The sequence below is a fragment of the Acinetobacter sp. ANC 3929 genome, assembly GCF_000369405.1.
Taxonomy (GTDB): Bacteria; Pseudomonadota; Gammaproteobacteria; order Pseudomonadales; family Moraxellaceae; genus Acinetobacter.
Map to the genome: position 1 here is coordinate 173,014 of NZ_KB850002.1, position 57,671 is coordinate 230,684.

49 protein-coding genes, 2 tRNA genes and 1 riboswitch (1 of these 52 running past the window's edge) are annotated in these 57,671 nt (G+C 41.6%); of the genes, 27 read left to right on the plus strand and 24 right to left on the minus strand.

The window, feature by feature from the left end:
• Positions 1–581 carry the 5' portion of a DUF8198 family protein gene (locus F909_RS00705; protein ID WP_005154925.1) on the minus strand. 127 nt of this gene lie to the left of the window's left edge, so 581 of the gene's 708 nt are visible here — the first part of the coding sequence; the start codon lies at positions 579–581; its stop codon lies off the left edge, out of view.
• A gap of 212 nt (positions 582–793) precedes the next feature.
• Here F909_RS00705 and F909_RS00700 point away from each other — a divergent pair, with 212 nt between their 5' ends.
• The gene (locus F909_RS00700; protein WP_005154926.1) at positions 794–2,212 is read left to right on the plus strand and encodes a polyphosphate:AMP phosphotransferase; all 1,419 of its coding nucleotides are present in this window, start codon (positions 794–796) and stop codon (positions 2,210–2,212) included.
• A 27-nt stretch (positions 2,213–2,239) separates the two neighbouring features.
• On the opposite strand, the gene F909_RS00695 is transcribed toward F909_RS00700, so the two are convergent.
• Together F909_RS00695 and F909_RS00690 are read right to left on the minus strand one after the other, a co-directional pair.
• Positions 2,240–3,532 (minus strand): MFS transporter, encoded by a 1,293-nt coding sequence (locus F909_RS00695; protein WP_005154927.1) that lies wholly within the window; start codon positions 3,530–3,532, stop codon positions 2,240–2,242.
• 193 nt (positions 3,533–3,725) lie between these two features.
• The gene (locus F909_RS00690) at positions 3,726–4,226 is read right to left on the minus strand and encodes a hypothetical protein (RefSeq protein WP_005154928.1); all 501 of its coding nucleotides are present in this window, start codon (positions 4,224–4,226) and stop codon (positions 3,726–3,728) included.
• Positions 4,227–4,409: 183 nt separating this feature from the next.
• On the opposite strand from F909_RS00690, the gene F909_RS00685 reads away from it, so the two are divergent.
• From F909_RS00685 to recD, 3 genes are all read left to right on the plus strand, one after another.
• Complete coding sequence (locus F909_RS00685; RefSeq protein ID WP_005154929.1) at positions 4,410–8,054, plus strand: exodeoxyribonuclease V subunit gamma; 3,645 nt, start codon at positions 4,410–4,412, stop codon at positions 8,052–8,054.
• A 3-nt stretch (positions 8,055–8,057) separates the two neighbouring features.
• Positions 8,058–11,771, plus strand: coding sequence for a UvrD-helicase domain-containing protein (locus F909_RS00680; RefSeq protein ID WP_005154931.1), 3,714 nt, complete (start codon positions 8,058–8,060; stop codon positions 11,769–11,771).
• 132 nt (positions 11,772–11,903) lie between these two features.
• Positions 11,904–13,622, plus strand: coding sequence for an exodeoxyribonuclease V subunit alpha (gene recD / locus F909_RS00675; RefSeq protein WP_277604076.1), 1,719 nt, complete (start codon positions 11,904–11,906; stop codon positions 13,620–13,622).
• A gap of 702 nt (positions 13,623–14,324) precedes the next feature.
• Here recD and F909_RS00670 read toward each other — a convergent pair.
• On the minus strand, positions 14,325–15,623 hold the full coding sequence (locus F909_RS00670) for a serine hydrolase domain-containing protein (protein WP_005154933.1): 1,299 nt from the start codon (positions 15,621–15,623) through the stop codon (positions 14,325–14,327).
• Between the two features lie 240 nt (positions 15,624–15,863).
• On the opposite strand from F909_RS00670, the gene rpsO reads away from it, so the two are divergent.
• From rpsO to F909_RS00650, 4 genes are all read left to right on the plus strand, one after another.
• Complete coding sequence (rpsO, locus tag F909_RS00665; protein WP_005154935.1) at positions 15,864–16,133, plus strand: 30S ribosomal protein S15; 270 nt, start codon at positions 15,864–15,866, stop codon at positions 16,131–16,133.
• 254 nt (positions 16,134–16,387) lie between these two features.
• Positions 16,388–18,475 (plus strand): polyribonucleotide nucleotidyltransferase, encoded by a 2,088-nt coding sequence (pnp, locus tag F909_RS00660; RefSeq protein ID WP_171067193.1) that lies wholly within the window; start codon positions 16,388–16,390, stop codon positions 18,473–18,475.
• A gap of 258 nt (positions 18,476–18,733) precedes the next feature.
• Positions 18,734–20,053 carry a dicarboxylate/amino acid:cation symporter gene (locus F909_RS00655; protein ID WP_005154938.1) on the plus strand — a complete coding sequence of 440 codons (1,320 nt, stop codon included), beginning with the start codon at positions 18,734–18,736 and terminating at the stop codon, positions 20,051–20,053.
• A 134-nt stretch (positions 20,054–20,187) separates the two neighbouring features.
• A complete protein-coding gene (locus tag F909_RS00650) occupies positions 20,188–21,411 on the plus strand; it encodes a magnesium transporter CorA family protein (RefSeq protein WP_005154939.1) in 1,224 nt (407 codons plus the stop codon).
• A 21-nt stretch (positions 21,412–21,432) separates the two neighbouring features.
• Here the strand turns inward: F909_RS00650 and F909_RS00645 are convergent, their stop codons facing one another.
• The 6 genes from F909_RS00645 to F909_RS00620 all read right to left on the minus strand — a co-directional run bounded on the left by F909_RS00645 (position 21,433) and on the right by F909_RS00620 (position 28,748).
• The gene (locus F909_RS00645; RefSeq protein ID WP_005154940.1) at positions 21,433–21,759 is read right to left on the minus strand and encodes a chaperone modulator CbpM; all 327 of its coding nucleotides are present in this window, start codon (positions 21,757–21,759) and stop codon (positions 21,433–21,435) included.
• 11 nt (positions 21,760–21,770) lie between these two features.
• Positions 21,771–22,715, minus strand: a complete 945-nt coding sequence (locus tag F909_RS00640) for a DnaJ C-terminal domain-containing protein (protein WP_005154941.1) — start codon at positions 22,713–22,715, stop codon at positions 21,771–21,773.
• 141 nt (positions 22,716–22,856) lie between these two features.
• On the minus strand, positions 22,857–23,468 hold the full coding sequence (locus tag F909_RS00635) for a LysE family translocator (protein ID WP_005154942.1): 612 nt from the start codon (positions 23,466–23,468) through the stop codon (positions 22,857–22,859).
• Between the two features lie 120 nt (positions 23,469–23,588).
• Positions 23,589–24,464 (minus strand): Hsp33 family molecular chaperone HslO, encoded by an 876-nt coding sequence (hslO, locus tag F909_RS00630; RefSeq protein ID WP_005154948.1) that lies wholly within the window; start codon positions 24,462–24,464, stop codon positions 23,589–23,591.
• Positions 24,465–24,583: 119 nt separating this feature from the next.
• Positions 24,584–26,401 carry a cation:proton antiporter domain-containing protein gene (locus tag F909_RS00625; RefSeq protein WP_005154950.1) on the minus strand — a complete coding sequence of 606 codons (1,818 nt, stop codon included), beginning with the start codon at positions 26,399–26,401 and terminating at the stop codon, positions 24,584–24,586.
• 121 nt (positions 26,402–26,522) lie between these two features.
• Positions 26,523–28,748, minus strand: a complete 2,226-nt coding sequence (locus F909_RS00620; protein WP_416202072.1) for a primosomal protein N' — start codon at positions 28,746–28,748, stop codon at positions 26,523–26,525.
• 212 nt (positions 28,749–28,960) lie between these two features.
• On the opposite strand from F909_RS00620, the gene gspF reads away from it, so the two are divergent.
• The 3 genes from gspF (at position 28,961) to F909_RS00605 (ending at position 31,236) form a co-directional block, all read left to right on the plus strand.
• Positions 28,961–30,166 carry a type II secretion system inner membrane protein GspF gene (gene gspF, locus F909_RS00615; protein WP_005154955.1) on the plus strand — a complete coding sequence of 402 codons (1,206 nt, stop codon included), beginning with the start codon at positions 28,961–28,963 and terminating at the stop codon, positions 30,164–30,166.
• Between the two features lie 23 nt (positions 30,167–30,189).
• Positions 30,190–30,627: a type II secretion system major pseudopilin GspG gene (gspG, locus tag F909_RS00610; protein WP_005154957.1), complete on the plus strand. Its 438-nt coding sequence runs from the start codon at positions 30,190–30,192 to the stop codon at positions 30,625–30,627.
• A 264-nt stretch (positions 30,628–30,891) separates the two neighbouring features.
• The gene (locus F909_RS00605; protein ID WP_005154958.1) at positions 30,892–31,236 is read left to right on the plus strand and encodes a hypothetical protein; all 345 of its coding nucleotides are present in this window, start codon (positions 30,892–30,894) and stop codon (positions 31,234–31,236) included.
• A 63-nt stretch (positions 31,237–31,299) separates the two neighbouring features.
• On the opposite strand, the gene F909_RS00600 is transcribed toward F909_RS00605, so the two are convergent.
• The 3 genes from F909_RS00600 to F909_RS00590 all read right to left on the minus strand — a co-directional run bounded on the left by F909_RS00600 (position 31,300) and on the right by F909_RS00590 (position 34,305).
• On the minus strand, positions 31,300–31,563 hold the full coding sequence (locus F909_RS00600) for a DUF2798 domain-containing protein (RefSeq protein ID WP_005154959.1): 264 nt from the start codon (positions 31,561–31,563) through the stop codon (positions 31,300–31,302).
• 346 nt (positions 31,564–31,909) lie between these two features.
• Positions 31,910–33,469: an apolipoprotein N-acyltransferase gene (gene lnt, locus F909_RS00595; protein ID WP_005154961.1), complete on the minus strand. Its 1,560-nt coding sequence runs from the start codon at positions 33,467–33,469 to the stop codon at positions 31,910–31,912.
• A complete protein-coding gene (locus F909_RS00590) occupies positions 33,466–34,305 on the minus strand; it encodes an HlyC/CorC family transporter (protein ID WP_005154962.1) in 840 nt (279 codons plus the stop codon). The genes lnt and F909_RS00590 overlap by 4 nt, the downstream gene beginning before the upstream one ends.
• A 175-nt stretch (positions 34,306–34,480) precedes the next feature.
• Between F909_RS00590 and tusA the strand changes: the two genes are divergently transcribed.
• Complete coding sequence (tusA, locus tag F909_RS00585; RefSeq protein WP_004802398.1) at positions 34,481–34,738, plus strand: sulfurtransferase TusA; 258 nt, start codon at positions 34,481–34,483, stop codon at positions 34,736–34,738.
• 114 nt (positions 34,739–34,852) lie between these two features.
• On the opposite strand, the gene F909_RS00580 is transcribed toward tusA, so the two are convergent.
• Positions 34,853–36,565 (minus strand): electron transfer flavoprotein-ubiquinone oxidoreductase, encoded by a 1,713-nt coding sequence (locus F909_RS00580; RefSeq protein WP_005154964.1) that lies wholly within the window; start codon positions 36,563–36,565, stop codon positions 34,853–34,855.
• Between the two features lie 186 nt (positions 36,566–36,751).
• Here F909_RS00580 and F909_RS00575 point away from each other — a divergent pair, with 186 nt between their 5' ends.
• The 5 genes from F909_RS00575 (at position 36,752) to F909_RS00555 (ending at position 41,193) form a co-directional block, all read left to right on the plus strand.
• The gene (locus F909_RS00575) at positions 36,752–37,375 is read left to right on the plus strand and encodes a DUF1285 domain-containing protein (RefSeq protein WP_005154966.1); all 624 of its coding nucleotides are present in this window, start codon (positions 36,752–36,754) and stop codon (positions 37,373–37,375) included.
• Between the two features lie 43 nt (positions 37,376–37,418).
• Complete coding sequence (gene murI, locus F909_RS00570; RefSeq protein ID WP_005154968.1) at positions 37,419–38,306, plus strand: glutamate racemase; 888 nt, start codon at positions 37,419–37,421, stop codon at positions 38,304–38,306.
• A gap of 97 nt (positions 38,307–38,403) precedes the next feature.
• Positions 38,404–39,432: a DUF4062 domain-containing protein gene (locus F909_RS00565; RefSeq protein WP_005154970.1), complete on the plus strand. Its 1,029-nt coding sequence runs from the start codon at positions 38,404–38,406 to the stop codon at positions 39,430–39,432.
• 70 nt (positions 39,433–39,502) lie between these two features.
• Positions 39,503–40,519, plus strand: coding sequence for a ferrochelatase (gene hemH, locus F909_RS00560; RefSeq protein ID WP_005154980.1), 1,017 nt, complete (start codon positions 39,503–39,505; stop codon positions 40,517–40,519).
• 29 nt (positions 40,520–40,548) lie between these two features.
• Positions 40,549–41,193, plus strand: a complete 645-nt coding sequence (locus F909_RS00555) for an MBL fold metallo-hydrolase (protein WP_005154982.1) — start codon at positions 40,549–40,551, stop codon at positions 41,191–41,193.
• 53 nt (positions 41,194–41,246) lie between these two features.
• On the opposite strand, the gene F909_RS00550 is transcribed toward F909_RS00555, so the two are convergent.
• Together F909_RS00550 and F909_RS00545 are read right to left on the minus strand one after the other, a co-directional pair.
• Entirely contained in the window at positions 41,247–42,983 is a 1,737-nt protein-coding gene (locus tag F909_RS00550) for a hypothetical protein (protein ID WP_005154992.1), read from the minus strand.
• Between the two features lie 259 nt (positions 42,984–43,242).
• Positions 43,243–43,434: a DNA gyrase inhibitor YacG gene (locus tag F909_RS00545; protein WP_005154994.1), complete on the minus strand. Its 192-nt coding sequence runs from the start codon at positions 43,432–43,434 to the stop codon at positions 43,243–43,245.
• Positions 43,435–43,525: 91 nt separating this feature from the next.
• Between F909_RS00545 and F909_RS00540 the strand changes: the two genes are divergently transcribed.
• The 5 genes from F909_RS00540 (at position 43,526) to F909_RS00520 (ending at position 47,940) form a co-directional block, all read left to right on the plus strand.
• On the plus strand, positions 43,526–44,170 hold the full coding sequence (locus F909_RS00540) for a class I SAM-dependent methyltransferase (protein ID WP_005154995.1): 645 nt from the start codon (positions 43,526–43,528) through the stop codon (positions 44,168–44,170).
• Positions 44,163–45,365, plus strand: a complete 1,203-nt coding sequence (locus tag F909_RS00535) for a TIGR03862 family flavoprotein (RefSeq protein ID WP_005154996.1) — start codon at positions 44,163–44,165, stop codon at positions 45,363–45,365. Before F909_RS00540 ends, F909_RS00535 begins: the two co-directional genes overlap by 8 nt.
• A 118-nt stretch (positions 45,366–45,483) precedes the next feature.
• Complete coding sequence (gene dctA, locus F909_RS00530; RefSeq protein ID WP_005154997.1) at positions 45,484–46,746, plus strand: C4-dicarboxylate transporter DctA; 1,263 nt, start codon at positions 45,484–45,486, stop codon at positions 46,744–46,746.
• Positions 46,747–46,872: 126 nt separating this feature from the next.
• Positions 46,873–47,283: a GFA family protein gene (locus F909_RS00525; RefSeq protein WP_005154998.1), complete on the plus strand. Its 411-nt coding sequence runs from the start codon at positions 46,873–46,875 to the stop codon at positions 47,281–47,283.
• Between the two features lie 18 nt (positions 47,284–47,301).
• On the plus strand, positions 47,302–47,940 hold the full coding sequence (locus F909_RS00520) for a flavin reductase family protein (RefSeq protein WP_005155001.1): 639 nt from the start codon (positions 47,302–47,304) through the stop codon (positions 47,938–47,940).
• A gap of 48 nt (positions 47,941–47,988) precedes the next feature.
• On the opposite strand, the gene F909_RS00515 is transcribed toward F909_RS00520, so the two are convergent.
• A complete protein-coding gene (locus tag F909_RS00515) occupies positions 47,989–48,606 on the minus strand; it encodes a TetR/AcrR family transcriptional regulator (RefSeq protein WP_005155007.1) in 618 nt (205 codons plus the stop codon).
• Positions 48,607–48,818: 212 nt separating this feature from the next.
• Here F909_RS00515 and F909_RS00510 point away from each other — a divergent pair, with 212 nt between their 5' ends.
• Entirely contained in the window at positions 48,819–49,562 is a 744-nt protein-coding gene (locus tag F909_RS00510) for an SDR family NAD(P)-dependent oxidoreductase (RefSeq protein WP_005155008.1), read from the plus strand.
• Positions 49,563–49,633: 71 nt separating this feature from the next.
• Here the strand turns inward: F909_RS00510 and F909_RS00505 are convergent, their stop codons facing one another.
• The gene (locus F909_RS00505; protein WP_005155009.1) at positions 49,634–49,966 is read right to left on the minus strand and encodes a HopJ type III effector protein; all 333 of its coding nucleotides are present in this window, start codon (positions 49,964–49,966) and stop codon (positions 49,634–49,636) included.
• 139 nt (positions 49,967–50,105) lie between these two features.
• Here F909_RS00505 and F909_RS00500 point away from each other — a divergent pair, with 139 nt between their 5' ends.
• From F909_RS00500 to F909_RS00490, 3 genes are all read left to right on the plus strand, one after another.
• Entirely contained in the window at positions 50,106–50,963 is an 858-nt protein-coding gene (locus F909_RS00500) for a DUF2071 domain-containing protein (RefSeq protein ID WP_032878351.1), read from the plus strand.
• Between the two features lie 80 nt (positions 50,964–51,043).
• A riboswitch (Fluoride riboswitch) is annotated at positions 51,044–51,110 on the plus strand.
• A 133-nt stretch (positions 51,111–51,243) separates the two neighbouring features.
• On the plus strand, positions 51,244–51,624 hold the full coding sequence (gene crcB / locus F909_RS00495) for a fluoride efflux transporter CrcB (protein ID WP_005155019.1): 381 nt from the start codon (positions 51,244–51,246) through the stop codon (positions 51,622–51,624).
• A 16-nt stretch (positions 51,625–51,640) separates the two neighbouring features.
• On the plus strand, positions 51,641–51,970 hold the full coding sequence (locus F909_RS00490) for a DUF190 domain-containing protein (RefSeq protein ID WP_005155029.1): 330 nt from the start codon (positions 51,641–51,643) through the stop codon (positions 51,968–51,970).
• A gap of 98 nt (positions 51,971–52,068) precedes the next feature.
• Here the strand turns inward: F909_RS00490 and F909_RS00485 are convergent, their stop codons facing one another.
• The 4 genes from F909_RS00485 to F909_RS00470 form a co-directional block, all read right to left on the minus strand.
• Positions 52,069–52,323 carry a type B 50S ribosomal protein L31 gene (locus tag F909_RS00485; protein ID WP_005155032.1) on the minus strand — a complete coding sequence of 85 codons (255 nt, stop codon included), beginning with the start codon at positions 52,321–52,323 and terminating at the stop codon, positions 52,069–52,071.
• 207 nt (positions 52,324–52,530) lie between these two features.
• Positions 52,531–53,823 carry an ABC1 kinase family protein gene (locus F909_RS00480; RefSeq protein WP_005155035.1) on the minus strand — a complete coding sequence of 431 codons (1,293 nt, stop codon included), beginning with the start codon at positions 53,821–53,823 and terminating at the stop codon, positions 52,531–52,533.
• Between the two features lie 250 nt (positions 53,824–54,073).
• On the minus strand, positions 54,074–55,435 hold the full coding sequence (locus F909_RS00475; RefSeq protein ID WP_005155038.1) for an MATE family efflux transporter: 1,362 nt from the start codon (positions 55,433–55,435) through the stop codon (positions 54,074–54,076).
• A gap of 30 nt (positions 55,436–55,465) precedes the next feature.
• Positions 55,466–55,927 (minus strand): DMT family transporter, encoded by a 462-nt coding sequence (locus F909_RS00470; protein ID WP_005155041.1) that lies wholly within the window; start codon positions 55,925–55,927, stop codon positions 55,466–55,468.
• Between the two features lie 139 nt (positions 55,928–56,066).
• Between F909_RS00470 and hemW the strand changes: the two genes are divergently transcribed.
• Positions 56,067–57,221, plus strand: coding sequence for a radical SAM family heme chaperone HemW (gene hemW / locus F909_RS00465; RefSeq protein ID WP_005155044.1), 1,155 nt, complete (start codon positions 56,067–56,069; stop codon positions 57,219–57,221).
• Between the two features lie 124 nt (positions 57,222–57,345).
• On the opposite strand, the gene F909_RS00460 is transcribed toward hemW, so the two are convergent.
• Together F909_RS00460 and F909_RS00455 are read right to left on the minus strand one after the other, a co-directional pair.
• Positions 57,346–57,421 (minus strand) — tRNA-Lys (locus F909_RS00460).
• 116 nt (positions 57,422–57,537) lie between these two features.
• Positions 57,538–57,613 (minus strand) — tRNA-Lys (locus F909_RS00455).
• Positions 57,614–57,671 lie beyond the last annotated feature (58 nt).

Below are 57,671 nucleotides of genomic sequence, written 5' to 3' on the forward strand. Positions count from 1 at the left end.
ATAAATTCGTACATACGGTCAAATTGATATTTATGTGCAATACCTTTACACATTTTAAAAGCGGCATACATCATGGTTGAACGCATATATTTATCAAGAGTAAGGCCTAACTCATCAAGCAACTGTAATTGTTCATAACGTGCATCGCCTTGATCAAGTTTAACCAAGGTTTGACGCATGATTTCATCAGTTAACGGGGTGTTAGGAGGGTAATCTTGCAAGAGCTGTACCGCGACTTGTTCATCCAGTTGTGTCGCCAGAACAGCTAAACTGACTGACTTTGTGCCTGTTTTGATGGCGTTTTCTGGCAAAATACTTTCTGCTTTATGCGCATATTTCAGCAGGCGTTCGATTTGCTGTGCCATTGCATCAAAGTCTGGTCCACCATACAAACGATTTAAAAAATACTGGGCCATGAGTTGATTTTGAGGTTGAGCAAAAAACTCAGCATGCGTTTGTGCAATACGCTCTTTCATCCATGCCTGCACGTCATGCAATCTCTGTGCAAGCACAGGATCTTGGTGGTAATTCAAAGTTTGATATTGTAATAAAAGATTATCAAATGCAGCGAGTTTTGACATGTTCGAACTCAAAGAAAATAAAACCATAAAATCATAGGCTGCATCATAACCAAGAACTATGACAGCATAAACTCTAAATGTTTAATAATCGGTCACTGGGTTGATGCCCGAAAAGCAATCTACAGAAATTGTACACGGGTTTTTCCGAGATAGGCCTTGGTTTTGACTATACTCTTTTTAAATTTGAATAATGAGCCGTTTAGAGCAAACACATGAGTAAACAACAACCGACATTTGAATTACGAGATGAAGATGAACTTTCGCTAGAGCTGATTGAAGCACAATATGCTTTAAAAAATAGCCGAGATAAAAAAAATGCGAAAAGTGTTTTGGTTTTGGTGAGCGGGATCGAGTTGGCTGGTAAGGGCGAAGCCGTCAAACAATTACGAGAATGGCTGGATCCACGTTATTTACGGGTTAAAGCTGATGCGCCGCAATTGTTATCCAACAACCACACGTTTTGGCAGTCGTACACCCGATTTATTCCAGCCGAAGGGCAAATCGTGGTGATGTTCGGTAATTGGTATAGCGATCTTTTAACCACTGCCATGCATGTGTCTAAGCCTTTAGATGAGAATCTGTTTGACAGTTATGTGGAACAAATGAGAGCTTTTGAACATGATCTGCAAAATAATCATGTGCATATTGTCAAAGTCTGGTTTGATTTATCATGGAAATCACTGCAAAAGCGTTTAGATCAAATCGATGCTTCTGAGCAGCGTTGGCATAAATTGCATGGTTTGGATTGGCGTAATAAAAAACAGTACGACACCTTACAGGGTCTGAGCCAGCGATTTACCGATGATTGGTTTATTGTTGATGGTGAAGATGAAAAACTGCGTGATCAATGTTTCGCACAATATCTACTCCAAACCCTGCAAGAGTTGCCTGAGCATCAAACCAAAGTCACGCAAAAATGGCAGCAAGCCGCAATACCAGAGACGTTGCTTGAACCTGAAAAAGCAGGCTTAGAAAAAGAAGATTATAAGGAAGAACTAAGTAAGCTCACCAAAAAAGTGGCGGATAAGCTACGTTTTGATGAACGTAAAGTGGTAATTGCCTTTGAAGGAATGGATGCAGCCGGCAAAGGTGGCGCGATCAAGCGTATCGTGAAAAAACTCGATCCAAGAGAATATGAAATTCACACCATTGCTGCACCTGAGCGTTATGAGTTACGCCGTCCTTATTTATGGCGTTTCTGGAGCAAGCTGAATGATAGTGGCAAGATTACGATTTTTGACCGCACTTGGTATGGACGTGTGTTGGTTGAACGGATTGAAGATTTTGCTTCGACAGTCGAATGGCAGCGGGCCTATAGCGAAATTAACCGTTTTGAAGAAAACTTGGTAGATAGCCAAACCGTCATTGTGAAAATCTGGTTAGCGATTAGCAAGGATGAACAGGCCTTACGCTTTAAAGCACGGGAACAAACACCACATAAACGTTTTAAGATTACTGAAGAAGATTGGCGTAATCGGGATAAATGGGATGATTATCTCAAGGCGGCAGCGGATATGTTTGAAAGAACGGATACTGACTATGCGCCTTGGTATGTGATTGCAACCGATGATAAATATTTAGCTCGGATTGAGGTGCTAAAGGCGATCTTAAAACAGTTGAAGGCGGATTAATCCGCCTTCTGTTTGTCATTGCCTAGGTTAATTGTTATTTGCCAATTGTGCGCGAGAGCTGCGATGTTGTCGGAACACGATTAAGGTCGCGACTAAACTGGTGATGGCGGCAAACATCAGCCAGAATGCAGGCATGCTCTTATTGCCAGATGTTTGTACCAGATAGGTTGCAATCATCGGTGTGAGTCCACCAAAAATCGAGGTGGCAAAGCTATAAGCCACGGAGAAACCAGCAATGCGGACTGAACTCGGCATCATTTCCGCTAGTGAAACCACCAGCGCACCGTTGTAGAAGCTATACAGCAAAGAGAACCACAACAGCACCATCAACATATGCGACAGGCTAATGGTATGTGTCAACCAAGTCAGTAGTGGATAAGCACTGATAAAGATCAACAAGGTTGTGCTGATTAACAGTGGTTTTCGACCAAATTTGTCAGAAAGATGTCCGCCAATCGGTAATAAAATAAAGTTACTGAGACCGACCATAATGGTGGCGATTAAACTTTCGGTGCGGGTTAAATGGAGTACTTCTTTACCGTAAGTCGGTGTATAGACAGTAATAAAGTAGAACATCGTTGTTGTCGTCGCGACCATACATACACCTGCCAACACAATTTTCCAGTTGGCTGCTAATGTGCTTAGAATTTGTCGAGTGCTTGGATGTTCTTTGCGAGAGGCGAAGGCTTCTGTTTCAACCAAAGATTTACGCAGCCAAAAAATAAAGGGAATGATGGCACAGCCAACAAAGAAGGGAATGCGCCATGCCCAAGCATCCACTTGCGCTTTGGTAAACACTACACTGACGATATAACCTAGGACAGCTGCAAAAATGACAGCAACCTGCTGACTTGCCGATTGCCAACTGGTAATAAAACCACGGTTATGCGGTTCAGCAATTTCTGCTAAATAAACCGAAACACCGCCAAGCTCAACACCCGCGGAGAAGCCCTGAGCCAGACGACCAACGAAAATTAGCACGGTTGCGGCAAAGCCAATGCTGGCATAGCTGGGTGTGAATGCAATGATTAATGAACCGAAGGCCATGATGCTTAAAGTCATCATCAGACCACGGCGACGACCAATACGATCCACATAAGGACCGAGCACCAACGCACCGATTGGGCGCATAAGAAAACTGACTGCAAACACGAGAAATGTTTTCATCAGTGCAGCATAGCTACTGTCTGAATGGAAAAAAGTTTGGCCTATGGCTTGTGCATAGAGTCCAAACAGGAAGAAGTCGTATTGTTCAAGAAAGTTCCCGCTGGTCACGTTAAAAATTGCACGGACCCGAGAAGGTGATTGGCTATTTTGCACAACGACGCTCCATCATCTGTTTATCATCGAGATGTGGAGGTTAAAAATACAATCTTTATGAAAGCTTAAAAAATTAAGTGAATATTAACGTATTTGTGTGGTTTTTTTATTGATGTGTTGCATCACTGTAAAGGTCGATGTTTTACGGTGATGCAACAAGCAGCTTGAGATGAACTGACTATTTTCTTTCTATTTAATAAGTTGAAACGGTCTTGTTCTGAATGCGTTTTGCAAGGTTGTAGCAATCCTGCACATGTGCTTCGGTAATTTTACGCATCATAAAGTATCCCAGACTAGCAGCAACAAGTTGCCCACCTAAAGGAATAAACTTGGTCACTTGCTTGGTGGCGATTTTAGTAAAAAAACCATTAAATGATTTTTTCATGGCAGTACGTGCCACCACAAAGCCTGAGAATTCAAAACCGCGTTTGCGCAATTCATCCCAGTGAACTTTTTTGGTTTCAGGGTCATAAACACTGATATGTTCAGGCGCTAAACCGAAACGTGCGTTAATATCTGGGATCACTTGTGTCAGCATGCCTAAATCGACAACGACATCAAAAAAGGGAATCGGTACAATGGCTGCACCTGCTGACCAATATGCACGCTTTTTAGCGAGTTCCAGACACTCATCGCGAATCTGTTCCAAGTTTAAGTTTGGATTAATGGATTCAGGAATATTATCAATTTTCATAAAGTTATACCTAAAGTCTATCCCTCGATAGTACATTCAATCGTATGGAATGGTGAAATTCAAAACAATTTTTTTATTTCCTTGTGTGTTTAGCGTGACATAGTGATCTGAAGTTGTATAGTGATGATTGTGTACGATTTCGTGCAACAGTCTGCTGTACTATTGATGAGGTTACATTAACACATGGGGATTCATGTTATTCAAAGTCAACGCCTTGACGTATTATTACAAGGTGTGATGGCATCAATCACTCAGCCGAGTAACTCCGCATTTCAGGTGTTTAAAACCCAGCATTTTATTGTACCGAGCCCTGCACAAGAACAATGGTTGACGCAGAGAATTGCTGAACAGCAAGGCATGACGGCCAATTATCAATTTCATCAACGCATTCGTGGTTTTCAGTGGTATGCCTATCAACAGGTATTGGAAAACAAAGAGCAAGTGCGGAAAGCCAATATTCCCCATTTGATTTTAAAATGGCGCATTCATCAGGCCTTGCAGCCTTTTATACAAGCAGACCAGAATACACTGGCCTTAGAGCACCCCTTATATTCAATCGTACAGCGTATTTATGACAGTGCAGACCAATTACAACAGGGCACAGAAAAGCAGCTTAAAAAGCAGAGCATGTTGTATTGGATCGCGGAGCAGGTTTCGCAGCTTTTCAATAACTACATGATTTACCGTGGCCATTGTCAGCGAGCCTGTCAAGGCAATTGCACATGTACAGGCAACTGGCTTTCGGCTTGGGGGCAAAATCGCGCTTTAGATATTGAACAACTCATTTCTAAAACAGATCAAGAAACCTCAGCATTTACCTTACATCAGACTCAACAGCTCGAGGCTTGGCAGCGTTGGCTATGGCAGAACTATTTCCATGATGATTTTTTAGAAATACAAGCGATTGATACCGATTTCTGGCAGCATCTAGACAATGAACAGACACGTCGGAAAGCATTGGCACAGCTCCCGAATCAGGTGATCGTGTTTACGATTTTGGACTTACCACCGAGTCAACTGCAATTTTTACGTCGTTTGGGACAATATTTAGATGTGGTGATTTTGCACTATAACCCCTCACAAGAATATTGGGCGGACAGTGTCGATCCACTCTGGAAAAAACGCTATGACTTAGGGGTGAAAGAGCGCTTTCTGGTTAAACATCCACATGCTAGTGATGCTGATATTACTGCATTTTTTGAAAATTTTAGTCTCGGGTTTAATGCCTTAAATCGTGAATCTCGCCATCCTTTACTGACACGTCTGGGCAAGCAAGCACGTGACCATTTCTCGTTGTTGTCACAGCTAGCAACAGGTGAAGAGGGGAAATGGGTCGATGCTTTTGAGGATTATTTTCCTGACACTTTACTGGGTAAAATCCAGTCAGATATTTTTTATTTAGCAGAACCTCAGCCGCAACAATATGAGCTTGCACCTGAAGACCGATCGATTCAGATTCATGTTTGCCACTCCAGTATTCGCCAGCTCGAAGTCTTAAAGGAGCAGTTGGTACATTGGCTAGCTGAAACGGATTTGATCCCTCGTCGTCCAAGCGATATTTTGATTTTAACGCCAAACCTAGCCGAGCTTGAACCTTCAATTCGCAGTGTTTTTCCTGCGGTGGCAAACGAGCATGAGGTCTTTTTACCCGTTAAAATTGCAGGCGTAGCACAGTTAGATGCTTTAAATGCTTGGCGCGCAGTACTTGGGCGTTTGCAACTGACGCAAGGTCGATTTATTCAAGATGAATTTGCCGATTGGCTGAATCTGGCGGCAACGCAACAACGTTATGGTGTAGATTACACGCAGACACAACGAATATTGGAATTGCTCAATGATGCTGGGTTTAAGCGTGGTTTGGATGCAGAGCATTTAAAACATAGTTTAAGTGCAGCGGATCAAGACTATCGTTATAGTTTTAAATTTGCTTTAGATCGTTTGGCTCTTGGCATTGCCGTACCTGCACATACGTTGGTACAAAACACCTTGAGCTATGCATTGGTGCAGCCCAGCGATTTTGAATTGATCGGAATTTTGATTCAGATTTATCATGACTTATCTACTCGACGAGACTGGCTAATTGCACATGAACAAGGTCAGCGACTCGCGGTTGAGGCGTGGTTAAAACGAATCAAAGATGATGTGCTTGAGTTTGAACAAGAAGATGTGGTTGCCTTAAAAGCAGTACGTGAAATTATCCAAAAACAAGAACGTATGCTGACTTTGGCTAGCTATTATGACGATGCTGAAACGCAGTTACGTCAAATTTCCTTGCCTTTACCTTATATCATTGAAGAGATTCAACGAACGTTAGAAAATCAGTCGGCACAAGTTGAGCCAACAGGACAAATTACCTTTAGCCAGATTGGGCAGATTCGTCCGATTCCGTATCGTCTGATTGTGTTGTTGAGCTTAGATACAGGTAAATTCCCGAATCGGGACAGCCATATTCCTTTTGATTTGATGGACGCATTGCGTCAACAATTGGGCGATCGTTCTCGTCTGGAAGATGATCAGGGTGCATTTTTAGACGCAATCCTGTTGGCACAAGAACAAGTGTGGTTGTTTTATAATGGCTTTGATATCAATGATGGTGAGGTCAGAGAACCATCTAGTGTGCTGCAAGGTTTCCGAGATCATTTGGCCTTGATTGTGAAACCGTTTTCAACTCAAAGCGATGAAGATTCTACTTTAGCACTAGAGGATTTAGGTGAATTCGAGGCATTGCAAATCCCGCCACAGCTTCACCCGCTTTATTATCTGCATCGGTTACAGCCATTTGATCCCTTAGGTTTTGTTGCCGATCGTCCTGTTCGATATCAGGATCAATGGTTTAAAGTCGCCTCACAGATTCAGCAAGTTAAAGGTGAGCGGCAGGCATGGGCCAATACGCCTTATCCTGTGGAGCAGCATGAAATGACTATTTTGAGTAGTCTGCAATGGATTCAGGATATTACTTTCCCTGCAAGGTTGTATTTAAAAACATTAGGGGTCGAAAATTTAACTGCAACAGAACTAGTCGATCAAAACGAGCCCTTACTGTTGGATGGCTTGGGCAAATATGCCATTCGGCATTTTTTACAGCAGCATGATGAAGCGGTATCACCGAGCATCTTGCAAGATCAACTGCCTGTTGGAAAAGTTCAACAAAGTGCATGGCAGCAAAGTCGTTTGGAACAGCAGCGTTTGCTAGAACGTCTACAGCAATATGCCGCTGCGCCAACGGAAACCACACAACGGGTTTGGCGTGTATCGAAAAATTTACAAATCGGCTGTATCACGCCTAAACAGTTAACACAAGATTGGGTCAGTTTGGACCCCGCTAGTGCGCGTGCTAAACGCTTAGCCAAAGTCTGGCTGGAATATCTATTGTGGTTAGTGATATTGAATAACGACACCGCAACAGAGCAGCGCCGTATTGTGGTCTTTAGTGATCAAACCGTGATTTGTGAAGGACTCAGTTCGCAGCAGGCACAGGTATATCTGCAAGCATGGTTACAGCTTTGGCATACAGCACAACAGCAACCCGTGGTCTTGCCTGCTGCATTGCTGTTAAAACCATTGGAAAAAGCCAAGCGCTATGAATGGGTTGAACAGGATAAAGGTTATGTTTTAGCGGAAGAGAGCCAGAAGCAAATTTTCAAGGACTGGAATGATACAGGTGATTTTTCTGGTTTTGATATGACCCAAAATGAAGCTTGTAAATTGCATCGCGATTGGCAATTTCTTTTGCAAGAGCAAGATGCAGCCGCCTTATTACAATTTGCATGTGATCATTATTCCTATGCCTTGTATCAACCAATTTTTGAATTTTTACGGGTGGAGTAAGACATGAGTTCACAATATCCAGTGTCTTATCAGCCCATTCTTGATATTCAGTTTGAAGGTTTACATTTAATTGAAGCCTCTGCGGGGACGGGTAAAACCTACACATTATCGAGTTTGATGGTGCGGATTTTTTTAGAAAAATATCTGCCTAATCAGGTCATCGCCACGACTTTTACCCGAGCAGCTGCCGCAGAACTTAAAAGTCGTATTCGCTTGCGTTTGGTCGAGATACTTGAGTATTTGGAACCCTTTCGTGATGTGTTGGAACAGGATATTCAAACACAGGCGTTACAAGAATCCGATCCGTTAAAACAACAGGTTTTACAAAACTTTGCACCTCGGATTGCCTATGCTTGTGAACGTCTTAAACTGGTGATTGATCAGTTAGATGAGTTGTTTGTAGGGACACTGGATAGTTTTAGCCAAAAGCTATTGCGAGAGTTTGCCTTTGAAAGTGGCAAAATCGAACGGACCGAAATTACGGATGATGCCAAAAGTTATACTCGCCAATTGATTCATGACGTATTGCGTGAGTGGATTCAAACTCAGCCGCAGCAAGTCATTGATGCACTGTATAGTGTGGGTGGGCTGAAAAGTGTTGATCATTTTGTTGGGATGGTGGAAAGCTCACTGAACTTTAGTTCGGCCCAGTTTAAATTACCTGCTATCCCTGAAATTGAGTTGGCACAATTACAACAATGGCAGCAGCAAGCACACGGGATTGAACTGAATACCTTGTCTGAATATTTTCAGTTAGACGGTATCTATTACCCCCATATCAATGGTGCTACTTTTCGTAATCATGCCTTCCATAAACTCTTTACAGAAGCGCTACCACTATTGTTAAAGGCACTCGAAAGCACAGAGAATGTACAGGTTTTTGATGCTTATTTTGCCGATGCGCGTGATGTGGTATCTAAGTTTTTAGAAAAGCTCGAAAATCAAAAGATTTTTAAGAAATGTCCTGCTGACATTTCAGAGGGGTTTTATCAGCATGCAACTGTATTGCAATTGCAATCGCTGTTTCAATCTTTACAACACACTCAGCAAGCCTTCGAGCAACTACAGGTTTATCTCAAAGCTTATTTGTGTATTGAAGTAAAGAAACGTTTGCCCCAAGTGTTGCAGCAAAAAGGTGAAACCACTTTTTCCCAACAAATTAAAACTTTGTCTGATGCTTTGAAAGGGGAACAAGGACAGCGTTTTGCCGTGTTTGTTCAGGCTCGCTATCCATTGATCTTGGTCGATGAGTTTCAGGATACGAACCAAGATCAAGATGATATGTTAGCCAATATTTGGCGGCATCCGCAGCGTTATCAAAAAGGTTGCATGATCATGGTCGGCGACCGTAAGCAGGCGATTTATGGCTTCCGCGGTGGAGATATGTTGACCTTCCTGAATGCCTATCAGGATGTGATGTCCAAGCAGGGACATGAATATAAACTGATTCACAATCATCGCTCCGTGAAAGAATTAGTTGAAGTGGTTGATGTGCTGTTTCAACGACAACTGGATTTTGGTGAGCAGGTTATGTATGACCCGATTCAAGCAGGTTCACGACCTCATCCAGCTTTGATTGAAAATACCCAATCCAATCCTGCACCATTACGGTGGTTACAATTACAAGAAGGCAATGAACAGGCGACGCAAGTGGCGTGGCAGATCCAGACTTTATTGAATCAGGCGTATTTAAAGCAATTGTATTTGGCTGCTGATGTTGCCACGGCGATTGATGAAGAGGATATTGCGGTGCTTTCCCGCAGTCATCGCCAGCTGGATGAAGTGCAATATGTATTGGAACGCATGGGGATTCGCGTCAATCGCCCTTCCAAACGCAGTGTGTTTGATTCAGCAATTGCAAAAGATGTCGGTGCTTTACTCACTGCGTTGTTGCATCCTTATGATGAAGCGAAGCTCAAGCGTGCCTTACTCAGCCGTTTATTTGGATTTGATTTAACCCGATTGCTGGCATTGGAACAGAGTGTAGAAGGGCTAAGTCATTATATTCAACAATTTGATGACATCCGTGAGATGTGGCTGAATCAGGGCTTTTTATCAGCATGGCAACGTTGCTTAAACCAATTTGGTATTTGGCAGCAATTGGTTGCAGCACAAAGTAAAGACAATGAGCGTGCTGTGGTCAATTTACGCCATTTGACTGATCTGCTGAGTCAGCATAGTGAGCAGGTACAAGGTAGTCATAATTTATATCATTGGTATTTAAAACAATTAAATTCACCTAGCGATCGGGAGTGGGAGCTCGAGCACAAGCTGTCGAATGAAGCAGGTGTACAGTTGATGACGATTCATCAATCTAAAGGCTTAGAGTTTAAAATTGTCTTTTTGCTTGGTGCAAATAAAGCCTTTGCAGAAGTGCAGAAAAGCTTAAATTTTTCCACCACTGAAATCCAACTACCAGAGACAGGTCAAATCCGTACTCAACGCGTGGTTGCCGTGGCAGATAAAAACTTTTTGCAGCAAACTGAACTGGATCAACATCAACAACGTGCCTTGGCAGAACAAAATCGTTTGTGGTATGTGGCGTTGACACGCGCAAGTCATCGCGTCTATGCCGTGTTTGAACCTGAAAAAGGTGATAAAAATAAATTCTCTGGTTTGGCTTTTTGGAAAAATCAAGGTGACCTTTTCCAGCATCCTTACAGTACTGAGGTTGCTCCGATTTTAGAGCGACCTCAGGCACTACAGGCACAGCAAGTGCAGCGGCACATTGAGGTCTCAGCACAACCTTTACCTACGCAGCGTTTTTACGCACGTGGTAAAACCAGCTTTAGTTATTTGGCACAACATTTAAAGCATAAAGCCAACCGTGTTGATCGCATGGCCAATATCGATGTAGATTTTGAGCAAGCAGAAGACGAGTTAAATTTCTCTGAACAAGATCAGGTTGTTGTCGCTGAACCGATTGCCTGGATTAAGCAGTATTTCCCCAAAGGTACTTTGGCTGGGAATTTTCTGCATGAAATTTTTGAACAAATTGATTTCCAACAGTCCTCAACTTGGGTGGAGGAAATTCGCCGTCGTTTTAAAAATACCTATCAAAGTTTATGGCTCGAACTGTTGCAACAGTATCAGCAGCATTTTCCAGAGCAGGAGAATAGCGAACAGCAGCTTTATCAATGGATTGCTGAGTGGCTGAAAGAAGTACTGATGACACCACTCAATCAAGATTTCCAATTGCAGCAATTAGAGGCAGGGCAATATTTATCAGAATGTCCGTTCTATTTGGCTTTATCCGATCGTGTGTTGGCCATGCAGCGCGTACAACAACTCTTTGAAGAATACGGTATCGTGATGCCCGAGCTACTTGAAGCAAAGTCTGCTCGTTATCTGAATGGTTCGATCGACTTGGTGTACTTCGATGGACAGCGTTACCATATTGCCGATTATAAGAGTAATTTTCTGGGGGCAGAGCAAGTGGATTATCAGCCAGTCCAGATTGCTGAAAGTATGTCTCTGTCGAGTTATTGGTTACAAGCGGCTTTATATTTGGTGGCGTTGCATCGTTATTTGACGGTGAAGTTGCAGAATTACGATATGCAGCAACATTTGGGAGGCGCATCCTATCTGTATCTACGCGGAATGAATGGGCAAGCACAGCAGGGTTGTTTCTATTGGAAACCTGAGGACGAATTTATCTTGCGCTTGGATGCAATTCTTGGATATTTCTCTGAGGATAATGCTGGAAAAATGGTGTAGATAAAGTGTATGAATTTAAATTAAACAAAAACTTAGCTTGTGAATAACTCTGTTTATAACCTTGTGGACAAGCGTGTGGGTAACTGTGAGGATAACTCTGTGGACAAACAAATCGGTCATCAGTCAGAACAAATGACTTGGTTAAATATGTGGAGTAATTACCTCGCACAAGCCCCATTTTCTCAATCTGCTCAAACAGTTAACGCTGCGCAAGTGCTGCAACAATTGGTTGAAGCCAGTTTACAGGGCGACAGCTGTATCGAAGCGGATCATACACAGATCGAAGCATTGGCTGATTTGGCTATTTCGAGTGAAAACGCAAACACTCAAGTTGCCCCATGTGTCTATGATCAGCAGGGCTTGGCATTATACCGATATTGGCAACTCGAGCAACGCCTTGCACAGCAGATTTGTCGATTAAAGCGACAAACGATTCAAACGGTCAATCCAGAAAATTATCAGAACTTACTCAGTGATCAACATCAACAAGCTGCGCTTAAAATGGTGTTGCAACAATGGTTAAGCATCATTACGGGGGGGCCAGGTACGGGTAAGACCTATACCTTGGCACGTATCATTGCGGCTTTAAACCAGACAATTCCCGATATTCGTATTGCCATGGCAGCACCCACAGGCAAGGCCGCGCAACGTATGCAGGAAGCATTGCAGAACTCATTTAATGATCCAAAATTATTGGAGTCAGGTTTAATTACTGATGAGTTGCGTAATCAAAATACCCAGACTTTGCACCGTTTATTGGGCATGGGCAATCGGCAGATTCCACGGTTTAATCTAAAACAGCCTTTGCCTTATGACGTTATTGTGGTTGATGAGGCCTCAATGTTGGATTTAAATCTAGCAACTTTATTATTTGAAGCGATACCTGAGCACTGTCGGATTATTTTGTTAGGCGATGCCAATCAGTTGGCTTCTGTCGATGTCGGTTCGGTTTTAGCAGATTTACAGCAGGTCGAGGCATTGGCAGAAAACAGAGTCCAGTTACAAACCAGCCGTCGTTTTTCTGCTGAAGCAAAGATTGGGCAGTTTGCGAGATTTATTCAAGCTGAGCAAGATTCAACTGAGTCAGAGCTTGTACTGTCGAAGCTAGCGCATGAAATTGTAGAAGCAGCACCCTTGCAAGCGATCACCTTAACTAAAGAGATGCCAGACCAGATTCAGCTGGAATATCTACCAGAGCAACATGGTTTTGAGATTGAGCCTTATCAACAAAAGTTGATGTATGGATTTCAAGGCTATGTTGATGCCTTGAAACGTTATATCCATACAGATGTATCAGAAGACTCTATACAGTCAGTCATTCATGCTTTTGATGATTATCGAATCTTAACTGCCGTCCGACATGGACAGTTGGGGATTGAACAACTAAATCGTTATGCCGAGCAGTGGCTAAACCAGCAGCTTAAACAAATGGCAGTTGGGGATTGGTATATCGGACGTCCAGTCATGATGACGTATAATGACTATCAGCTTGGAATTTCCAACGGTGATATTGGCATTTGTTTTAAACATCGTACTCAAGCACAACAATTTGAAGTATTTTTTCCAAGCTTGAATAAATGGATTGCAGCGCATCGATTACCACGTAGCATGCAAACAGCCTTTGCGTTAACCATTCATAAATCTCAAGGTTCTGAATTTACCCACACAGCGATCGTATTAGACGCACAAGCAGAGAAATTATTAAGTCAGGAGTTGATTTATACCGCGGTGACCCGTGCTAAAAAAGTTGTGAGTATTTTGGCTGATTCAAATGCATTACGGCAGGCTTTGACGATACGCACTGTTCGTCGTAGTGGTTTAGTGCAAAAGATCAATTTGAACAGATTGTGAACTTATGCTTCAGAATTCACTGCTTTGTAAGTAAAAGCTTACAAGGATTCGAGATATTGTCGCTAGAGCAAGCGCAAGCTTTTTGAGATTATGTACACACAAAGAGCCTAGCAAGGAAAGCTAGGTAAATCGCATAAATATAATTATAACGTCGGATGACAGCGAACTTACAGTGAAGTAAGTGATAAAAGAGGAAATTTACAGCCGCTAAGCCTTGTAGTTTTGGGAGAGACTACAGGGCTTTTTTATTTTTATACTTTATCCGCTATAAAATCCTTATGATTCATTGACTCAGTATCGTATTTTTTAATGCGTGAATATTCATCTATTGTTTATTGTCAGTGTCTTTCTGCTTGCTCTTGGATTCAAATAAAAGGAAGAAATATAAATCTTATTGTCTGACAATTTTTTATTATTATTAAGTTAAATGTTATACAGACTTGTACGTTTTTTCGTACACAGAGATAAGATAAATGCTATTTTTCTCCATAATTGAATCTGACAGAATAGTCGGTATAGAGAGTGGGAAAAGCAAGATAAAGAACAATAAAGAAAAGGATGTGTGTGAACATTCAGAGGGTTTGAATGGTGTAGGAGAAAACAATAAAAAATAACAAAATAGAATAATAATGAAAAGTTTCAAGCGCAAAAGCCCAAGTTTAACTTGGGCTTTTTTATGCGTGTGATTTAGGTATAGAGGTCTTAGACCAAATCTGCTTCTGTACGATCTGTTGCAAACAACGAGCGACGTTGATTCTTGGGTATTTTCGGGCAGTTGGTCGAGATTTGATAAAGTGTTTTTGCTAAAGCAGGTAAATGAGTACCGACCACAGACTTCCCTGTGGTCAAGAGCGATACACTGATATCACGCTCTGGATCTGCCCAACATAGAATATTTGAGAAGCCGATATGTCCGAACGCCTGTCCTGTCATAGGGCCAAATAATCCTACGGGATTACTACCCAGCATTGGTCCCAGTGCATAGCGCATTGGAGCCAATAGCGTTCGATCTAGGCTAAGACCTGACGTTGGTAGGGTAGAACGGAAGACGGTCTTGGCACTCATGATCTGTTTGCCTTGGTATTCGCCGCCGCTGAGCAACATTTCAAAAAAGCGGCCGACTTGTTCAGCACTGGTGTAAATATTTCCAGCAGGACAAATGGTATCCATGAAACGGGTATCATTGGTGACATCGACTGCAAGTTGTAAGCCACCACCGAGTACATGATTGAGATAATGGTCTGTACCTAAGCTTGGATGAATCCCAGTGGCATAGTTTAAAGCCACATCAGCACGATATTCAGGTTTTAACCCATAGTTGAAATAGTTTAAGCCCATGGGCTTTTCAATATGCTCAGCCAAAAACTCGCGAACGCTTTGACCAGTTACACGCTGAACGATTTCACCCAGAATATAACCCGCAGTGACGGCATGGTAAGCAAGGTGTGTTCCTGACGGAGAAACAGGTTTCGCAGCGTAGAGTAGTTTTAAGATATCTTCTTGATTAAATAAAAGCTCTGGTGTGACTTCCGTGTCAATGCGAGGAATGCCTCCACGATGGGAAAGCAAATGAAAAATCGTGGCACGACGTTTACCATTCACACCATATTCAGGAATGTAGTAGCTGATTGGATCAAGTAAATTAAGCTCTCCACGTTCATCCAACATATGGATCAACATGGCAGTCACCATCTTAGAGGCTGAAAACAGACAGACAGGCGTATCTGGCGTTCCAATCTTGGCATCAGTCGCTAAGCCTTCTGCGGAATTTCCTTGCGCATAGCCAATACTGCGGTTTAAAAGAATTTTTCCCTGACGACGTAAACATAAAGTAATAAGTGGATAATTCCCCGTTTTATACAGCCCTTCAACACTGTGCCAAATCTTTTGGACCTGAGTTTCACTCATGCCACCCAATTCCGCAGAGACTTCATCTTTGCTGTGAATCACTTGTTTTAAGTCATGTGGCACATAACAGGTATTAGTTGATAAGATTTTCACGATTCCCTCGCAATATTTTCGTTTTCTTTCTTCTCTGTCATAAATTGAAAACAGAATCAGGCTAGTGTGCCTATTTTGTACAAGGCTGTCAGCTGCCGAATTGCCAGTGAACTTAAAACATTTTTGCAATATAACGATAGATCACTTAAAATAGGCGACTTGCTGTAGTGATGCACGGCAGTCGGTTGGTAACAACTGATCATTATCATTTTATTTTTGTAAGCATCTCGGAGAAATCGAATGGCTTTAACTAACACTGATCGCGCAGAGATCATCGCTAAATTTGCTCGTGCTGAAAACGACACTGGTTCACCTGAAGTACAAGTTGCTTTATTAAGTGCTCAAATCAATGATTTGCAAGGTCACTTTAAAGAGCACAAACACGACCATCACAGCCGTCGTGGTTTGATTCGTATGGTTAACCAACGTCGTAAATTACTTGACTATTTAAATGGTAAAGATCACGGTCGTTATGTTGCTTTGATCGGCGCATTAGGTTTACGTCGTTAATTCGATTTTACTTTGTTTTCGCTATTTCGCATGTTGTTATGCTTTATTGCTGAAAAGAGAGTTTCACCTAATTTACCTTAGGTGATTTTTAGAAGGGGCGCTTGTTCGCTCCTTCTTTGCGTTTAACTTTTTTAAAATTTAGTCTAGTGTGATGGCTTCTAAGCTTTGTCATTTATCTACACAGCAGTTGTGGTCTGAATGCCAAACCTTAGGGGTCTCACTAGAAAAAAAGTAGGAAAATACAATACATGTCAATGTTTAATATCATTCGTAAAGAATTCCAATTTGGTCAACACCAAGTTGTTTTAGAAACGGGTCGTGTTGCGCGTCAAGCAAATACAGTTTTAGTCACTATGGGTGGTGTGACTGTCCTTGTTGCAGTTGTTGCACAACCAAAAGCAAAAGCGGGCCAGGACTTCTTCCCGTTAACAGTTAACTATCAAGAAAAACAATATGCTGCGGGTCGTATCCCGGGTGGTTATGGTAAGCGTGAAGGTCGTGCTTCTGAAGCTGAAACTTTAATTTCACGTCTGATTGACCGTCCAATTCGCCCGTTGTTCCCAGAAGGTTATTTCAACGAAATCCAAGTCACAGCAACAGTTGTGTCTTCTGACAAAACGATGGACGCTGATATCGCTGCGATGCTCGGTGCTTCAGCTGCATTGTCAATTGCGGGTACGCCGTTCCGTGGTCCAATTGCTGGTGCACGTGTTGGTTTAATCAATGGTGAGTATGTTCTTAACCCGAACTTTGAACAACTTGCTCAATCTGATCTTGACCTTGTCGTTGCTGGTACAGAATCAGCTGTGCTTATGGTTGAATCTGAAGCGAAAGAACTTTCAGAAGATCAAATGCTTGGCGCTGTACTTTTCGGTCATGACGAAATGCAAATTGCAGTTCAAGCGATTAAAGAATTTGCTGCTGCTGCGGGTGCAGTTGAATCAACTTGGGTTGCTCCAAGCAAAAACGAAGCACTTCTTGAGCAATTAAAAGCGGCTTTCGAAGCGAAAATTTCAGAAGCATATACCATTGCGGTGAAACAAGACCGTTATGCAGCACTTGATGCACTTTATGCAGAAGCAGTTGCTCAATTCGTTCCTGAAAATGACGAAACGGGTATTGCTGATGAAGTAAACGAATTATTTGAAGATCTTAAATACCGTACAGTACGTGACAACATCTTGTCAGGTAAGCCACGTATTGATGGCCGTGACACGAAAACTGTTCGTGGGATCGATGTACAAGTGGGTGTATTAGATCGTGCACACGGTTCTGCATTATTTACTCGTGGTGAAACTCAGGCCTTAGTTACAACGACTTTGGGTAATACTCGTGATGCGTTGATGGTTGATACGCTTTCTGGTACGAAAACTGACAACTTCATGTTGCACTATAACTTCCCTGCATATTCTGTAGGTGAAACAGGTCGTGAATCTGGTCCTAAGCGTCGTGAAATTGGTCACGGTCGTTTGGCACGTCGTGGTGTTCAAGCTGTTCTTCCTGCAGCTGACCGCTTCCCGTACGTGATTCGTATCGTATCTGACATTACTGAATCGAATGGTTCATCTTCAATGGCGTCTGTATGTGGTGCGTCATTATCATTGATGGATGCAGGTGTTCCATTGAAAGCACCAGTTGCGGGTATCGCAATGGGCTTGGTTAAAGAAGGCGAGCGTTTCGCAGTACTTTCAGATATCTTGGGTGACGAAGATCATCTTGGTGATATGGACTTTAAAGTCGCAGGTTCTGCAAACGGTATTACTGCACTTCAAATGGATATCAAAATTGAAGGTATTACTGAAGAAATCATGGAAGTTGCATTAAACCAAGCATTTGCTGGTCGTATGCATATCCTCAATGAAATGAACAAAGTCATTTCACGTGCTCGCGCGGAAATCAGTGCAAATGCACCGACTTTTGAAGTAATCAACATCAATCCAGACAAGATTCGTGACGTGATTGGTAAGGGTGGTGCAACCATTCGTGCGATTACTGAAGAAACTAAAGCTGCGATTGATATCGAAGATAACGGTACAGTACGTGTATTTGGTGAAACTAAAGCGGCTGCTAAAGCTGCGATTGCAAAAATCCAAGCACTTACTGCTGAAGTTGAACCAGGTACGATTTATGCAGGTAAAGTCATTCGTATCGTTGAATTCGGTGCATTTGTAAATATCATGCCAGGTACTGACGGCTTGCTTCACATTTCACAAATTTCGAATGAACGTATTGCGAATGTGACTGACGTATTGAAAGAAGGTCAGGACATCAAAGTACAGGTTGCGGATGTTGACAACCGCGGTCGTATCAAATTAACGATGAAAGATATTGAACAAGCTTAATTAAACCAATATCTAAATCTAAAAAAGCGCATTGTTTAAACAATGCGCTTTTTTATTAAATGAATGATTGTTATAGCTATAAAAATCCAAAACTATAAACATAAATTTTCTTTATATTAGACATTAGTCTAATACTTTAATTGCAGTCCACACAATTAACGTAGAATTCTCCCACTTTCCGCTCCTACCTGTGTTTATAAGGTTTTAGATAGACAGTCGGAAGTCTATTTGTCATCTCAATATGAAGGAATATCGCGCATGCACGTCGATCATGTAGCCACAGGTCAAGATGACCAACAGCCGCCAAAGAAACCCAAATTTTATCAAATTCTATATGTGCAAGTGATCTTCGCAATTGTTGCAGGGATATTGCTCGGTCATTTCTTTCCTGAATTTGGTGAGAGCTTAAAACCCTTGGGCGAAGCTTTCATTAAATTGGTGAAAATGATTATTGCCCCTGTGATTTTCCTGACTGTTGTGACGGGTATTGCTGGGATGAAAAATCTCGGCAGTGTTGGTCGAGTAACAGGGAAGGCGATGATCTACTTCCTAACCTTCTCAACTTTGGCTTTGATTGTCGGTCTGATTGTCGGAAACGTGATTGAGCCTGGTCATGGTCTCAATATTGATCCAAGCACCTTGCACAGTACTAAAGTAGACGAATATGCGGCAAAAGCGCATGAGTCTACAATTACTGGCTTCTTGATGAATATTATTCCAGATACTTTGGTAAGCCCATTTGTATCAGGTCAAATTCTTCAGGTGCTCTTTGTCGCAGTGCTATTCGGTTTGGCTTTGGCGAAATCAGGTGATTTAGGTCGTCCAATCACTGATTTCTTACAGCAACTCACTACGCCAGTATTTAATTTAGTCGGTATGTTGATGAAGTTTGCGCCGATTGGTGCATTCGGTGCGATGGCGTTTACCATTGGTGCTTATGGAATTAGCTCGATTGGTAATTTAATGCTGCTGATCGCAACCTTCTATATTACTGCGTTACTCTTCGTCATTATTATTTTAGGTGCAGTCGCACGTTACAACGGCTTCTCGATTATTGATCTGATTCGCTATATCAAAGATGAGCTGTGGTTAGTGCTAGGAACGAGTTCATCCGAAGCGGCATTACCCTCGTTGATGGCAAAAATGGAAAAGGCTGGTTGTGAAAAATCCGTTGTGGGTCTGGTGATTCCAACAGGTTATTCATTTAACCTTGATGGTACTAATATTTACATGACCTTAGCAGCATTATTTATTGCACAGGCTTGTAATATTGAACTGACTTTAACGCAACAGATTACGATTCTTTTGGTTGCCATGCTCAGCTCTAAAGGTGCTGCAGGCATTACAGGTGCAGGCTTTATTACTTTGGCTGCAACCCTTTCAGTGGTTCCAGCGATTCCTGTTGCCGGTATGGCGTTGATTCTCGGTATTGATCGCTTCATGTCAGAATGCCGTGCATTAACCAATTTGGTGGGCAATGCGTGTGCAACGATCGTAGTGGCAAAATGGGATAATGCTTTAGATAAAGAGCAATTAGACAATGCTTTAAAGCATGGCATTGTCAAGAAAGACGCTTAATTACTGATATTGTTAAAAAGCCTCCATGTGAGGCTTTTTTTATTTGATGATGTTCTTGCTCTGTAATATACATAGCTTTTTATGCAGCTTCGTGGCAGCATTTCTTTCATAGCTATTCAAATTTCTATTGTCCTATGCAGCTTTATTATTTCTATCGCCATAACAGTGAAAATACAATTTTTATTAGTACTGAACAACAAGCAGAACATACGCTTGAATTTATGTGGGTGGATAGTCTAAGACAGGATATGGTGAATCATACCGAGTCTTGGCAGAAAAAAATTTATGACTGTACTGGACTGGTATTGAATGAATTTCACATGCGGGATTTACTCAATATTGAGCATCCTTGTGCGTTTGATACGGTTGAAGAATATGACCTCTTGGTGTTCCGCAAGTTAATTAGTCCAGATGACCAGATTCTTGAAAGTGAGAACGTTCTAGAAGCACATGAAAGTATTTTTGGTCTTGCGACAACGCCCATGAGTTTTATCTTAACGCCAACAGTTCTCGTGAGTGTTAGAGAACAAGGGAATAAGGCGGTAGAAAGCTATATCCAACGTATCCAAATGATTATGGGACGACCGATCGCGGAGCAGAATAAACCACGTAAATTACCGAGCACACCCGCTGATTTATGCTTGCGGTTGCTCAATAGTATGATTGATGGCTATTTAAATTTGCGTAATCCTTTAACGCGTCGGGTTGAATATTGGCAGCAGCAATTGTTACAGGGCAATCGTCGTTTTAAGCAGTGGCATCAATTGTTTCATGAAGATATGGCTTTCCAGCAAATTGAAAACTTGTGTGAGGAGCAAATTGAGACTTTACAAGAGTTTAGAGATGAGTTGGTCGATAATTATCATCATGTCGTCGGTGAGCATAAACATAAGGCTCAGGACATCTTGTTGGTGCGTCTGAATGATCTGATGAGCCATGTCGAGCGAGTACAGAAGCATACGCTACGCTTAAGAAATGCGATTCAATCAGCTATCGATTTACACTTCTCTGCGATCGCCAATCAAACCAATGAAAACATGCGCATCTTAGCCATTATTACGGCAGTCTTTGCACCGCTGACATTGCTGACAGGGGTGTATGGCATGAACTTTGAGTTTATTCCAGGACTGAAATCACCTGTCGGTTTCTGGATTATGCTGGGTGTGATGCTGATGAGCACAATATTCTTGCTGTATTACTTTTATCGACAGCATTTGGTTGGGCGTGGTGAACGCAGTGTAATTGATTTGCTGGCACAGCAGCATCGGCAACGTAATTTTAATTTGTTGTGGTTCTTGGACTATGAACCGATCAAGCAAACACTGAAAGAAGTCGAGAAAATGACCAAGCTGAAATAGTTTGGTCATCCTAAAAATGGCTTAATGAAAATGTTTCAGTTGTTTACGGAGTTGTTGCACTTCATCGATTAAATCCAACATGACGGCTACAGCAGATAAACTGGCATCAAAGTCACGTTGCAGGCGATACGCACGTCGAGCACGGCTTACATCTTCACCAATAAACTGATAGCTTTGCGGATCAACAGTGATCTGCAAAATATCATAATCAATCAGTTTCAATACCCAGTCGGTACTTTGGCCACATGCTTCTGCAAAGTGTTCAAGATCAAGTGCCAATTGTTCATCAATGATTTCAACTTGGTAATGACCGTCATATTGAATTTCTTTGTATTGAATGGTTGTCATGATCTTACTCCTTATGAGGCACGCGGTTGAAATGCAGCAAAGGCATCGGCAAATTGTTGATAAGCCTGTTGCTCTTGTTCACTGTGCGCTGGCGGTAAAACAATATTAAGAATCAGGTATAAATGCCCTGCAGTCTTGCTTGGTATCCCTTTATCTTTTAAACGCAGTTGCTGGCCATTTTTTGCGTTTTTTGGCAAGTTGACTTTAAGTTGTCCAGCAGGCGTACGCACCTCAATACTTTGTCCTAAACCTGCTTCCCAAGGGCTGACATCAATGGTTTGATAGATATCGGCACCTTCGACACGAATGCGGTCGCTATCTTTATATTGGATCTCAATGTACAGATCACCATTTTCGCCACCGTTAACACCACTCTGACCTTGGCCATTTAAGCGAATTTGTTGGCCTTCCTTCATTCCTTTTGGAATTTTAACTTCTAAGGTCTTACGTTGGACTTCAGGCTCACCATAGACGTTATAGGTTGGAATCTGTAAGGTGATCTGCTGAGTTGAGCCATGATAGGCAATATCTAAATCGATTTGAATGCTGGCGTGTTGATCTTCGCCACGATAGCTACGCTGTTGACGTTGAGAGCGTTGTTGCCCGCCCCCAAAGCCTGAGCCAAAGCGTCCAAATAAGTCTTCAAAACCACTAAAGTCAGCACTATCGCCTGAACTCTGGCGATAGAATTGTGAACCATCAAAACCACTTTGATTGCCTTGTCCAAAATTGGAAAACCCTTGTGGATGATCCAGCATTTGATCATATTCTGCTTTCTTGGTGCTATCGCTTAGGGTGTCATAGGCGACATTAATTGCCTGCATTTTGGCTTCAGCATCTGCTTCTTTGCTAATGTCAGGGTGATATTTACGCGCCAGCTTTCGATAGGCTTTTTTGATTTCATCTGCTGCGGCATCTCTGGAAACACCGAGCTCTTCATAATAATTTTTTGCCATGATCTATAATAAATATAATGATGTGTTTGGTTCATTATGGAACGAATCCAAGAGATTTCAATGGATTCGATTGTATAAGACTTGTTCTGTTTGGCTAAAAGCTCAATGGGGATGAGCTGGCATTGATGTTCGATTTGTCATTTAGATAAAGGTTTCAACCAGACCATAAACTGCAATCAATATAAGTAGAGCACCACATAGCCCCAGAATTTTGGGATAGAGACTACTTTGAGAGAGGTTGCGGAAAAACAGATAGACCAAAGACAGTGTGAGGAAATCCAAGATAATCCAGGTTACTGTAAGCAAACTTAAACTGAAATTGATATTCGGTGAGATATTAATAAACTGCGGGAAAAAAGCCGAGAAGAAAATAATATCTTTGGGGTTTGAAATCCCCACCAGAAAACCTTTCTTGAATCCACCATTTTGTGCAGATACCGCTTGAATCGCTGCGGGGTGCGGTGCCTGAAGCACTTCTTTAATAATGCTATAACCGAGATAGGCAATATAGAGACAACCTAATACACGAATGGCTTTCAGATAATTTTCATCAATCGTGAGAAAGCCTTTAAGAATCAGTACTGAAATAAAAATCAGGATTAAAGAAGCGAAGTTAGTACCAAAAATTGTCTCTAGTGCTTTTTTATAGCCACCCTTAAGGCCAGCACTGGCCACCAAAATCATCACAGGTCCAGGGGTGGCGATCAGCACAACCACACTGATGATAAACAGGAAATATTCGAAGGAATTCATAAGGCAAAATTAAGGTCTATGTTCTTGGGAGATTTGAAAATTGTTTTATCGAGTAGACCTTAATACAAAATAAAAAAAGACGGAAGCCCGTCTCTTTTTATTTTTTGAACATTAGGTAAATTAACTTAAATGTTCACCAAATAACGCCAATGCTTCTTCAGCAGTAAATTCATAGCGTGTGTTACAGAATTGGCAATCCATCTGGATGGGATTCTGTGCTTCTAAAGTTTCATGTACAGCATGTGCACCGATTTGAATTAATGCATTGGCACAACGTTCTTTCGAACAGGTACAACCAAACTTTAACTGTTCCACTTCAGGCAAACGCACTTCCTCTTCGTTATACAAACGATAGAGAATTTCATTGGCTGATAGATCCGTCAGTTCTTCAGGTTTAAGCGTTTCAGTGAGCATGGTTAAACGTGGCCATAGATCTTCATCAACCAACTTTTGTTCTTCTTCGTCATTACGAGGAAGGAGCTGAATCAATAGGCCGCCTGAACGTTGGTTGTTGGTCGCCAATACAATATGCGTCGGGATCTGCGCAGACAAATCATAATATTGCGTCAAGCACCCTGCCAAGGTCGGTTGATCAAGTGGTACGATACCTTGATAGCGTTCGCCGTGTTCAGGTTCAATGTTGATAAATAGAACAGGGTTGGTTAACGCTGCAAGCACAGTACGGCTATCGCTACCTTCAACGAAACGTGGATCTTCTTCGTAATCTGCCAAAGCACGAACTTCACCTAAATGGTTACACTCAGCCATGGCCCATTTAAAGGTTCCATTTGCTTGAATCTGTAAGCTAATACGGCCATGAATTTTAAGTGTACTGGCAAGTAAGGCTGTTGCACTGAGCATTTCACCTAACAGGCTTTGTACCGCAGGCATATATTCACGTTGCGCCAAAATAGTTTGAAGCGCTTCTTCTAAATGTACTACTTCACCGCGAACAGGGCAGTCTTCGATAAAAAAGCGTTGGCGTAAATCAGACATATTTTTCTCCAGTACCCCCTAAGGGGAAAACAAAGCAACGCTTTGCCTTGTAAAGCACTTCAGGCTTTATAAAAAGGTGCATGGTTATGCAGTCAATAATGGTGTCAGTTTGCCAAAACTCAAGATGTTTCATTGAGTGAATTTGCATCACTTTGTGTGTTTTGATCATTGCTCAGGCGATCTGATCTTAAAGTTTTTGTGTTTTCAAACAAATACTCAAGTTCAGCAATCGCATTTGGATAGCTTTCTATCACATCCTGTTGTTCATGAGCCCAATGCTGCTGGATCAAGAGCAGCTCATCTTCCTGCTTAAATTGTTCAATCTGGTGATGTGCTTGTTCAATTGAAAGACCCGTTTCAATCAAGGCCTGTTGCGCCATATTTAACGATGATGCATGAGTTTCACGCCAAATATGTTGTACTCCTAAATCATTGAGTAAATGTGCATGATGGCGATCTCGGGCGCGAACAAATAAGGTTAAATCTGGATAGTTCAAACGCAGGTGGCGTGCCAGATTCATGCTGTCTTCAACATCATCGATGGCAAGAATTAGTAATTTGCAATATTCAATACCTGCAGCGCGTAAGTTCTCGATTTGGGTAACATCAGCATCCAAGAAACGATGTCCATATTGTTCAATAAAATCAGCATCGGGTTGATTGCTGTCAATCACACTGAATTGTTTGCCTTGCGCGTGTAGAACACGTGCAACCACTTGTCCAAAACGACCAAAACCCAAAATGAGAATCGGGTGTTGAGGAACCTCGTCAACCGGTCTCGAGACTTGTTTCTGCAAGCTTGGCAAAATTTTTGAATCCAATAACCAATACAGCACAGGAGTCAGCAGCATTGATCCACATACAATCAGCAAGGCTGGTGCTAAAATCTCTTTTGCCAGTAAATCTTCACTTTCTGCAAGCTTGAGTAGAATAAAACTGAGTTCACCACTTTGCGCCAAAATGATTGCAAATAATGCACTTCGTTTAGCATGCCGTTGCTGATAATAACTGATTGCGGCAATCACCCCAGCCTTGATCAAGACTAGTCCAAAGATTGAACCTAGAATCAAGAGCGGAGATTGGCTTAAAGCGTGTAGCGAGAGTTCTAAGCCAATCGCAAGGAAAAATAGCCCGATCGCAGTATCTTTAAAAGGTTCTACAACACGCTCAATCTCTGTTTTAAATTCTGTCTCTGCAAGGAGCAGTCCTGCGAGAAATGCGGCAATCAAAATATGGATATTGAGAATATCCATGATCAGAATCACCGAGAGAACGATCAATAAACTCAATACAGGAATAAGCTGGATACTGTTTTTACGTGCCAAGAAACGAAAAGCAGGTCGGACCAAATAACGGCTTGCTAAAAATAAACCTGAAATGGTGGCGATAATGGCGGCAAAATAAGCAATACCATGTCGAGTAGAAGCAGTATCTTCAAGTAAAGGAAACAGCACGATCAAAATGACCGCAATGAAGGACTGAAATTGTAAAGTGGCTAAGGTTGCTTGTCCCAATTTTTGATTGAGTTGTTGTTTCTTTTGTAGCAGTTGTTGCGGTAAGGCGACTGCGGATAGTGCTAAGGCAAAACCGAGAATTATGCTTGTCAGTAGCTGATTGAACAATAAAAAACATGCTCCGATCAAAACAAAGGTAATGACTGCGAGTTGTGATCCACTATTTTTAAGGATGCCTCTGCGCTCGAGCCAAAGTTGTTGTGGTCGAAAAGCGAAACCGACAAAGAACATGACCGCAATCATCCCCAAATCGAGTATTTTGTTGATCAGTTGTGGATCTTCAATCAGGCCTGAGACATTGGAGCCGAGTAGAAGTCCTGCGATCAGATAACCCAATACAGTATTGGCGGCATAGCGTTTTGCGAGTGGGACAAAAATTAAAGTCGCAGCCAGTACAAAAATAATCGGTAGTAGTAAAGACATTGAATGCCTCAATTTTTTCTATTTTGTCTAGACTAACTCAAATGAGTTGTCTATAAAAATATGATCTGAAAAGATGATATTGGGAAATATTCGATAACCTGAACAAGCTTAGACTGAGCTTCTAACTAAATTCCTGTGGATCCACATCAATGGATAGCCTCAGTAGATGTTGACGAGGCAAGTGTACGACGTGTTGCCACCATTGACGCAAATAAAAATGCAGTTTGGCGCGATCAGTAGACAAAATCACCATATGCGCGCGATAACGACCAGCTTTACGTTCCATCGGTGCAGGAATTGGTCCCCAAATATCAACTAAATCCCCAGCCATTGTTCGTAATTGTTGCGCAATATCTGCTAAGAATTGTTGGCTATAATCTCGATCTTTAGATTCGACTCGAACCAGTACTGCATAGCGATAAGGTGGAAGTAGAGCAATCTTACGATCAGCCAGGATTTGTTTGGCGACAGTACGGTAGTCATGCTCAATTAAAGTGGTCAGCATCGGATGATCAGGGCGCAGACTTTGTAAATAGACACTGCCTTTATGCTCACCGCGACCAGCACGACCAGCAACTTGTACAATCAGTTGTGCTGTACGTTCGGGCGCGCGCGGGTCAACACTCAGTAAGCCTGCATCAATATCTAAAATAGCAACAAGAGTGACATGCGGAAAATGATGACCTTTGGCCAGCATTTGTGTACCTAGCAAAATATTGGGTTTATTTTGCTGAATGCGATCATAAATCTTCTGCCAGCTACCGACTCGGCTGGTACTGTCACGATCGACCCGAATGACTTCATGGTGAGGGAAGAGCTCTTGTAAATGTTCTTCAAGCTTTGCTGTTCCTGCGCCAATGGTTTTTAAGCTTTGTTTTTGGCATGCAGGGCAATGATCAGGTAGACGATTGATGGTACCGCAATGGTGACAATGCAAATAATGGTAAGGCTGTGAGTGTAGGGTAAAGTGCGCATCACAATGTGGGCAATTGGCTTGCCAGCCGCAGCTTTCACACATCAAAATCGGTGCATAGCCACGTCGATTTAGAAAGATCAAGACCTGCTCTTTACGCTCTAAGGTATGTTTGATTTGTTCAATTAAGGTCTGACTCAGACCATGCTTCTTTTTTGCGACCTTTAAATCAACCACATGCATTTTGGGGAGTACCGCGACACCTGCTCGTTGATTCAGTTCAAGCAGATGCAACTTGCCTGATTCAACCAGATGATAACTATCGATACTCGGGGTAGCTGAACCGAGAATCACAGGGCAGTTTTGTAAATGTCCACGGTATAAGGCGACATCACGGGTATGGTAACGAAAGCCTTCTTGTTGTTTATAGGAAAGGTCATGTTCTTCATCCAGAATAATTAAACCCAGATGAGGCAGCGGCGTATAGATCGCAGAGCGTGTACCAATAATAATTGAAGCCTTACCTGTTTGGGCATGTTGCCAAGCTTGTAAGCGTTTTGAGTCATTTAAACCTGAATGGAGCAAGGCAACATCACAATGAAAGCGTGACTTAAATCGCGCTACAGTTTGAGGTGTCAAGCCAATTTCAGGCACCAATACCAAAACTTGTTTGCCCTGCTTTAACACCTCATGCATCACTTGCAAATAGACTTCGGTTTTACCGCTGCCAGTCAAACCATCGAGTAAAAAAGCTTGATAGTGATACTGTGCTTTGAGAATCTGTTGAATCGCTTTTTTCTGATCATCATTGGGTGTTAATGGGACTTGTGCCAATTGTACGGGTGTCGGGGTGAAATCATGTGGTTCCAGACAGCACTCAACCAAGCCTTTTTTTTCTAGAGCTTTCAGGGTTGAGGTTTCTACACCGCTGAGATTTAAAACATTCTCGGTGGTACCGTGCGGATGAAGTTTTAGAACTTGATAGGCATCATATTGTTTTTGAGATCGTTTTAATAACGATGCTGGATCATCATGTGCTGTGATTTTCCATAAATGAAACAGAATATCTAAGGCACGCCCTTGTCTTAATAACGTTGGCAGGGCACTTTGCATCACCTCACCAATCGGAAATTGATAATATTGGGCAGACCATGTCAACAAAGTTAAAACTTGTTGGTCTAGAATCGATTCCTGATCGAGTAATTCTGTGATGGCCTTAAGTTTGAATTGCCCTGTAAACGCTTCGTTAGGATCAACTTTCTCCGTAATGATCCCAACAAGATTTTGCCGACCAAAAGAAATCGCGACACGTGCACCGATTTGAGCTTGAGCGTATTGCTCAGCACTGACCGTATAGTCAAACGTGTCATACACATAAACGGGTATCGCAACTCGAATACGGTACAAAATAGCGTTAGAATTTTGGGACGACATATAGGCTTCATTCATATAAGGGGCGATTGACACTTCAGCCTTTAGGTTGTGTTATTGACTAAAACAACTTATACAAGGCATGACTGCATGTCATGGAATTATGCTAAAGTGCGGAGTGTTATGTCGATGAATTTCTTGTGAAACTCATGTATTTCATTGCAAACACGGATGCAATAGCAACAACAACATTTTGGGACAATTAGAACAGAACCATGCCTGCTTATCAATTTACCGCTCTTGATGCCTCTGGAAAGCAACATAAAGGTGTGCTTGAAGGGGATTCTGCACGTCAAATTCGCCAACAGTTACGCGATAAAGCATGGACACCGATTGCGGTTGATGCCGTTGAACAAAAAGACAAACAGCAACAGCGATCATGGTTTAAAAAAAGCTTTAGTGCTTATGACTTAGCATTGATGACCCGTCAGCTTTCCGTTTTAGTTGCCGCAGGTATTCCATTGGAAGAAGCCTTGCGTGCAGTCAGTAAACAAAGTGAAAAATCACATGTCCAAAATTTATTGATCGCCGTGCGTTCCAAGGTTCTTGAAGGACATTCACTGGCAAAAAGTATGCAGCAATCAGGTCGGTTTCCTGAGCTATATATTGCAACGGTAGCAGCCGGGGAACGTTCAGGACATCTAGATCTGATTCTAGATCAACTGTCTGATTACACCGAAAATCGTTTTGCCATGCAGAAAAAGATTCAGGGCGCAATGATCTATCCGATTGTGCTGATGCTGATGTCTTTCGGGATTGTGATGGGGTTGATGACTTATGTCGTGCCTGAAATCGTCAAAACCTTTGAACAAAGCAAAGAAGCATTGCCTTGGATCACGGTCGCATTGATGAAAGCCAGCGCCTTTATTCGGCATACTTGGGTTGGCATGCTGATTCTTGCCTTTATTGCCATGATTCTATTTACCCGATTTTTAAGAACCAATGCAGGGCATTATGCATTTGACCGATTAACGCTCAGATTGCCACTATTTGGTAAACTTTCACGTGGTATAAATGCTGCACGTTTTGCCAGTACTCTGTCCATTTTAACGCGTTCTGGGGTGCCTTTGGTTGAAGCTCTACGTATCGGCGCTGAAGTCAGTAATAACTGGGTGATTCGTGATGCAATTGAAGTGGCAATGGAGCGTGTAACAGAAGGTGGTAATTTGGCAACACAATTGGAACGTTGCGGTTATTTTCCCCCGATGATGGTACAAATGATTCGAAGTGGTGAAGCCTCAGGTGAACTGGATCGGATGTTAGATCGGGCGTCGACCATGCAAGATCGTGAAGTGACCACCTTTATTTCAACTTTACTGGCGCTACTTGAACCCTTGATGCTGATTTTTATGGCAGCAATTGTATTGGTGATTGTGATTGCGGTAATGTTGCCAATTATTAATATGAACAATATGATCTAATGAGTGACATGTAAGAGATGAAAATGAAGAATCAAAAAATGTATGTGAAGCAATCTGGCTTCACGTTAATAGAAGTGATGGTTGTTATTGTAATTCTAGGTGTTTTGGCTGCACTGATCGTTCCAAACGTCATGGGTCGTGGTGAAAAGGCTAAAGTGGATACCACCAGTATTACCTTAAAAGGTGTCGCGGGGGCTTTAGATCAATATAAATTAGATAATGGTCGTTACCCATCGATGCAAGATGGCGGCTTAGATGCATTGGTAAATCAACCTGCTTCTGCGAAAAACTGGTTACCAGGTGGTTATGTCAAAGGCGGCTATCCAAAAGACAGTTGGGAAAATGATTTACAGTATGTCATTCCAGGCCGTGAAGGTCGTTCATTTGATTTATATTCGTTTGGTGCGGATGGTAAAGAAGGTGGCGAAGGCAATGATGCCGATATTTATTATCAGCCATAATGTAGAATAAAATATCACTTCACTTCTGAATTAAATAAATAGAAAGTGAAGTGATAATATTTCTTAATTAAATAAAATAATATAACTGTTTGAAAAATATAAGAAGAATAAAACATTAAATATGTGAGAGTTATAATAAGAATTATTCCCATATTTGATAGTTACAAGAAAAAGAAATTATGCAGAAAAATAGACTATTTCTTTAGATCAAAGCTTTGCATAATAAATTCAAGCCATTGAAACAATAAGATGTGGAGAAATCAGATGAAAGCATTCTTTATGTTGGATGAACTGAATCAGTTTCATTGGGCAATGCTTAAATCTGTATTGCTCATTTTAACTTTATTACCCATTAGTGAAGGTGCTTTGACATTATGGCAAACCACTGAGGGAAGTAGCCAGATTATGATTGGTTTCTTTGCATTAAGCATGTTCAGTGCATGGTTTGTCTTGTGCTTTTTGAGTGCTTTAAAAACTACAGTTTGGAGTAATAAAGAGCTGATTTCAAAATATGAACAGCTGCTGTTTAGTGCTTATCGCTATATTCCAATGTTATTTTTATCTAGCTTGGTTGCTTATTTAACTATGCAGTTTTTTATAGCAATATAAATATTTTAGACTGTCTAAGGCCAAAAACGTAGATATGAGATCTACGTTTTTTATTTGTCTAATTTAAGTGGGCTGAACAATCAGCATAGTGATTTTTCGGACTATAGGTAATACCAAAAGCAGGACTGGAAAAGCAATGATCCAAGAAATCCCCCAGGCTGACATCCATGTATGAACAGAAAATTGTTCAAAGCCAATACTGCGTAATGTACTAATACATGACACGATAAACGTCATGATGATTGATAGGAAGAAAGGTAAAACAACTGAGGCGTAACGATTTGGAATCTTTTGAAAACGGAAAGAAGAAGATTGAGAATTTTGCATTTTTACTCCGTAAACCAACAAAAGCCAATGCCTTATCAAAGATATAAATATCTTGATTAAAATTGTTCCAAGTCTTGTTGGAGATATGTTGGGCACGTTGATTGACGTAAACGTTTACGGCTTTTTTTGATCAGCAGAGTTAATCTAACACAAATATTTGAAATTACAAATCAGAAAGAGGGTATTTCCTTAACACTATAGGCCTTTGTTCTTACTAGTAATTATTTAAGTAGGGAAGAGAAGCAGATACCGTAAGTTCAGTGAAAGATTGAGTCATTGGTTTTTGGGTAGGTTGTCCTTTGTGCCCCAGAATTTGAGATCTCTGGAGGCACAAAGTTATTTTAGTTTATCGACGGGATTTGAAAGTGATATCAACTTTACGTGGACGATAGATCCATCCCATAACTAACAATAATAGTGAGAAAATCAGGATTGGGTAATCGCTTAAACGATTGTATAGCGTTTGCCCTTGCATAGCTGGTAAATCGCCACGCAACACGACCTCTTGATCCATTGGCGCTTGTTTGACGATATGACCATTGTGATCGATAAATGCAGTTACCCCTGTATTGGTGGCACGAATAAACCAGCGACCATTTTCTTTGGCACGCATCTGTACCATTTGTAAATGTTGCCAAGGTCCAGCCGTCCTTGTAAACCACGCATCATTCGATACTGTAATTAAAAAGTCACTATTAGACGCATTACGACGGGTCAGGTTTGGATAAGCCACTTCATAGCAAATGGCGGCTGCCAGTGCATGACCTTTTACCGTCAGCGGTTTTTGATTGGCTTCACCACGAGAAAAGCCACTCATGCTGACATCATTCTGCATCGCAGGAAGTACCCATTTCAGCATCCCTGACAATGGAATATATTCACCAAATGGCACTAAACGTTGTTTTTTATACAAGCCTTGTGAATCACTACCTGAAGCCATAATACTGTTGTAATACAGCGGCTCGCCAGCTTGCTGTGATTTAGGTAGGTCCCAGTAAGGAATCCCTGTGACCCAAGCGGTATCTGTTTTTTTCGCTTGCGCAGCCATAGCATCCAAAAACTCTGGAATATCCGTTTGGAACATCGGAATTGAGGATTCAGGCCAGACAATTAGATCACGGCCCCATTCAGCACGAGTGAGGTTGGCATAAATTTCTAAGGTTTTAATTTGATATTCGGTTAACCATTTCAAGTCTTGTGGAATATTACCTTGAATGAGTGAAACACTGAGTGGTTTAGCGGCTTTAGGTTGCACAAATTGAATAAATCCAGCCCCCCAAGCACCTAGTACCAAGAGTGCTGAAGGAATTGCCCAAAACCAGCGACGATTTAAAATTTCGACCAAGGCACAGGCCAGTACAATCACCACGAAAGAAACAGCATAGACGCCAAATAAAGGCGCATAGCCATCGAGTAAGCGTTCAGTGAAGGCATAACCTGCAAACAACCATGGAAAACCTGTAAATACCCAAGTTTTTGCCCATTCAAATAACACCCAGAGTGGGGCGAAAGTTAATGGTGTTTCTGGGAAGAAGCGACGATACAGCCATGTCTGAAAAGCCGTAAATAAGCCCATTGCGGCTGCCATAAAGACAATCATCAAAATGCTTAAAAAGGCATTGGTATCCCCGTAGGTATGGATCGAGGTGTACAACCAAAATGCGCCGACAAACCATAAACCAAAACCATAGGCCCAACCGAGTGCAAAAGCTTGTCGAGGGCTACGTTGGCGTAATACTGCATACAATAATGCAGGCGATAAAATCGCAAGCCACCAGAAATAATATGGGGCTAAAGCCAAACTAAAGATTGCACCCGAAATGAGTGCAATCAATAGTGGAAAAATAAAAGGAAGCTGTTTCTGCGGTTGAGACGAATTTAACAGCTTTTCAAAATAGGTTCTCATTGACGGACAGCTCGAATCAGATGAATAGTGCGTGCATCTGCTTCAATAATGGTAAATTGCCAATCGCCAAGCTCAATGGTTTGACCTTGTAAATCGCTCACTAAACCAATCTCTTGCAGCAGTAAACCGCCCATAGTTTCAACTTCATCGTCAGAAAAATCTGCATCTAAAATTGTGTTGAAGTGTTCGATTGGTGTAAGTGCCTGCACAATCCAGGTATTGGCTGTGGTCGGGTCATTATCTGGCACGATATATAAGGCTTCTTCATCTGCGATATCGTGTTCATCTTCGATTTCACCGACAATCTCTTCCAGAATGTCTTCAAGTGTGACTAAACCAGAAGTCGAACCATATTCATCGATGACAATTGCAATATGGGTCTGGGTATTTTTTAACATGCGTAATACTTGGTCTGAACGTGCACTTTCAGGTACAAATACAGGCTGACGCATCAGTGAACGAATATCAACTTTAGTATTGCGTTCAGTTAAAAAAGGTAAGAGATCTTTCGCTAATAAGATACCAACGACATTATCCGTTTGATCCGCAGAGAATACTGGGAAGCGCGAATGTGCTGAATCAATCAGCACATGCAGAATATCAAGTAATTGATCATCTTCCTGTAAGCTGATAATCGCTGTACGCGGCGTCATGACTTCTCGAATCTTTGTTGCTGGCAGATCGAGAACACCCTCAAGCATAGCAACAGTATCTGGCTCTAAAAAGCGACGTGAGTCTTGAACTAACTTGAGTAATTCATCGCGGGTTTCAGGTGCGGTACCTAACCATTTTCTTAAGCCACGCATACCCCACGACGGACTGGATTCCTCGACCATGATCTTTCCTAAAGACTCTCTATATCAATTAGATGATTTTCATCATACCGAAGATAAAGCGGATATGCATCAATAATACTATGTAAAAAACGTACAGTTTTTCAAAAAGCTGATGATGATTTTCATATCAGCAGTTTATGCTAAAATGTGAAAATTCGAATATTTGAGTTTTATGATGTCTGAACAACCAAAACTTCCTGCTGTTCAAATCAATACGCGAGGTTTACGTTGCCCTGAGCCTGTGATGATGTTGCATCAAGCCATTCGCAAAGCCAAGTCTGGCGATATTGTTGAGGTATTGGCCACAGACCCTTCAACATCATGGGATATTCCAAAATTTTGTATGCATCTTGGCCATGAATTGGTATTGAAAGAAGAAAGTCAGGATGAAAACAGTAATACTGAATATCGTTATTTAGTGCAGAAGGGTTAACTGTCCTTTTAGCCAAATAAAACGAAAGCATAAAAGAATCCGAGTCTAAACTCGGATTCTTTTATTTTGAATTACATGTTTGGATATGAGAAGCGACTAAAGCTTCGCAAGGAATTACATATTCGGATAGTTCGGACCACCACCACCTTCTGGTGTTACCCAAGTGATGTTTTGTGAAGGGTCTTTAATATCACAAGTCTTACAGTGTACGCAGTTTGCTGCGTTAATCTGGAAGCGTTTCGAACCATCATCATTTTCCATGATTTCATAAACACCAGCAGGACAGTAGCGTTGAGCAGGCTCATCCCATTTTGGTAGGTTTACATCAACTGGAATAGATGGATCAGTCAACTTTAAGTGTGCTGGCTGATTTTCTTCATGTACGGTATTTGATACGAATACAGAAGATAAACGGTCAAAGGTCAGCTTGCCATCAGGTTTCGGATAGTTCGGCTTAAACGTTGAAGCATCTACAGTTTTAAGTACCGCAAAGTCTTGCTTAAGATCATGCAAAGTGAATGGCACTTTAAAGATGTTTTGATCGATAAAGTTGAATGCACCACCAATCCATTGACCAAATTTGTGCATTGCTGGACCAAAGTTGCGCGAGCTATATAACTCTTCTTTTAACCAAGAATTGTTATATTTATCGGTATAAGCAGTGAGCTCTTTGTCAAAGTGGTCTTCGCCTTCAAGCACACGTGCAATCGCAAGATCACCGCCTTTTGCAACGCCTGCAGCAATTGCTTCAAAGACTGCTTCACCACACAACATACCTGATTTCATTGCGGTGTGTGAGCCTTTGATTTTTGAGAAGTTCAAGAAACCAGCATCATCACCAATCAAACAACCGCCTGGGAAGGTGAGTTTAGGTAAAGCATTGAAGCCACCTTTCACAACCGCACGTGCGCCGTAAGAAATACGTTTGCCGCCTTCAAGGAATTGTTTGATGGTTGGGTGTGTTTTCCAACGTTGCATTTCCATAAATGGGTACATGTGTGGATTTTCATACGATAAATCCACGATCATACCCATGGTCACTTGGTTGTTTTCTGCGTGATATAACCACCAGCCACCAGTAGAACCTGTTTCAGACAAAGGCCAACCTGCACCATGCATCACTAAACCTGGTTTGTGTTTTGCAGGGTCGATTTCCCAAAGTTCTTTGATTCCGATACCGTAATGTTGCGGATCAGCATTTTTATCTAGATTGTATTTAGCAATCAGGCGCTTACCAAGGTGACCGCGGCAGCCTTCAGCAAATAATGTATATTTGGCATGCAGCTCATAACCTGGCGTGAAGTTGTGTGTTGGCTCACCATTTTTGCCAATCCCCATATCACCAGTTTGGATACCTTTTACCGTACCATCTTCATGATAAAGTACTTCAGCAGCAGCAAAGCCCGGGAAGATTGAAACTTCCAGTTCCTCAGCTTTTTGACCTAACCAACGAACAACGTTACCAAGGGAAACCACATAGTTTCCATCGTTGTGCATTGATTTAGGCACCATCCAATGCGGCATTTTTTGTGCTTTGCTATCAGACAGTAAGAAATATGTTTCGTCGCCCGTTACAGGGACATTCAGTGGCGCACCTTCTTCTTTCCAGTTCGGAAATAATTCGTTCATGGCACGTGGTTCAAGTACAGCACCAGAAAGGATATGCGCACCTACTTCAGAGCCTTTTTCAACAACACATACAGAAAGATCAGGTAGGTTGTTTTCAATCGCTAATTGACGAATTTTAATCGCAGCAGATAAACCCGAAGGTCCTGCGCCAACGATCACTACGTCAAACTCCATCGCTTCACGTTCGATGTGTTCCATGTAGGACTCCTCATATTTTTAAGGGTGGCAACCGTAATATTGCGATTCGGTGCTGCCATGAGTGTTCTGAATTGCCGAACACAAATGATAGTATGTGCTCGCAAACGTTTGGGCTAGTATAGTTTTAAACCTTGGTCTCGCCAATTGGCTGAGCGGTCATATTTTCTCGTCATCAAGGCATAAACTATGATAAATGAAAATGATTCTCCACAAAACCCTTTAGAAAATCAGGGAAAAATCATGTTTTCTGATGATAAAAACTTAATGGACATTGCACAATACATAAAAGATGTACAGCAAAGTCACAAAAGGTCAATTCCCCCATTAGACCAGTGGCATCCGAAGCATTGCGGCAAAATGGATCTACGCATAAAAGCCAATGGTGAATGGTGGCACGAAGGTCAATTGGTCAAGCGACAAGCACTGCTTGACCTGTTTAGCAAAGTGCTATGGAAAGAAGATGGCAAATTCTATCTCAAAACCCCCGTTGAACAGATTGAAATTGAAGTCGAAGATGAGCCTTTGTTGATTAATCAGGCAGATCAGGTGGAAATTGAGGGTAAAACCTATTTACAACTGACCACGATCAATCAGGATGTGGTGATTGTCGATGAGCAACATCCCATTTTTATGCGTGAATATGACGGTGAGTTAAGACCTTATGTGCATGTTCGTTTTGGGATGAATGCCTTGATCCAGCGCCAGAGTTTTTATCATCTTGTAAACTACGGCAGCTTGTCTGAAAATGCGCAAGGCGAGACGGTTTTAACACTAAAAAGTGGTGATTTGGTCTTGCATTTGAGCACCTGAGGTTTAAGCTTAAAAGAGAGAATAAACCAATGCCTAAGTGTGTATGACAGCTGTTCAATCGATGCCTCTTTTACTCAATCCTATGCCGCATGCATCATCAGATGCGCCTATTGGTGTTTTTGATTCAGGGGTGGGTGGACTATCGGTTGCGCAAGAGATTGCTCGACATTTGCCCAATGAGCAGATTATCTATTATGCCGATACGGCACATGTCCCGTATGGGGCACGTAGCGATCAGGAAATCCGCCAACTCACAGCTCAGGCGATTGAATGGCTATATCGTCAAGGCTGCAAAATTGCGGTTGTGGCGTGCAATACCGCTTCGGCATTTAGCCTGGATTATTTGCGAGAGCACTATGGTGAGCGATTTCCAATTGTTGGCTTAGTGCCTGCATTGAAACCCGCAGTGATTCAAACCCAGTCAAAAGTTGTAGCGGTACTGGCGACACCTGCAACCTTTCGCGGTCAGTTGATCAAAGATGTCATCTCTAAATTTGCGGAGCCTGCTGGTGTTAATGTTTTAACAGTCACGAATTTAGAATTGGTTCCATTTGTAGAAGCTGGTCAGGAAATGAGTCCAGCGTGTTTAAATGTCTTGCAACAGATACTACAACCTGTGGTTGAGCAGCGTGCTGATTATTTAGTGTTGGGATGTACCCACTATCCATTTCTAAAACAAGCGATTCATCAGATTTTTGCAGAAAAATTAAAATTAATTGATTCTGGACAAGCAGTTGCACGACAAACTACCTATATTTTAATTAAAAATGGGTTATTATGTGACAAATTGCGTCATAACATTACCCGTATTGAATGTTATGTCAGTGGTAACAATGCTGTTGCACTGCAACCAGTCCTTCAGCACCTAATACCAGAACAATTAACATGGAAAGTTAGAAATTTGGACGATCTAGGTGTTTCTCATACCTAAAATCGAGCCAGTTTTATATATTTTATTGGGGAATAGCTGTTAATAAAAATCAAGATGCATACTTGATATTATTGATAAATGAATTGGGGCTTAGCCTATGCAAGATACTCGTTATCAAGTCTTTATTTCTACCTCTGGCAATGAAATGCAGCCAGAGCGAGCGGTTTTGGCACAAACTCTTGTGGGAATGGGATTCCTGTCTTGGGGTTTAGAACAACGGACACCTTTAAGTACATCAATTGCACGTCGTCAAATTGATGATTGTGATTATGTAGTGATTCTCTTGGGCAGCCAATACGGTGAACAATCGGTTTCAGGCGTGGGCTATATGCATCTGGAATATATTTATGCGATGACCAAACAGAAGCCTGTGATTGTGTTTATGCATGAAGAACCAGAATCGCGTGATGTAAAACTACATGATCATAAATCTGAATTAAAAGAAAAATTTAAAGAATTTAGGAAGCAACTTCAACATGAAGTTGACCAAGTATTCTGTTATCGCACGCTCAGAGATTTAGAGTTGGCCGTGCGTTCCAGTATGCCGCAGATGCTAGAGCGTTATCCTGTCGTGGGTTGGGTACGTCCACAAAACACACAGGTATTACGTGATGAAATTGATGCATTGCGTGCCAAAGTGAAGCAGCTTGAAACCGAGTTGGGTAATCGTGAAGCAGATCCGCTGACCAATGTACCCAAAGTCTCCATGCATGAACTCTATTCATTTGAATATCGTATGCATGCCTATCAAGATGGTAACTTCAAGGAAGTTAAACCGCATCGTAAAATGACTTGGGCACAATTGTTAAACGTTTTAGGTACAGCATTTGTGATACCTACACCTGAAGAATATTTTTCCAAAAGAATGAATGAATATTTGAATGAAACAGGTTTGGACGACGCGCGTAAAGAAATGCCTCGAGCGCATGCGGTGTCGCGAGCACAGGTGAATATTCGTGCTTTGCATGAGATCAAGTTACAAATGCGTCAAAATGAATGGATTGTGCCAGCTGGGCGGGATGACCGGCAACGTATGTTGTGGCAACTGACTTCTAAAGGGCAGAAACTGCTGGAAAGTAATGTCTTGGATAGCAATCGGGTTTTTCAATTTAAAACCATGCATTAATCCAATTTAGAAAAAAGCCCTAAAACTGCTAAAGTAATTGGATGAACTCAATGAAAAGCGGATACGGTCTATGTTAGTGACACAAAAACCAAAAGTGACTGTGATTCTGGCCAATCTTGGAACACCAGATGCAGCCACTGTGCCAGCAGTACGACGCTTTCTAAAGCAATTTTTGTCAGATACGCGTGTGATTGAGATTCCCAAGTTACTTTGGTGGATCATCTTACATTTATTTGTCCTAACCTTTCGTCCAAAACGTGTGGCTGAAGCTTATGCTTCGGTTTGGTCAAATGACTCACCCATGCGTGAAATTGTATTGGAGCAAACACTGCTGATTAAGCAGCGTTTACAAGAAGAAAATCATCAGTTTGATCTTACCGTTGTCCCTGCAATGACCTATGGTCAACCCAGTATTCATGATGTGCTTGATCAACTGGCGCAAACACCACAAGAGCATGTCATTTTATTACCCTTGTTCCCACAATATTCTGCGACCTCAACTGCACCTTTATATGATGCCTTTGCCAAATGGATTCCACAGCAGCGTCATTTACCTGGGATTACCCTGATTAAGGATTATTATCAGCATCCTCTATTTATTCAGGCGTTGGTAGATAGCGTATTAAACTATCAATTGCAGCATGGGAAACCTGAAAAATTACTCATGTCGTTCCACGGTATTCCTCAGCCTTATGCTGATAAAGGTGATCCTTATGCGGATCGTTGTCGAATGACCGCCCGCCTAGTTGCAGAGGCTTTACATCTGCAAGAACATGAATGGGCGATCAGCTTCCAGTCACGTTTTGGTAAGCAAGAGTGGGTCAAGCCCTATACGGATCAGGTGTTACAGCAATGGGGTGAGCAAAAGGTTCAGTCTGTGCAGGTGATTAGTCCTGCATTTTCAGCCGATTGTTTGGAAACGCTGGAAGAGTTGGCGATACAGAATAAAGAGATTTTCCAGCACGCAGGCGGTGGAGATTATGCCTATATTGCTGCCTTGAATGCAGATCAATCACATATAGATTTGCTTGCCAGTCTGGTTCAGGCTAATCTTGATGCACTCACTCATACCTTAGCCCATCGTTAAATCGACGCTTTATTTCGCCAGAGGTTTCTATGTTACAAGTCAAAATTGTCCCTGTTACTGCATTTGCCCAAAACTGCTCAATTTTGTGGGACAGTGAAAGCAAAGAAGCGATTTTGATTGATGCAGGCGGTGATGCGGCTGTACTAAAAAAAGAAGTGGAAACCTTGGGTTTAAAGGTCAAGGCACTGTGGTTGACCCATGGGCATCTTGATCATGCAGGCGCAGTCGGTGAGTTGGCTGAAGCGTGGAAGATTCCTGTGATTGGCCCACATAAAGAAGATCAATTTTGGTTGGATATGATTCAGGAAGTCTCGGCACGTTATGGTTTTCCGATCCCACAACCTGTAAAAGTTGATCAATGGCTTGAAGGTGGCGAAGTATTAAAGCTCGGTGATGATGAGTTTGAAGTCCGTTTTGCACCTGGGCATACCCCAGGTCATGTGATGTTTTATAACGCTAAACATGGCTTGCTATGGACTGGCGATGTACTGTTTAAAGGTTCGATTGGGCGTACAGACTTTCCAAAAGGTAATCATCAACAGTTATTAGACTCGATTCAACGTGAATGCTTTAGTTTGCCTGATGCAACGCAATTTATTTCAGGGCATGGACCAATGAGTACCATTGGTTATGAAAAGCAATTTAATCCATTTGTTGCAAGCAAAGCAGGTTAATCTTTGGTTTCAGCTTCTGTATAAAGATTGGAATTTATACAGAAGCTTGCTGTTCAAATCGTTTCCAGCCATTTTTGATTGGCAAGATTCACATCAAAATTCAGACTATTACAAATTGTTTGTAAATCAAAAGAGGCTTTGTCTTCGGGGATCTGAATCAGAATGGGTAATCTTGTAATACCATTGTCCCCAGTCGGGAAAGCATAATGGCGTTCTTTATGGTTGATCGAGATAAGTGATTCAAATTCTAAATACACAATCAGAGAAGGAAAGCGGCGTTGAATGCGAATAATTTCCTGATGCGCATGTCTTTTGATTTGTGAGGTTTTTTCTTTTAACTTGATAATATTATCTTTAATTTTCTGAGGCTTGTTTAGCAGTTTACTCAGAAATGACGCACTTTGTTTTAGTTGTCGTTGATTTTCTTTTAATTCTGAAAATGCATCTTTATATTCTTGTAAGCAACTGATACTGATATCTTTAAGAATATTGGTCGGTTCTAATGCTTCTGCATGGTGCTTTTTCCATTCCTCATAAGAAAAAACAGTAAATACATCTGCATGCCGTTTTTGTAACAAGGTGGCATAAGATTTAAGTCGAGCGATGAATAGATTGACCTGTTTATTGAAGATGATCGAAGGCTGCGAGTGAAACTCAACAAAATGGCTGATCAGATCGTCTAGCGTTTGTTTGACACTCAGATACAGATAGCTGCATTCATCACTATGATGAACAGCATGTTTTAAGGCATCTGCGACTGGCTCAAGAATATTGCGACATAACTTTTGTTCAAAATCAATGAGTCGCTGTTCAACCAACTTTTCAATAAAAACCCCCTGAGGATTGAGAGGTTCCATCAAAAATGGAATCAGAGTTTTATTGGCGTAGAGTTCGATTTGGCGAACAACATCAGAAACATATTGGTTGACCTGTTTATCAATGGTAATGATGTGACTCACTTGCCATTGGAATTGTTGATGCAATGACTCGTTTTCGATCTGGTCTAAATCTAAAATGGCAGCATTAAAATAAACGTTCTCGCAGGCTTCAAATTGTTCTTCTTGTAAAAATCGCCGAATTGAAAAGGTATTTGTTAATCCTTCCTTACTTGGTGAGAGCGCAAAAATATATCGAGAGGTTTTCACGATATCCAGCTGTCGAGATTTCTGCTGCTTATATAAAAAATATTTAAGAATATGAGGCTTTTCTTCTCGCAGTTGATGCGAACGAACGATGTTAAAAGAATATTTGAGTAATTGTTGTTTTAAAAATACTTCACTAATAAATGTCTTAATAATATCCGTATTGATATTGCGTTGATTGTTGGGGAGTTGAATTCGTTCTTTTGCCAAGATAATTTGTGCAGCAGCATAAATAAATTCTTTTAACACCTGCTTTTTTTGCGCTTCTAGATCAAAGTCATCTTCGGTATTGATACGATGGATTTGGCTGAGCATATTTTCTAAATAATCAGAAATTTCATAGATATCATTGTATTGTTTTAATTTTTCTAAAGAGTTGGCAATGGTTCTGACCAATACTTTCATGGGTGCATCTTGAATTTTTTCTGCCAGTAGATGGATGTCATGTTTGGCCAAATAACAAAAGCTATTCTCTTTTCGATTCCAATGGATTTTTTTCAGTTGCAATATTTGTTGGCAGATATATTCGCAGTCTTCATGGGAGCATGTGGCAAAAAGTGCCTGTAAATGAGTCTGCCAATTGGCATCTAAGTTAGGATCAATTTGGTTGACCAAAACCTTCAGTTGATAGGGAATATACTGATTCATTATTACATCCTAGTAAGTCTAAATATTTTTATTAAACAAACTGATCCCTATAAAATTTTGAGTAAAGCTGGATCAGTGTGAGCGATAAGTTGTCGTGTTATTTGCTATTTTTATTCAATACAATGTCTAGCTTAAGATTTGCACAGGGTCATCAAAAAGTAAATTACTGTGATGTAAATCACACATCTAAAATATGTAAATTTTTATTAAAATGAATCTAAGTGGAGTTAAATTTAATTTTTTTGAAAAATGAAGATGATTAGTCTTCATAATCATCTTCATTGCGTTTCTGGTCTGCCTGTGGTGCATCTTGTGTTGGCAGTTTGTATTCATCACTGGCCCAGGCACCAAGATCGATCATCTTACAACGTTCTGAACAGAACGGACGAAACGCATTCGCTTCCCAAGTACTGGTTTCACCACAACGTGGGCAGGGGAATGTACGTGGCATAGAAAATTCCTAAAACATAGAGCAAATAGATTAGGCAAAAGTAAGGTGAGTTGTTAGACTTGTGCCGATTTCTAGATAGTTTGATGAGATTATGTCGATTCGTCAATTTCAAGCGCAACGTATGCAAGCGCCTCGTGATTTTGTTGCCATTCCCAATACGCCGATTTGCGTTGAAATTGGGGCGGGAAAAGGCAAACATGCTTTGCTGTTTACAGGGCAAAACCCGCAAACCACGTTGTATGCAATTGAGCGAACCAAAGAAAAATTTGTGGCGATGCAAAAACAGCATCAATTAGAACCACGTGAATATCTAAATCCGATTCATGCCGATGCCTTGCCTTGGGTGGTGCATGCGTTATTCCCGGCACAAGTACAACAATTTTTTATTCTCTACCCTAATCCAGAACCGCATAATCCAGCGCAGCGCTGGCTGAATATGCCATTTTTCGAATTTCTTCTTTCACGCCTTCAACCGAATGGCACAATTACTTTGGCGAGTAATATTCCTGAATATATTGATGAAGCGGAACAACAATTAATTGAAGTATGGAAATTACCTTACGAAAAACAAAACATTGCAGCAGATTCTGCCCGAACCCATTTTGAAATCAAATATTTAGAACGTGGTGAGCTTTGTCAGCAGCTGATCATTCGCAAGTCAGAAGATTACTCAACCCGTTTTGATGATTTTGCGCCGTTACAAGGTCAAAATGCCCCAGAGCATCGCGATGCCTAAGCGTGTTGCCATTATTGGTGCGGGTCCAGCGGGTTTGATGGCTGCTGAAGTACTCAGCCAATACGATTATGAAATAGAAGTGTTTGAGCAGAAACCTTCGGCTGCACGTAAGTTTTTAATGGCCGGCAAGACGGGGCTGAATATTTCACATGCTGAACCTGTTGAAGCTTTTATCCAGCGTTATGATCAGGCGGAATGGTTAGCACCTTGGGTTAAACAATGGGATGCGCAATGGATTCAGGACTGGATGCAGGGGTTGGGGATTGAGTCCTATGTCGGCAGTTCAGGACGCGTCTTCCCTGTAGAAATGAAAGCAGCACCGTTACTCCGTGCTTGGTTAAAGCGATTGATGAATGATGGCGTAAAATTTCATTATCGTCATCGTTGTGTGGATTTATCCAACAATCAACTCATCATAGAGAATCAGACTCAGCAATTTAGTGAAACTTATGATGCGATTGTGTTGGCCTGTGGTGCGGTATCATGGCCGCAATTGGGGAGTGATGGGGCATGGCAGCAGTGGCTACCAAAGCATGAAATTGAGCCATTTCAAGCCAGTAATGCTGGTGTCCTGAAAACATGGTCACCATTTATGCAGGAATGTTTTGGACAGCCGCTGAAGCGCGTCAATGCTTGGGTATGGCCTGAACAACAAACACATGGCGATATTATTATTACTCACTATGGTTTTGAGAGTGGTGTGATTTATAAATTGGGTCGTGATCTGAGAATGCAGCTTGCCCAACAGCAACCACTACAATTGCATCTGGATTTGCTTCCAGATATCAGCGTTGAACAGTTAGAAAACAAACTACAGGGCAATAAAAAGCAGTCTCTCACCAATCTTTGGCGTAAAGCAGGGTTGGATCAGGTTAAAATTAATCTGCTTCGGGAAATTGTCGATAAAAGCTTATGGTCAGATGCCAAGCAAATAGCTCTGCAGATCAAGCATCTCAGTATTTCTTTAGATGGCTTCCGTCCAATCGAAGAAGCAATTAGCTGTGCGGGCGGGGTGAAGCAAGAGGTGTTATCTCCACAACTGCAATTGCAATCTCATCCTTATGTGTTTTGCTGTGGTGAAATGCTGGACTGGGATGCACCGACAGGTGGCTATTTATTGACAGCCTGTTTCGCAACTGGGCGTGCAGCTGGAGAAGGTGTACATCAACTGTTAGACCGTAGCTCTACAAGATGATGTTTTTAAAAGCATTGATTAAATTTCATGTATTTTTCATGTTCTAAATAACTCTATTTCTATCTATTGGCGAGTTTCTTGCAGTGTTGATATTTATCTTTTTGTTGATGAATGTTCAATGTTGCGAAAGTTCAAGTCCAGCCTATTTGCTCAAGTTGTTTTTGCATTAATTTTCGGTATTGTTATTGGAATCTGCTTTCACGATTTTTCTTTGGCTTTAAAACCATTAGGGGATGGCTTTATTGCGTTGATCAAGATGTTGATTGCGCCTATTGTTTTCTGTGTGGTTGTGCTTGGGCTGTATGGCGCAAATGACATTAAAAAAATGGGAAAGGTTGGCGCAAAAACAATTCTATATTTTGAAGTTGTGACCAGTATTGCACTGATTTTAGGGATTGTGATCGCCTATATATTCAAACCTGGTGTTGGTATGAATATTGACATCACGAAGCTAGATGGCAAGGATTTAAATGTTTATACCGAACGTGCACATAGTATCAGTTCGGGATCAGATTTTTTACTCCATCTTATTCCTAAAACATTTGTAGATGCTTTTACCAGAGGGGATATTTTACAAGTTTTACTGATTGCGATTTTATTTGGTGTCGCGTTATTACTGATTCCAAAACATTTAGCAGAACTGGTTTGCAAGGCAATTGAAGCATTTTCTGAAGTCTTTTTTAAAATGATGGCTTTGATTATTCGTCTCGCTCCAATTGGTGTATTGGGTTCGGTTGCTTATACCACCGCAAAATTTGGAATAGATTCGCTGGTCCAACTCGGCTATTTAGTCTTATTATTTTATGTGACTTGTCTTCTATTTGTGCTGATTGTTTTAGGTGGCATTCTTAAAGTTGCAGGATTAAATATATTCAAGTTTCTCAATTATTTTAAAGCAGAGCTGTCCATCGTATTGGGAACGGCATCATCTGATTCTGTATTGCCACAGATCATGAAAAAGTTGAAAAATCTGGGGATTCAGGATTCAACGGTAGGCTTGGTTATTCCTACAGGTTATTCTTTTAATCTTGATGGATTTTCTATCTATCTAACCCTTGGGGTCATATTTATTGCGCAAGCCTGCAATATTGATTTATCCATGCATGATCTACTCGCAATTTTATTGGTTTCTTTAGTGACCTCAAAAGGTGCACATGGTATTCCTGGCTCAGCATTGGTTATTTTGGCGGCAACTTTATCGGTCATTCCGAGTCTTCCAACCATTGGTTTGGTTTTATTGTTGTCAGTGGATTGGTTCATTGGAATTGTACGTGCATGTACCAACTTGATCGGGAATTGTGTGGCAACAGTTGCAATCGCGCATTGGGAAAAGGATATCGATCATGCACAGGCCCAAAAAGTATTAAATCAAAGCGTTTAGCTAAACCACTTTTTTGCATGATTGTCTGAGTAAATCAAAATGTTCTGATGAAATACCATTTGTAATTTGCATGGTGATGAGATCTAGCCTATATTTTTAGTGGAAAATTCATCCAAGGAATTCGCAATGTCTCAAGCTTCACCCGTGTATCGTGGCAGTTGTTTATGTGATGGGATTCATTATGAGATCGATGGCGAAATTGGTGAGATTATACAATGTCATTGTCAACGTTGCCGTAAGGCCAATGGCACTGCGTATGCAACCAATGCGCCGATTAGCAATACCGCTTTTAAAATTGTAAAAGGTGAAGAGCTTGTTAAAAAGTTTGCTGCTTCAGGCGTGTATCGCTGGTTCTGTGGCGAATGTGGTTCCCCTTTAATCAGTTCGCGCGATGCCCAGCCTGAGCTTTATCGTTTAAGAATAGGGACCTTAGATACACCATTACAGCAAAAGCCAAGTATGCATATTTTTGCTGCCTCTAAAGCAGAGTGGGATTGCATTGCGGATGATTTGCCTCAATATGCTGAACGTCCTTAAATCGGATCTATTTTTACGATGATTTTTGAGACCTCTGATTTAGAGCCAAATGATATCTATCGACTCTTGGTCGGTGGTATTTCACCGCGACCGATTGCATGGATTAGCACGCTCTCTGCGGATGGTGTGGCAAATATTGCACCCTATTCATTTTTTAATGTCGCCAGCTGTAACCCGCCCATTTTATGGTATTCCCAAGTCAACCCACGAAATGGTCAGGATAAAGACACCATTCGTAATTTGATTGATACTCAAGAGTGCGTAGTGCATATCGTAAATTCACAATTGCTGGAAAAGATGAATTTATCTTGTGCTTTATTGCCCCCAGAGCAAAGTGAATTTGAATTTGCCGAGATTGAGTCTGAATCAAGCCATTCAGTTGCAGTTTTATCCGTTAAACAAGCACCTATTCGCTATGAATGTCAGTTAAGAGAAGTCCTTCAACTGAGTACGCTTCCATCAGGTGGCACAGTGGCTTTGCTGGATGTGAAATCGATTTATGTCGATGATCAACTTTGGGACGGACAGATGATTGATCAGCAACAACTCGATAGTGTCGGGAAAATGGGGGGCGATTTTTATAGTTTAACGACAGATTTGCGTACACTTGCCAGACCCGTCGTTTCATCAACAGATGAGCATAAAAAAGGAGGTTAAATACCTCCTTTTTTATTATTTTGCAGTTTAAATCGGAGACCACGTTCATCATTTTATGGATGCAGTACGTGCATCCCAATCACGCATAAGCTCTGTTACTGCATGATTGAGTACAGTACCCGACACGCCATCGCGAGCTTGCATTGATAATCCGAGTAGAAAACTATGCAAGCTGGCAGCATAAGCACAAACTACTGTATCGGCTGGAAGGTTAAGTGTATCCACAGCACGTTGTATACATTGTTGGAACTTTTCGCGAGTTTTTGCACGTTGCTTGCTGAGAAATTTTTGAATACGTTCATTTTCGGGGGAGCAGGCACCTGCGGACAATACCAAGAGACATCCTTTCGGGTGATTAAGCTCAGTTTGCATCTTTGCAGAGCGGCGTAATGCGAGTTCGATGGCTTCTCGTGGTCTAAGGTTTTCATCCCAAAGACTGGAAATGACTTGACCATGTGTGTCAAGGTAATGCTCGACCACTTCGTGGAATAGTGCTTCCTTTGAGCCAAAGGCCGCATAGAAGCTCGGTGCAGTAATGCCGCCTCCAATGTTTGATTTAAGTAGTGACAAGGACGTCGAATCATAACCATATTCCCAAAACAGGATCATTGCCTGTTGGATGGCTTCATCACGATCAAAGGTACGTGGGCGGCCCATTTGCGCCATTTGGAACTCCTCTTTTATTGATATATATACTAGTCGATACAAAAGTCGTTGACAAGGTTTGTGCAGAGGCTTACATTTATATCGATCGATACATATATTGGTGGAGAATTAGGTCTTTCAATCTCATTGTTGCTTTCGGTGCTTGTGGATGAATAGAGATGAGCTTGTAGACCGCTGGATCCCCGTTTCATCCTAAAACAGGAATTTTCATAATGAATAAGACACTCACAGGAAAAGTTGCACTGGTTACAGGTGGAAGTCGCGGTATCGGTGCTGCTATTGCTCGGCTGTTAGCTGCACAGGGCGCAGATGTGGCGATCACTTACAGTCGATCAAAGGAGCAGGCACAGGCAGTTGCAGAGCAGATTCAGGCATTAGGTCAACGTGCCGAAGTAATTGCAGCGGATGCCATTGATGCAACACAGGTTATCGCTGCGGTGGATACAACTGTGAGCAGACTTGGACGATTGGATATTCTGGTCAATAACGCGGGTAATTTTCTGACCGGACATATTGATCAGCTCACACTTGATGATTATGACCAGACCATGTCCGTCAATTTACGTGCAGTGTTTGCAGCGACGATGCAGGCAAGCAAATATTTACCTGATGGTGGGCGTATTGTCTCGATTGGGAGCTGTCTTGCTTCAAGGGTTGGTCGTGAAGGTATTAGTTTATATGCAGCCAGCAAAGCAGCTTTAGTGGGCTTGACCAAGGGCGTAGCACGAGATTTAGGCAAGCGTGGGATTACAGTCAATCTAGTTCAGCCAGGACCAACCGATACCGATATGAATCCTGCTGATGGCGCTCATGCAGATGCAGTTCGAGCTACTTTAGCATTATCCGCTTATGGGCATCGCGAGGACATCGCCGCAACGGTACTTCATTTGGTGGGGGAAAGTGGACGCTATATTACTGGTGCAGCCATTGATGTAGATGGTGGTTTTAATGCTTAAAATGACAGAATAAAAATAACTTTCTATTGAATAAAAGAAGGGAAAAGGAGGTTAAATACCTCCTTTTTTTCTTATTTTGCAGTTAAAGCTTCACCTTCAAATTTTACTCCATCCCAGCCATTCTGCATAAACTGACGAATATTCTGGTGGTCTGTTGCTTCAGGCGTGGCCAACACAGACGCATAGTGTTCTGCAAATAAACTTAATGTATCCGCTTGATTTAAATCTTCAATTTTAGCAAAGCTCAGTACTTTTGCACTGCCTTGATTTTCAGTCGCAGCATTGAATTGCGCACCATTTTGGAATGCTGTTGGTGTATGTTGGTAACGTGCTTCGATAAAAGCCAATACATCTGCAAATTTTGCTGAGCCATCTTTAAGTTGTGCCAATAAGCTTTGAGCCATTTCTAAAATTCCATGGTTATAAAATCAATGGCAGCATCATAACATTGAAAATGTAGAAGAGAAGTCGATCGATCTCTGAACTAGACGTTATAGTGTTGGCAGTTTATGCTCAGAGCGGTTATGAAAGTATTGAATAATAATGAATCGACATCATTTTAAATTACCACCATCCAAACCTTTATTTCGATTTCTAGCACCCATTTTAAGTTGCCGATTGTTATTACAATTGCGCCGTTTGATGATGCGAATATTGCCGTTTATGCCTTTGCAGAGCCGCGTCAGCAATATTGTGTATTTGTCGTGGCTGGTGGATGTTGAACTAGTACGTCAGCACTATCCGCAATCTGTACCGCTCTGGGAAAAAAATGGCAAAACTATTTTTACGATTTTAACCTATCAACATCATCATTTTGGATTTAAGTTTTTCGGTTGGCTACGCAAGTTAATGCCTTCACCTCGGCAAAGTAACTGGCGTTTTTATCTGGATGAGTCGCAGCCAAAGACTGTGATTTTTGAGCAGGTCATTGTTGATCAAGCACTCTATGTGATCGGTGGTCGCCTTGCCAGTGATGTGATGCCAGCACAATATGCTTCGTTGTTTGAACATCAATTCGATGAGCAAAGGCTGAGTATTCATACTGAACTTAAAGTGGATGAGGATTATTGCTTAATCAGTGATGTACACATCACGGAAGAGAAACAATTACCGACCAAGTGGCAAATGCTATTTCCGTCATGGGAGGAAGCTGTTCGATTTTTGGTAGACCAAGATCATGCATGGGCAGAATGGGGCGATCAACCTGCACGAATGTCGCAAGGCGATATCAAAATGCCGTTTCAGTTTCAGCAGATTCAGGCCACCAAGATTCGTACCTTGCAAGCTCCGCAATTATTGCAACAATTTGGCTTAGATGACACCGCAGAAGCCTTTGCTTTTGTTGTACCTGCCTTAGACTTCTATGTGGTTGGGGAAAAGATTTTGTCTACATCGAACTAAATTGTGGATAACTTTATGTTTATACACAGTTCAACTCGAGTTGAAAACATGGGTTGAGTTGATTAAAAAATATGTTATTTTAGAACAAAGGAGATGGCATTCCTCCTGTCACAAACCGCCATAATGGCTAATGATGCCTACGTTACCCTGAACAGGGGGCGTAGGTTCGTGCGTGCTCTGTTCTCATGTTTGGAGTTCGCCCATGAAAAATCTTCAGAACAATATTTATAATTCTATGTCTATTGTCGCTTCTACTCCAATCTTGTCTTTGGAGTAAACTATGTACTATCCATTACTTTCAATTGCACTTGGTTCGGTATTAGGTGCATGGTTGCGTTGGTTCTTAGGTCTAAAGCTGAATCCGATTTTCCCCAATATTCCTTTGGGGACAGTCACGGTTAATTTTGTCGGTGGCTTTATTATTGGTTTTGCAATTTCTTATTTTTCTCAAAGTTCACTGAGTCCTAATTATAAACTGTTTGTGATTACAGGCTTTTGTGGGGCACTCACAACATTTTCGACCTTTTCTGCCGAGATTCTTGCCTTATTACAAAGCGGTAAGTTGGGTTATGCCTGTGCAGCAATTTTGATTCATGTGTTGGGGTCGTTGCTGTTTACTATGTTGGGAATGAGTCTGCATCAATGGCTCAGTGCAGCATAGTTGAGGAGTAGTTGTAATGAATGGATTTTTAATTACGTTTTATACTGCCCAGAATCGTAACTATCAGGGTCAGCCGATCAGCGAATGGCTATTGGCTGTCGCAAAACAAATGAATTTGCGTGGCGCAACGGTGCTTGCTGGACTGGGAGGCGTTGATCATCATGGTTTATTTCATTCCGCCAGTTTCTTTGAATTGGCGGATCGACCTGTGCAGATTCAGTTTGCAGTGACCGATGAGCAGGCAACAGAATTAATGAATTATCTGAATGACAAAGAAATCTCTTTGTTTTATGTCAAAACACCGATTGAATTTGGTGTCGTTGGGCGAGTAGCGACAGATTCCTAGCTTAAGGAATTTAGATATAAAAAAAGAAGTCTAAGTGGAGGAGAGATAACCTTAGACTTCTAATGTTTACAGCCTAGTGTGTGAAACTTAACTGAAGATTAACTATTGCGGTTAAAACGTGCAAAGCGTTTGTTAAAGCTTGCGACACGTCCTTCATTACTTGCCTGACGTACTTCACCGGTATAAAACGGATGCGATGCACTTGAAATATCAAGGGTCACGTAAGGATAAACTTTACCTTGATACTCACGAGTTTGTTTACTTTGCAGGGTACTGCCAATTAAGAAGTAAGTATCCGCATTGGTATCGTGAAACAGCACTTGTTGATAGGTCGGATGAATACCTTTACGCATTTTGAATGACTCCTATTGTTTGTAGAAATGTTATAACATAACAATATATGCCGTCAATCTTGTTTATTTCAAGTTTTGCTGGCGCTTATTTGTAAATAATGGTCAGCAAGTATGGAAAATGGCGCTTTGTATAAGCCCATTGATTGATTAAACCATTGATTGTGATTGAAATAAAAATGCCAATCAGATGATTGGCATTTTTATGTATTAGTTTGGCACTAATTCTTCAAACAAGTCATTGAGATTGTCATGCACCTTGAGGTGAATAAGATTCCAGTAATGCCCAGAAATGGTCCGATTGACCATGAGCGTGTCAGGAGAGGGTTTAAACACATCCCAGTATTTCAATGATTGTTTGACCAGACGTACACCATCATGATGAGATGAGTTTTCGGCAAAATCATAATGTGTACTTAGAGGACGCAACAGAATTTCAATCCATTGCGTATACAGCTCACTTGGAAATTTCTGCTTTTCGGCAATCGAATGCAGTTCCACCAGTAAATCTTCAACTTGAGCAATATCTTCTTGTCGTGCTGCATTCACCAATGCTTTAAAGTGCTGAATGATTTCAGGTGATAAGGTTTTTACACTGCCATAGTCATAAATAATCACGCTGCCATCTTCACGGAATGCAAAGTTGCCTGGATGTGGGTCACAATGGAATCGCTTCAAGAAAAACATTTCCTGCCCTAAGGCACGAATCAGGCGACGTCCGATTTGATTTCGTGTTTCAACCGACCATGTACTTGCTGTTTCAATCGACTCACCTTGTTCAAGACTGAGAGTTAGTACCCGACGAGAAGAATAGTCTTTATATACGGTGGGGATAATAATTTGATCATCGAGCTTTTCATGGAAGGTTTTAAAGACTTCTAGATTTTGTGCTTCGATTTCATAGTTTAATTCGGCAGAGAGACTGTCTTGGATTTCCTGAAACAGTTGATCTTGCAATTTTTTATCAATCTTTAAAACACCCATTAAGCGTAAGGCAAGACGTACTTGTTTTAAGTCACTTTCACAGGCTTGATCGACCCCAGGATATTGCACTTTCACCACCACAGCCTGACCATCTGGCAGCACTGCACGATGTACTTGTCCAATTGAGGCGGCAGCAAAAGGCTCTGTTTCAAAAGAGCTAAAAATCTGGTTTAACGGTTTACCCAGCTCTTTTTCAACTTGTTGCTGAATGGCTGAAAAGGGCATGGCTGGTGCTTGACGCTGTAATTTTGCAATTGCTTTCGCCACTTCTGGTGGGAAAATATCTTTATATTGTGAGGCGATTTGCCCAACTTTCATGACTGCACCTTTCATTTCCCCCAAGGTGTCTGCAATCTGCAAACCGATGTCCTGAAACAGTTTGCTACGCGCAGCATTTTTTTGTTCTTCGTCTGCTGTGAGATTTCGAATGGAATTGGCAACACTTTTACTGGCAATACTTGCGGTCATGCCAGCCAGTTTCAAAAAACGTCTACTGGGAGAGCTTGCATGCTTTGCCATATGCGCTTGACCTCGATCGATCTAGTTTCAAAGTGATACCTTGATCATAGGCGACAAAACTTAAATTGCCTATAACAAAATGTTAAGTGATGTAAGCATGGAATAATCAAAAAATTGCATGATTCAATTTTGATGAAGGTCATTGAATGTAAGCTATATTGGTATTTATTTTATTTTTGACCGATTAAAATTGATCGTACGTGAAGTATAAGCGTGGCGGCATTCATGCCGCCTCATCAGAGCAAGTTGCTTACAGTTTTGGATTTGTCATTTGCATCAAGCGTTTATTGTTGAAATATAAACGACCAATCAGTAAAACACAGGCAATACTTAAGCCGATAATCAGGCCGAGCCAAACGCCAGCGACTCCCCAAGTGGTATAACGGGCAAGATATAAACCAATCGGGAACGCAATAATCCAATAGGCCATTAAGGTAATCCACATGGGTGCTTGGGTATCTTGCATGCCACGTAAGCAACCTGCGGCACCGACTTGCCAAGCATCCATCAACTGATAAGCCATCGCGAACCAAAGTAAATACATTGCAACAGGGATGACATCCAGATCAGTGGTATAAATCGCCACAATATAAGGACGTGCAAGCGCAATTAGCGTCATGGTACAAGCCGCAAAAACCGTTGCACTAATCAACCCTACCGTCTGAACCTGACGCATCGCGTGCCAGTTTTGTTCACCGTAATACATCCCAACACGAATGGTCAATGCAATCGCTAAGGACAGAGGAATCATAAATAGCTGTGAGGTGACTGAGATCGCAATTTGATGCGCCGCAATCGCATTTTCACCTAAAGGACTGAGTACAATCGCACCTGTACTGAAAATGCTGACTTCAAAAAAAACTGCTAAGCCAATTGGTAGGCCAAGCTTTAGAATGCGCTTTACCCAAATTGGATCGATTTTTTCCCATTTTGTGAAAATAGGGGCTTGTTTATAGGCTTTCGCTTTTGAAATATAAATGGCAAGGGTGATAAACATTAACCATTGTAAAATTGCCGTTGCAAAACCACATCCAGCACTACCTAAAGCAGGGATTGGCCCAAAGCCATACATAAATATAAAGTTCAGCGGAATCAGCACCAGCAAGGCAATCAAGCTAATCGCCGTCACTGGGCGTGGATGTCCTAATGCCTCAGAATAACTGCGCAAGGCTGCATACATCATTACTGCAGGCATACCAAAACCAATTGCATGTAAGAACAGGCTTGCTTTCGGTATTAAGCTTTCAGGCACGCCAAATAGCGGTAAAAACATTGGCATACAATGTAGAATTAGCATTGCAACAATACCGAGAATCACGGCAACCCATAAAGACTGGCGGGCAATGGTTGGAATTTTTTCAGGTGTTTTGGCGCCACGCGCTTCAGCCACCAATGGCGTGGTAGCCAGCATGATTCCTGCAAATAACAGCATGATCGGAATCCATAAGCCTACACCGACTGCAATGGCTGCCAGATCGGTAGCCGAAAGATGACCTGCCATAATGGTATCGATTAAACCTAATCCAGCTTGGGCAAACTGTGTGATCAGGATCGGAAACATCAAATGAAAGAGTTGTTTAAGTTCAAATCGCTTGGTTGTGGCATGGGACACAAAAATTACTCTTATTAAAATGAGGGAGAATTAGCGTTGTAGTGTTAGTAACACACCAATAAAAATCACAATACTACCCAGTAGGCGTTGCCAGTTAATGGGTGTTTTGTCTGTACCTAACCAGCCAAAGTGATCGATGAACATCGAAATCACCAATTGTCCGAAAATAACCAAACCAGAGAAAGTTAAAAATCCGAGTTTAGGTGCAGTATAAATGCTCATACTGATTGCATAAACCCCAAGACAGCCACCTAACCAAAGAAACCATGGAATTTGTGAAAGTTCACTTAAACTGGGTTTTGTTGCGCCTTGAAAATAAACCAGACATGCCAAAATAAGCGTACCAATCAAAAAGGAAAGCAGGGCAGCTTGTAGTGGGGAATTGAGATTCTCTCTGAGTTGCGCGTTGATCGCGGTTTGGAAAGCCATTGCAATTCCGATTCCTAAAGCCAGTGGAAGGATAAGTAGCAATTGGCTGGAAATTTTCATCATATTATCGGTCTAATTGTTCTTTATGCTTTCAGTCTAACTGAATACACAGGGGATGATAAGTCGTGTGTATGGTTGAAGCGGCAACCGAGCCTCGTCGAGTCATGTTAAAATAATCAAGTTCTGTCACTGAGCTTTTATTTTGAGTCCGTTAAATCCAGCAAATATTCCACTGTCCTTGTATATTCATATGCCTTGGTGTGTCCGTAAATGTCCTTATTGTGACTTTAATTCGCATGCTGTGCCTGATGGGCAATTGTCGATGGATTTGGAACAGCAATATCTCGCTGCGTTGGTGGCTGACTTTGAGACTCAGCTTGAAATGGCGCAAGGCCGTTCAATTCACAGTGTGTTTATTGGTGGTGGTACACCTTCACTGATTTCTGCACAAGGATATGTCTGGTTATTTGAACAGCTCAAAGCACGTTTTAATTTCGTGGAAGATTGTGAAATTACACTGGAAGCCAATCCTGGTACGGTAGAGCATGATCCATTTGCAGATTATCTTGCCGCAGGGATTAATCGGTTGTCGATTGGGGTACAGAGTTTTGATGCAGAGCATTTACAGCGTTTGGGGCGAATCCATTCGGTTAATAATGCGCTTGATGCGATTCAGCAAGCCCGTCAAGCAGGCTTTGAGAGAGTCAATGTTGATTTAATGCATGGCTTACCCCAACAAAGTCAAGAACAGGCCTTAAAGGACCTTAGATTGGCAGTTGAGCATGGTGCGACGCATATTAGCTGGTATCAGCTTACCATTGAACCCAATACCGTTTTTTTTAGAACCCAACCTGTATTACCACAAGATGAAGTTCTAGAGCATATTCAGGAACAGGGTGAGGCTTATTTAAAAGCCTGCGGCTATGTAAATTATGAAGTATCAGCATGGCGTAAGGAAAAGCCTTCTGTGCATAATTTGAATTATTGGCAGTTTGGTGATTATTTGGCAATTGGTGCAGGTGCACATGGTAAGGTCACTCGTGCAGATGGCGTCTATCGTTTTCAGAAGACCCGATTACCGAAAGATTATTTAGCTAAAGTGCCTGCTGAACATGTGCAAATGAAGCGTATCGAAGCAGAGGAGTTGCCTTTTGAATTTATGATGAATGCATTGCGTTTAAATGAAGGTGTTGCTGCGGAAACTTATACACAGCGTACTGGACTTGAATTGAATGCGTTAAATCAAACGCTCACCCAGTTGCGTGAGAAAAAATTATTGATTGCAGATACAAATCGAATTGCCTGTACCGAGCAGGGGCATATTTTTTTAAATTCGGTGTTGGAAGAATTTTTATAATGTAAGCATATGATGAGTTTGAGCAAGAATGCTTGAACTCATTTATAAATACTGTTGTCATCTTTTAGAAAGAAATTGAGTAGAAAATAAAAAAGCCTCATCAATGATGAGGCTTTTTAGAATTTGGTGGGTCGTCCGCGATTCGAACGCGGGACCAACGGATTAAAAGTCCGCTGCTCTACCAGCTGAGCTAACGACCCTGAAAGAATTTTAGAGTAACACTCTAAAATTATTGCAAGACAAGCAAATCACGTAGTCTTACAAATCTTGATAACTTTCGGTTATCAATCCTTTTCAGGAGTATCAAAACATTAGATGGTGGGTCGTCCGCGATTCGAACGCGGGACCAACGGATTAAAAGTCCGCTGCTCTACCAGCTGAGCTAACGACCCTAAGCAAGTATTTCAACAAGCTTCGCAAGAAAAACTAATTTGTTTTAAATGCGTCTTC

Excerpts from the sequence above, each read along its gene's own strand:
- F909_RS00470 (WP_005155041.1), bottom strand. The coding sequence starts at position 55,927 with ATGATGAAAATTTCCAGCCAATTGCTACTTATCCTTCCACTGGCTTTA.
- F909_RS00685 (WP_005154929.1), top strand. The coding sequence starts at position 4,410 with ATGGGGATTCATGTTATTCAAAGTCAACGCCTTGACGTATTATTACAA.
- F909_RS00525 (WP_005154998.1), top strand. The coding sequence starts at position 46,873 with ATGTCTCAAGCTTCACCCGTGTATCGTGGCAGTTGTTTATGTGATGGG.
- F909_RS00565 (WP_005154970.1), top strand. The coding sequence starts at position 38,404 with ATGCAAGATACTCGTTATCAAGTCTTTATTTCTACCTCTGGCAATGAA.
- F909_RS00580 (WP_005154964.1), bottom strand. The coding sequence starts at position 36,565 with ATGGAACACATCGAACGTGAAGCGATGGAGTTTGACGTAGTGATCGTT.
- pnp (WP_171067193.1), top strand. The coding sequence starts at position 16,388 with ATGTTTAATATCATTCGTAAAGAATTCCAATTTGGTCAACACCAAGTT.
- F909_RS00690 (WP_005154928.1), bottom strand. The coding sequence starts at position 4,226 with ATGAAAATTGATAATATTCCTGAATCCATTAATCCAAACTTAAACTTG.
- F909_RS00500 (WP_032878351.1), top strand. The coding sequence starts at position 50,106 with ATGAATCGACATCATTTTAAATTACCACCATCCAAACCTTTATTTCGA.
- F909_RS00680 (WP_005154931.1), top strand. The coding sequence starts at position 8,058 with ATGAGTTCACAATATCCAGTGTCTTATCAGCCCATTCTTGATATTCAG.
- F909_RS00555 (WP_005154982.1), top strand. The coding sequence starts at position 40,549 with ATGTTACAAGTCAAAATTGTCCCTGTTACTGCATTTGCCCAAAACTGC.
- F909_RS00480 (WP_005155035.1), bottom strand. The coding sequence starts at position 53,823 with ATGGCAAAGCATGCAAGCTCTCCCAGTAGACGTTTTTTGAAACTGGCT.
- rpsO (WP_005154935.1), top strand. The coding sequence starts at position 15,864 with ATGGCTTTAACTAACACTGATCGCGCAGAGATCATCGCTAAATTTGCT.
- hslO (WP_005154948.1), bottom strand. The coding sequence starts at position 24,464 with ATGTCTGATTTACGCCAACGCTTTTTTATCGAAGACTGCCCTGTTCGC.
- F909_RS00490 (WP_005155029.1), top strand. The coding sequence starts at position 51,641 with ATGAATGGATTTTTAATTACGTTTTATACTGCCCAGAATCGTAACTAT.
- F909_RS00515 (WP_005155007.1), bottom strand. The coding sequence starts at position 48,606 with ATGGCGCAAATGGGCCGCCCACGTACCTTTGATCGTGATGAAGCCATC.
- F909_RS00520 (WP_005155001.1), top strand. The coding sequence starts at position 47,302 with ATGATTTTTGAGACCTCTGATTTAGAGCCAAATGATATCTATCGACTC.
- F909_RS00640 (WP_005154941.1), bottom strand. The coding sequence starts at position 22,715 with ATGGCAAAAAATTATTATGAAGAGCTCGGTGTTTCCAGAGATGCCGCA.
- F909_RS00600 (WP_005154959.1), bottom strand. The coding sequence starts at position 31,563 with ATGCAAAATTCTCAATCTTCTTCTTTCCGTTTTCAAAAGATTCCAAAT.
- F909_RS00590 (WP_005154962.1), bottom strand. The coding sequence starts at position 34,305 with ATGGTCGAGGAATCCAGTCCGTCGTGGGGTATGCGTGGCTTAAGAAAA.
- F909_RS00535 (WP_005154996.1), top strand. The coding sequence starts at position 44,163 with ATGCCTAAGCGTGTTGCCATTATTGGTGCGGGTCCAGCGGGTTTGATG.
- F909_RS00645 (WP_005154940.1), bottom strand. The coding sequence starts at position 21,759 with ATGACAACCATTCAATACAAAGAAATTCAATATGACGGTCATTACCAA.
- F909_RS00650 (WP_005154939.1), top strand. The coding sequence starts at position 20,188 with ATGCAGCTTTATTATTTCTATCGCCATAACAGTGAAAATACAATTTTT.
- F909_RS00550 (WP_005154992.1), bottom strand. The coding sequence starts at position 42,983 with ATGAATCAGTATATTCCCTATCAACTGAAGGTTTTGGTCAACCAAATT.
- F909_RS00485 (WP_005155032.1), bottom strand. The coding sequence starts at position 52,323 with ATGCGTAAAGGTATTCATCCGACCTATCAACAAGTGCTGTTTCACGAT.
- F909_RS00605 (WP_005154958.1), top strand. The coding sequence starts at position 30,892 with ATGAAAGCATTCTTTATGTTGGATGAACTGAATCAGTTTCATTGGGCA.
- gspG (WP_005154957.1), top strand. The coding sequence starts at position 30,190 with ATGAAGAATCAAAAAATGTATGTGAAGCAATCTGGCTTCACGTTAATA.
- F909_RS00620 (WP_416202072.1), bottom strand. The coding sequence starts at position 28,748 with ATGTCGTCCCAAAATTCTAACGCTATTTTGTACCGTATTCGAGTTGCG.
- hemH (WP_005154980.1), top strand. The coding sequence starts at position 39,503 with ATGTTAGTGACACAAAAACCAAAAGTGACTGTGATTCTGGCCAATCTT.
- dctA (WP_005154997.1), top strand. The coding sequence starts at position 45,484 with ATGTTGCGAAAGTTCAAGTCCAGCCTATTTGCTCAAGTTGTTTTTGCA.
- F909_RS00625 (WP_005154950.1), bottom strand. The coding sequence starts at position 26,401 with ATGTCTTTACTACTACCGATTATTTTTGTACTGGCTGCGACTTTAATT.
- F909_RS00655 (WP_005154938.1), top strand. The coding sequence starts at position 18,734 with ATGCACGTCGATCATGTAGCCACAGGTCAAGATGACCAACAGCCGCCA.
- lnt (WP_005154961.1), bottom strand. The coding sequence starts at position 33,469 with ATGAGAACCTATTTTGAAAAGCTGTTAAATTCGTCTCAACCGCAGAAA.
- F909_RS00510 (WP_005155008.1), top strand. The coding sequence starts at position 48,819 with ATGAATAAGACACTCACAGGAAAAGTTGCACTGGTTACAGGTGGAAGT.
- gspF (WP_005154955.1), top strand. The coding sequence starts at position 28,961 with ATGCCTGCTTATCAATTTACCGCTCTTGATGCCTCTGGAAAGCAACAT.
- murI (WP_005154968.1), top strand. The coding sequence starts at position 37,419 with ATGACAGCTGTTCAATCGATGCCTCTTTTACTCAATCCTATGCCGCAT.
- F909_RS00635 (WP_005154942.1), bottom strand. The coding sequence starts at position 23,468 with ATGAATTCCTTCGAATATTTCCTGTTTATCATCAGTGTGGTTGTGCTG.
- tusA (WP_004802398.1), top strand. The coding sequence starts at position 34,481 with ATGTCTGAACAACCAAAACTTCCTGCTGTTCAAATCAATACGCGAGGT.
- recD (WP_277604076.1), top strand. The coding sequence starts at position 11,904 with ATGACTTGGTTAAATATGTGGAGTAATTACCTCGCACAAGCCCCATTT.
- F909_RS00545 (WP_005154994.1), bottom strand. The coding sequence starts at position 43,434 with ATGCCACGTACATTCCCCTGCCCACGTTGTGGTGAAACCAGTACTTGG.
- crcB (WP_005155019.1), top strand. The coding sequence starts at position 51,244 with ATGTACTATCCATTACTTTCAATTGCACTTGGTTCGGTATTAGGTGCA.
- F909_RS00700 (WP_005154926.1), top strand. The coding sequence starts at position 794 with ATGAGTAAACAACAACCGACATTTGAATTACGAGATGAAGATGAACTT.
- F909_RS00540 (WP_005154995.1), top strand. The coding sequence starts at position 43,526 with ATGTCGATTCGTCAATTTCAAGCGCAACGTATGCAAGCGCCTCGTGAT.
- F909_RS00505 (WP_005155009.1), bottom strand. The coding sequence starts at position 49,966 with ATGGCTCAAAGCTTATTGGCACAACTTAAAGATGGCTCAGCAAAATTT.
- F909_RS00575 (WP_005154966.1), top strand. The coding sequence starts at position 36,752 with ATGATAAATGAAAATGATTCTCCACAAAACCCTTTAGAAAATCAGGGA.